Source organism: Clavibacter michiganensis (assembly GCF_002151125.1).
In the GTDB taxonomy this organism is placed as follows: Bacteria; Actinomycetota; Actinomycetes; order Actinomycetales; family Microbacteriaceae; genus Clavibacter; species Clavibacter michiganensis_C.
This window is the reverse complement of sequence record NZ_MDJZ01000011.1, coordinates 165043-210648: the sequence shown is the minus strand read 5'-3', so window position 1 is coordinate 210648 and position 45606 is coordinate 165043. Positions and strand designations below refer to the sequence as shown.

The following is a 45606-nucleotide window of genomic DNA, read 5'->3' as shown; positions in this document are numbered from 1 at the left end:
GACGGGGCGGCGGACGAGGAGGAGCCGGAGGTGGAGTCCTCGGCGGGGGTCGAGCAGGCCGCGAGGCCGACGACGAGGAAGCCCGCGGTGGCGAGGCCGAAGACGGACTTGGTGAGGTTGCGCATGGGATTTCCTTCGCTGTGTGGACTGGGGATCCGCCCGGTTCCCCGGGCGACACAGGGACTTCGGCGCGGTCGCGGAACGGGTTGGGGCCGGTTCTCCTTTCTCAGGGGAACGCCAGGTTCGCGAGCCGCTCCCCCGAGATCACGGGGATCGGCGTCCGGAGTGGACGCACCGACCATTGACTTCCGACAGTCGCCGATATATCGTCGCTACATCGCGACAGCACGCCGCGATCCCCGACATCACCCGACCGGAAGGAGCGCCCATGCGCACCCACGACCACGACGACCACCTGCCGTCCCCCTCCACCGGCGGCGTCCCCGCCGACCACCACGAGCCCCGCATGCAGCACCACCGCGGCGGGCGCCCGCGCATCATGCCGGGCCACCCCCTCGCCCGGGGCTTCCGCCCCGGCGACGGCCCCGGCTTCCCCGGGTTCCCGGGCTTCCCCGGCATGGGCGGCTTCGGCGGCCCCGGCTTCGGCCCGGGTCGCGGACGCGGCGGACGGGGTCGCGCCCGCCGCGGCGACGTCCGCCTCGCGATCCTCTCCCTGCTCGCCGACGCGCCCTCGAACGGCTACGGCCTCATCACCGGCATCGCCGCGAAGACCGAGGGCGCCTGGCGGCCGAGCCCCGGATCCGTCTACCCGACGCTCCAGCAGCTCGTCGACGAGGACCTGATCGTCGCCGACGAGACCGGCGCCAAGAGCGTCTACTCGCTCACCGACCAGGGCCGCGCCCACGTCGAGGAGCACAAGGCGGAGATCGACGCCGCCTGGGCCGCGACGACCGACAAGTCCGAGGGCGAGGACGCGTTCCAGACGAGCCTCATGAAGCTCGCCGGCGTGATCAAGCCCCTCATGCACGACGCGACCGACGCCCAGCGCCAGGCCGCGGCGGCGAAGCTCGACGAGACGCGGCGCGCGCTCTACGCGATCCTCGCCGACTGATCCGCGCCTACCTCCCGGCCCACGCACGACGACGGCCCCCGCATCAGCGGGGGCCGTCGTCGTGCCTGCGGCGGATCAGCGGGTGGCCGCTCCGGTGTCGAGGTCGTCGCCGGCCTCGAGGTCGGGGCCGTCGGACTGGGTGATGTCGATGCCGAGGCCGCCGTCCGCGTCGTCGTCGACCTGGTCGTCGTCGAGCGGGACGACGCGCTCGGCGTCGACGGCCTCCGCCGCGTCGCGGCCGTCGGCCCCGACGAGCTCCTCCTCGTCGACGCCGGTGTCGTCGAGGTCGCGGTCGGCGGGATCGCGGGGGTTCTCGATGTCGCTCACGGTGCTCTCCTTCGCTGGTCGGTGCGGCGCGTACGCGCCGTGCCTCGACGGTACGCGCCCCGGCTCCGCGCGTGCTGGCCCGCCGGATCCCGGGCGCGGGAGGCCCGCGTCGATCAGGAGACGCCGACGGTGATCCGGTGCCAGCCCGTCGCGCCGTCGGGCGCGGGCGGCGCCTCGTCGGCGGTCTGCGTGACGCCGGTCGTGTCGGTGGCGCGCACCTCGACGCTGTGGGATCCGCTCGTCGCGTCCCACGCGTACGACCACTGCCGCCAGGTGTCCGCGCCCACGCCGTCGCCCAGCGTCGCCTCGACCCAGTCACCCTCGTCGACGCGCACCTCCACCTTCTCGATGCCGGTGTGCTGCGCCCAGGCCATGCCGGCGATCGCGGTGCGGCCCGCGTCCACGCGCGCGCCGGACCGCGGGGTGTCGATGCGGGAACCCGTCTTGATGGGGCCGCGTTCGGTCCAACCGCGGGTCGACCAGTACGCGACGTCCTCGGCGAAGGTGGTGACCTTGAGCTCGGTGACCCACTTGGTCGCCGAGACGTAGCCGTAGAGGCCGGGCACGACCATCCGCACGGGGAAGCCGTGCTGCTGCGGCAGGGGCTCGCCGTTCATGCCGACCGCGAGGATCGACGCGCGGTCGGGATCCGTCAGCGCCTCCAGCGGCGTGCTCGCGGTCCAGCCGTCCTGGCTCGTGGAGAGCACCATGTCGGCTCCCGCGGTCGGCCGCGCGCGCTCGAGCAGCAGGCGGATCGGGTAGCCGAGCCAGAGCGCGTTGCCGACGAGGTCGCCGCCGACCTCGTTGGAGACGCAGGTGAGGGTGGTCACGTGCTCCTCGAGCGGCAGGGCGAGGAGCTCGGCGAACGTGATCTCGATCTCCTCCTCGACCATGCCGGTGATCCGCAGCGTCCAGGAGGACGCGTCGACCGACGGCACCTGCAGCGCGGTGTCGATCCGGTAGAAGGCGTCCGCGGGCGTGAGGAAGGGCGCGAGCCCGGGGACGCCGAGCTCGGCGGAGGCGGGGATCGCGGCGGCGGGCGTCGCGGCGCGCGGCAGGACGAGCGTGCGGCGGAAGTCGTCGACGCGGGCGGCGGCGGCGTTGACGCCGCGGGCCACGGATCCGGCGACGACCGACGCGGCGCCGGCCACCACCGTCATGAGGAGGAAGGTGCGGCGCTCGACGCGGGAGCCTGCGCCCGGGGTGAGCGGGGCGCGCGCGGCCGGGCGGGCGATGCCGCGCACCGGCTCGGCGACCGCGGCGGACGCGGATGCCGACCGGTCGGCGGCGTCGCGCCAGTCGCGGAGGCGGTCCGCCCCGCGGTGGAGGATGAAGACCCCGGCGATCATGCCGACGATGGTGGGGATCGCCGCGGCGCCCGTGGCCCCGGCGCGCGTGGTCGCCGCGAGCACGGCGATCCCGGCGAAGAGGGCGAGCACGACGACGCCGAACGGCGGCCGACGCACCTGCAGGATCCCGGCGAGCGCGGCCGCGGCGAGCACCACCACGCCGAGCACGACGATCAGCGCGACCTTGTCGCCCGTGCCGAACAGGGCGATCACGGTGTCCTTGACGCCCGCGGGCACGAGGTCGATGACGAGCGCGCCGACCGCGAGCACGGGGCTCGCCGCCGGGGCGACGAAGGCCGCGGCGATCTCGGCCACGGCCAGCACGGCGAGCGCCGCGACCACCCCGAGGAACGCCGACCACGCGCGGAGGACCGCACGGGTCACGGGGCGACCGGCTTGCTGTAGGGGAGGATCACGTCGAAGCGGCAGCCGCCCTCGACGTTCTGGACGGTGACGTCGCCGTCGTGCGCGCGCACGATGCCGCGGACGATCGCGAGGCCGAGGCCCGCGCCGCCGCCGCCCGACGCGTACCCGCCGTCGTGCGTGCCCTCGGCCTGCACCTGGGGATCCGGCGGCGTCGCCTCGGCGGGCGCGACCGGGAAGTCGGGGCCGAGCGCGGCCTTCTCCGTGGCGCTCTTCCCGTAGGCGCGCGGGGTGCGGGATCCGGTCGACCGCCAGCCGGCGTCGAACACGCGGGGCAGGTCGCCCTCGGGGATGCCGCCCGCGGTGTCCTCGACGGAGAGGACCGCGAGGTTGCCCGAGTCGCGGTGGGCGGAGATCACGATGCGGCCGCCGGGCAGCGACTGCTGGATGGCGTTCATGACGAGGTTGCCGACGACGCGGGAGAGCTCCCGCGGATCGCCCTGCACGACGAGGTCGTCGTGCGCGGTCTCGCCGCGGAGGTCGACCTGGCGGGCCTGGGCGACGGGACCGAGCTCGGCGACGGTGTCGCTCACGACGTCGTAGAGCGAGACGCGCTCGACGGCGAGCTCGAGGCTGCCGGAGTTGATGCGGGACAGCTCGAACAGGTCGTCGACCATGCCGTTGAGGCGGTTCGCCTGCACCCTGATCTGGCGGAAGTAGCGGTGCTCGTCGTCGACCATGCCGTCCTCGAGCGACTCCGCCATGGCGCGGATCCCGGCGAGCGGCGTGCGGAGGTCGTGCGACATCCAGGCGATGAGCTCGCGGCGGCTGCGCTCCTGCGCCTCCATCCTGTCGCGCGCGTCGGCGAGGCGGCGGTTGGCGGCGCTGAGCTCGCGGGCGACCTGCGCGAACTCGGTGCTGGTGGGGCGGCCCGGCTCGACCGCGGCCTCCTCGCCCATGGACGCGGCGTAGCGGCCGAGCTCGCGGCTGCCGCGCACGAGGGTCATGCCGAGCATCGCCGCCATCACGAGGGAGACGAGCGCGGAGACGGCGGCGACGGAGAGGAACGCGGTGAGGCCGGCGTCGTCGACGAGCATGCCGGCGGTGACGGCGACCATGCCGCCCACGACCGAGAGCACGGCGGCGAGCGCGACCACGCAGATCTGCAGCACGAGCGAGCGGCGGCGGAGCAGGCGCAGCAGCACGCTGGCGCCGAGGCCGACGATGGCGGCGCAGACGAGCGCCGTCAGCACGACGATGAGGAAGGAGTCGGCGGTCACGCGTCGCCCCCGGCGGGCGGGGCGGCGGCCGGCGACTCGGGATCCGCGTCGGCCGCGGGAGGCTCGGCCGCGGGAGCCGCCGGCGCCACGCGCGCCGCGGCGTCCGGGTCGAAGCGGTAGCCCACGCCCCAGACGGTGCCGAGGAGCACGGGATGCGCGGGATCCGCCTCGATCTTCTCCCGGAGGCGCCGCACGTGCACCGTGACGGTGGAGAGGTCGCCGATCTCCCAGCCCCACACGGAGCGGAGCAGGTCGTCGCGGCCGAAGACGCGGCGCGGGTTGCGGAGCAGGAAGGCGAGCAGGTCGAACTCGCGGGAGGTGAGCGAGAGCATGACGCCCGCCTGGTGGATCTCGCGCGCGCCGAGGTCGAGCACGAACGGGCCCGCGACGAAGGCCGGCTCGGGAGCGGCCTCGGGCACCGTGCGGCGGAGGACGGCGCGGACGCGGAGCACGAGCTCCCGCGGCGAGAACGGCTTGGCGAGGTAGTCGTCGGCGCCGGCGTCGAGGCCGTTGACGCGGTCCTCGCCCTGGCCGAGTGCCGTGAGCATGACGACGGGGACGGGCGACTCGGGGTGGTGGGCGCGGATCCGGCGGCACACCTCGAGCCCGTCGAGGCCGGGGAGCATGCGGTCGAGCACGACGAGGTCGGGCATGCGCTCGGTGGCGACGCGCACCGCCTCGAGCCCGTCGGCGACCGTCTCCACCTGGAAGCCCGAGGCCTTGAGGTAGCGGCAGACGACCTCGTTCACGGTGGGGTCGTCCTCGACCACGAGGATGCGCCGGCCGCGCAGGGGATCCGGTCGCGACGGGTCGGGGCGCGCGGCATCGGGGCGCCCGGCGGCGGCGCGCGCGGGATCGTAGGTGGGGCTCACCCGGTCAGACTATGCGCGGTCCCTGGCGGGGAGCCGCGGGGTGTCCGGCTTGCGAGCGAGCCGTCACCCCTCGGGACGCCGCGCCGCGGGCGGCGGATGCGTGCAGGCGCCGACTCCTAGGCTCGCACCATGACGCAAGCTCTCGTGGACGTGGTCCTCCCCTGCCTCGACGAGGAGGAGGCCCTGCCCTGGGTGCTCTCGCGCCTGCCCGAGGGGTACCGCGCGATCGTCGTCGACAACGGATCCACCGACCGCTCCGCCGAGGTGGCGCGCGCGCACGGAGCCCTCGTGGTGGCGGAGTCGCGCCGCGGGTTCGGGGCGGCGGCGCACGCGGGGCTCGAGGCGGCGACGGCGCCGCTCGTCGCGTTCTGCGACGCCGACGCGTCCATGGATCCCGCGCTCCTCCCCCGCGTGGTCGACCCCGTCCGCGACGGCGAGCGCGACCTCGTGCTCGGCCGGCGCGTCCCGTCGGCCCGGGGCGCGTGGCCGCTGCACGCGCGCATCGCGAACCTCGAGCTGGCCCGGCGGCTGCGGCGGATCACGGGCGTCCCGCTGCACGACCTCGGCCCGATGCGGTGCGGGCGGCGCACCGAGCTGCTGGCCCTGGGGATCCTCGACCGGCGCAGCGGCTATCCGCTGGAGATGCTGCTGCGGGCATCGGCGGCGAAGTGGCGCATCCTGGAGGTGGAGATGCCGTACGCGCCGCGCGTGGGGCGGTCCAAGGTGACCGGCACCGTGCGCGGGACCGTCACGGCCGTGCGCGACATGTCGCGCGTGCTGGCCGAGGCGCGTGCCGCGGCAGCCGGCGCCGACCGCACCCCGGGAGGATCCGCGTGACCGCCGTCGTCGTCATCGCCAAGGAGTGCATCCCGGGCCGCGTGAAGACGCGCCTGCACCCGCCGTTCACGCTCGAGGAGGCGGCCCGGCTGGCGTCCGCCGCCCTCGCCGACACGCTCGCCGCCGTCGACGCCGCCCGGCCGGCTCGCCGGGTCCTCCTCTTCGACGGCACGACCCCGCCCGCGGAGGCCTCCGGCTACGACGTGATCCCGCAGGTCGCAGGCGACCTCGACGAGCGGCTCGCGGCGATGTTCGACGCGCTCGACGGCCCCGTGCTCCTCGTCGGGATGGACACGCCCCAGCTCACCGCCGACCTCCTCCAGCCCGTGCTCGACTCGTGGGCCGAGGATGTGGGCGGGCCCGACGCCTGGTTCGGCCCCGCGAACGACGGCGGCTTCTGGGCGCTCGGCCTCCGGGATCCGGACGGCGCGCTCGTGCGCGGCGTGCCCATGTCGCGCGACGACACGGGCGCCGTGCAGCTGTCCCGGCTGATCGACGCGGGGCTCGACGTCGCCATGCTGCCCGAGCTCACCGACGTGGACACCGTCGACGACGCCCGGGAGGCGGCCGAGGCCGCGCCCTCCCATCGCTTCGCCGCGGCGCTCCGAACCCTGGAGAACGGCGCGGGCACCCGCGCCGCCGCCACCGCACCCGCATCACCGCAGGGGGACCCCGCATGAGCCTGGCCGTCGACCGCCCCGAGGACCGCGCATCCGCGCGCGTCCGCACCTTCGGATCCGGTGGCGGCGAGCCGTACGCGCGGGCCCTCCGCGACTCCGGCGAGGTCCTCTTCCTGTCGCTCGCCTCCGACGACGGCAGCGCCGAGGTCATGGACCTCAGCCGCTGGAGCGCGGACGCCGACGCCGTGGACGCGAGCCTCCTCGCCGACGCCGCCGGCCCGGTCCTCGACATCGGCTGCGGCCCGGGCCGCATGGTCCGCGCCGCCATGGACGTCGGCCTCGGCGCGCTCGGCATCGACGTCTCCCCCACCGTGGTCGAGATGGCCGCGGGCCAGGGCCTCCCCGTGCTGCACCGCTCCATCTTCGAGCGCCTGCCGCGCGAGGGCGGCTGGGGCACGCTCCTCCTCCTCGACGGCAACATCGGCATCGGCGGCGACGCGGCCGCGCTTCTCGCGCGTTGCGGCGAGCTGCTGGACGACGAGGGCGCGCTCATCGTGGAGACCCACCCGGATCCCGACCGCGACCGCACCTTCGAGTGCACGGTCGACGACGGCCAGGGCCACGCGAGCGACCCGTTCCCGTGGGCGCAGGTCGGCCGCGACGCCGTCGCGCGCATGGCCGACGACGCCGGGCTCGACCTCGTTCAGTGCTGGGAGGCCGAGGGCCGGTCCTTCTGCCGCCTCGTCCGCGCGTAGACCGCCGCGATCACGGCCGTCGCCACCGCGGTGGCGACCCACATCATCGCGAGGCGCGGCGCGTAGTCCGCGATGAGGATCGTCGGGTTGTCGTTGCCGATGGCCCGCGCGCGGATCTCGGGGACGACCACCAGCGTCATCACCGCCATCACGACCACGCCGGCCTGCACGATCACGAGCGCGCCGGCCGGGAGCCGCCGGCCGGCCTTCCGGATCAGCAGGCCCGCGACGAAGACCACGGGCGACAGGATCGCGTCGTGCACCAGGATCGCGAGGAGCAGGAACACGGCGACGCCGACGACCTGGTCCGTGCGCTGGGTCTCCAGCAGCGTCCGCACGCCGAGCGCGAGGACGACCACGCCCACCGCGATGAGCGCGATCCGGGCCGCGAGGACGCCGCGGGCGCCGCGGGCGCCGCGCACGGCGGGATCGGATCGCGTGCCGGTCATCACATCGCCTCCAGGGTCGAGAGCCACTTGGTCTGCAGCACGCCGGGACGGCCGGGCGCGATCATCCGGGCCGGGTAGCCGTGCTGGATGTCGAGGGGCGCGCCGTCGAGCTCGAGCGCCACGAGCGTCAGCGGGTCGCGCACGTACTCCGGCCCCATCTCGGTGCGCCGGAACCCGCCGCTCTGCTCGAGGCTCGTGATGCGCAGCCGCGCGCCGGGGTCGGTGCCGACCTGGTCCATGAGGTCCATGAGGCGGACGCCGCGCCAGGTGGCCGACTGGCTCCACCCCTCGACGCAGGCGATCGGCAGCGTCGCGGTCACGAGCTCCATGCCGCGGAGGTCCTGCATCGTGAAGGCGCGCGACGCGGATCCGTTCGAGACGGTGAGCGTCCACGCGGGGTCCATCGCGGTCTCGGTCACGCCCGCGGCCTCGGCCGTGCGGTTGACGGGCAGCGCCTGCGGGCCGGTGCCCATGACGCGCGGGCCGAACGCGTTGAACGGCGCGAGGAGCCGGAACGACTGGCCCGCGGTGAGGCCGACCACCGCCGCGACGGACGCGCCGACCGCGACCAGGAAGCCGCGCCGGGCGACCGGGGCGGGCGTGACGGGGGTGTCGTCGATCCAGGCGAGCACGCGACCGGTGACGCCGCGGGGCGCGCGGGTCGGAGCGCCGTCGGCGGGTGCGTCGTCCGCCTCGACGATGGGCGACTCGTCCGCCTGCCCGCGCCGCCAGTGCCCGGCGATGGCGGGCAGCTTCACGCCGATGTGGATCGCGAGCGAGCCGACCACCACGATCCCCAGCGCGAAGTGCGTCTGCCGGAAGTAGAACGGGAACGGCACCCACTGGAACGTGTTGAGGAGCCCCGTCGCCACCTCGAGCAGCGACGCCCCGACGAACACGGCGATGGACGCGCGCTCGAGGAACGAGACGACCCCGGTGACCGGCGGGTACGTGAGCAGCTCGGGGAAGACGATCCAGAGCTTGGCGAGCAGCAGCGGGACGCACGCGATGCCGGCGGTGATGTGGATCCCCTGCGTCACCCGGTAGAGCGACACGGGCGCGGTCGGGAAGCGCATCCACGGGAGCGGGTCCTGGAGGAAGTGGCTGTAGAGGCCGGTCGCGAAGCAGACCAGGAAGGCGAGGCCGAGCAGCCGGCCGACGACCACCGCCAGCCGGGTGGTGCGGGCGGGCGACGCGAGCCGACGCCTCGCCTCGTGCATCAGTGTCCGCATGGGGTCGCTCCAGCGTCTCGGGGGCGGGTGGTCCGGGTCGGTCGGCGGCCGTCGAGGCGGACGACGACACAATGGGGTGTGCGCACCGCCCTCACCGTCCTCGTCCTGGTCGTCATGGCCGCGCTCACCGGGTGGTCGGTGGTCGCGTTCGATCTCTTCGGAGCGGCCGACGACGAGGCCTTCTTCCGCCGCGAGGGTGCCGCGCCGCTGTTCTGGATCGTGGTCGTGCTCTGGGTGCTCTTCGGAGCCGCGGTGCTCCTGGTGCGGAAGGTCAGGAGAGAGGACGCCACGGTGGTCGTGGTGGCCGGCTCCCTCATCCTCGCGCTGGCGGCCATGGCCGGACCGCCGAACACGAGCACCGACTCCGCACGCTACGCCTGGGACGGCATCGTCCAGGTGCACGGCACGTCCCCGTACCTTCACACCCCCGCGGATCCGGACCTCCGCGACATCCGACCCGCGTGGTTGTACCCCGCCCCGGTGTTCCTCGACGACGGCACCTGGAGCTGCGAGGGCCGGCGCCTGCTGGGCCTCTACGAGAACGGCGGCGGGCCGCCCATGTGCACGGCGCTCAACCGCCCGCAGGTGCCGACCATCTACCCGCCGGCCGCCGAGATGTTCTTCGCGGGCGTCCGCGCCGTCGTGCCGGACGACGTGGGCTACATCGCCTTCCAGGTCGCGGGCGTGCTCATCCAGACGGCCGTGACCCTGCTGCTCGTGCGCGCGCTGCGGCGCCGCGGCAAGCCGATCTGGTGGGCGGCCCTGTGGGGCTGGTGCCCGCTGGTGGCGAGCGAGGTGGTCACGAACTCGCACGTGGACGCGCTGGGGGCTCTCCTCGCGCTGGCCGCCACGATCCTCGTCGCCGGGGGCAGGCGCTGGCGCGGCGGGATCGCGCTGGGCGCGGCCATCGCGACCAAGCTCATCCCGGTGATCGCGGCGCCCGCGCTGCTGCGCCGCCAGCCGTGGAAGGTCATCGTCGCGGCCGTCGTCACGTTCGCGCTGCTGTACGTGCCGTACGTGATCACCACGGGGATCGCCGTGCTCGGCTACCTGCCCGGCTACCTGCAGGAGGAGGGCTACGAGTCCGGCGGCACCTTCCCGCTGGTCGAGCTGCTCGTGCCCGACGGGTTCGGGCTGCCGGTGGTCGCGCTCCTGCTCGCCGTGACGGCGGGCCTCGTCTGGTGGCGGACCGATCCCGCGGATCCGTGGCGCGGCCAGCTCGTGATGATCGGCGTGACGCTGCTCGCGGTGAGCCCGCGCTACTCCTGGTACGCGCTGCTGCTCATCCCGTTCATCGCGATGACCGGCCGCGGCGAGTGGTTCGCGGTCGTGGGCGCGCTCGCGCTGCGGCTGTTCGCGCCGGATCTGTGGGCCTGGCAGATCGCGCTCGTCACCGCGCTCGTGGTCGTCGTGGTCGCGTCGCTCGTGCGCCTGGGGCCGGACGGGCGGCGACGGCTCGTGCCGGCGCCGGTGCGGCGGCGGCTGGGCGGTCGCGGACGCGATCGTGAGCGGGAGCGCGTGCCCGCGGACGGGCCCGGGGTCGGCTGATCAGTCCCGGCGCGGGATCCGCACGGTCAGGCGCTCCCCCGGGACCGGTCGGAGCGCGGCGAAGGACGCGGCGTCGAGCTCGGCGGTGACGTCGCCCGCGAGGGCCGACGCCCCGCTGGACACGAGGCGGAGCGTGACGCGGACCCGGCCGACGGCGCCCTCGATCCGGCGGACCTCGCCGGTGGCGACGTGGTCGGCGTCGCCGGCGGCGGCGGCGGCCGTGTGGTCCGCGTGGTCGGGAGCGGCCCCGGTGTCGCCGCCCGCGCCGCGGGTGAGCTGCACGTCGGCGGGCGCGGCGAGGATCACGACGGTCCGGCCGTCGGCGTCCCGCCCTTCCAGCCGGTCCATGCCCACGAGCCGCGCGACGTAGGCGGTCGCGGGACGGGCGGCGACCTCGGCGGGGGCGCCCTGCTGCACGACCCGTCCGTCCTCGAGCACGTGGATCCGGTCGGCCAGCGCGAGCGCGTCCACGGGATCGTGCGTCACCAGCACGGCCGCGCCGCCGAAGCGCCGCAGCTCGTCGGCGAGGAGGTCGCGCACGTCGAGCCGCGTGCCTGCGTCGAGCGCCGCCATCGGCTCGTCGAGGAGGAGCAGCGGCGGCTCGAGCACGAGGGCGCGGGCGAGGGCCACCCGCTGCGACTGCCCGCCGGACAGGCGCGCGGGACGGCGGTCGGCGAGGTGCGCGATCCCGAGCCGGTCGAGGAGCGCGCGCGCCCTGTCCTCGGCGTCGGCGCGCGCGACGCCGTGCGCCCGCAGCCCGAACGCGACGTTCGCGAGGGCGGAGAGGTGCGGGAAGAGGAGGTGGTCCTGGAACACGACGCCGATGCCGCGGCGCTCGGCGGGGATCCGCACGACCGCGTCCTGCAGGCCCGCCGGCACTCCGCCTGCCGCCCCGCCCGCGCGCTCCAGCTCGCGCCCCTCGAGGGCCACGCGCCCCGCGGTGAGCGGCACGAGCCCGGCGAACGCCCGGAGCAGCGTGGACTTCCCGGCGCCGTTCGGCCCGACGACGGCGGCCGTGGATCCGGCCGGGACGCGCAGCGCCACGTCGAGCCGGAACCCGGCGCGCTCCACGACCACGCGCGCATCGAGGCCGTCGACCGCCTGGCCGCGGGCGGCGTCCGCGCTCACGCGTGCACCCCCGACGCCCACCGGTCGCGCAGGCTCACCAGCACGACGACCGACACCGCGAGCAGCACGAGGCTCAGCACGACGGCGGCGTCCGGATCCGTCTGCAGCGCCAGGTAGGCGGAGAGCGGCACGGTCTGCGTCACGCCCGGGAAGCTGCCGGCGAAGGTGAGCGTCGCGCCGAACTCGCCGAGGGCGCGGGCGAAGCAGAGCACCGCGCCCGCGCCGATGCCGGGCGCGACGAGCGGGAGGGTCACGCGGCGGAGCACCGTCCAGCGGTCCGCGCCGAGCGTGGCGGCGGCGTCCTCGAAGCGGCGGTCGGCGCCGCGCAGCGCCCCCTCCACCGCGAGCACGAGGAACGGCATGGCGACGAAGGTCTCGGCGATCACCACGGCGGGCGTCGTGAAGGGGATGGTGATCCCGGTGAGCGCCTCGAGCGGTCCGCCGATCAGCCCGCGGCGCCCGAGCAGGAGCAGCAGTGCCACGCCGCCGATCACGGGCGGCAGCACGAGCGGCACGGTCACGAGCGCGCGGAGGATCCGCTGCACCACGGGCGGCCTGCCCGCCGAGCGCGACAGCACGAACGCGAGCGGCACCCCGAGCACGAGGCTCAGCACGGTCGCGGCGAGCGCGCTGCCGAGCGAGAGGCCGAGGGCGCGCGCGATGCCGGGATCCGCGAGCCGCTCCCCCAGCGTCGCCCACGGCGCGCGCGCCACGAGCGCCGCGAGCGGCAGCACGAGGAACGCGAGGGCGGCGGCGGCGGGGATCCAGAGGAGAGCCGGGACGCGGTCGGCCCGCTCGCCCGCGGGGCCGCGCGCGCGGCTGCGGAGACGGCTGCGGACGCGGTCGGCCCGCCGCTCAGGGCGCACGGAACCCCGCGGCCTCGAACACGGCCCGGGCGTCGTCGCCCACCACGTAGTCGGCGAACGCGGCGGCGCCCTCGGGAGATGCGGATCCGGCGAGCGGCGCCACGACGCAGTCGGTCGTCACGGCCGCGTCGTCCGGCAGCGGCACGCCCTCGACCCGGTCGCCCGCGGCGCGCACGTCCGTCTCGTAGACGACGGCCGCGTCCACCTCGCCGAGCTCGACGCGGGTGAGGGCGGCGCGCACGTCCTGCTCGAGCGAGTCCGGCCGCGGGGTGACGCCCGCCGCCTGGAAGGCGCTCGCGGCCGCCGCGCCGCACGGCACCTCGGGAGAGCAGAGGGCGAGGGTGCGGGCGGGGTCGGCGAAGTCGGCGAGGCTCGTGATCCGGCCGGGGTTGCCGGGCGGCACCGCGATCTCCAGGGCGTTGCGGGCGAAGACGCGCGGGTCCGCGGCCGTCTCCCCCGCGTCGACGACGGTCTCCATGGTCGCGTCGGAGGCGGACGCGAAGACGTCGGCAGGTGCGCCCTGCACGATCTGCTGCGCGAGCGTGGAGCTGCCGCCGTACGACACCGTGACGGTCACGCCCGGGTGGGCCCGCTCGAAGCCGCGCGCGACCTCGTCCATGCTGCCGGTGAGCGACGCGGCGGCCTGCACGACGAGGGTTCCGGCGAGGTCGTCGGGGGCGGGATCCGGGGTGCCGGCGGGCGCGGATCCGCCCGCGGAGCACCCGGCCAGGAGCCCGGCGGCGAGCACGCCGAGGACGGCGGCGCGCGCTCCGCTCATCACGACCGCCCGCCCGTCAGCGTCTCCGGCGCGAGCAGCTCGACGCCCACGTTCGTCGCCTTCACGGTCGCGGCGGCGGGCGCGCCCACCTCGAGCCCGAGCTCGTCGGCGGCCTCGCGGCTGATGAGCGACACCATCCGGAACGGGCCCGCCTGGATCTCCACCTGCGCCATGACCCCGTCGCGCACGACCCGCGTGACGATGCCGGGCATCCGGTTCCGGGCGGATGCGGCCGGGCGCCGGGCCCCTCCGCTCGCGGCGAGCGTCCCGTCCGCCGCGAGCTCGGTCGCGAGGTGCGCGAGCTGCACGCCGTCGACCTGGATCAGCCGGCCCTCGCCGCGCACGAGGTCGAGCCGGCCGGCGTCGGCCCAGCGGCGGAGGGTGTCGTCGCTCACGCCGATGAGCGCGGCAGCCTCGCTCACGCGGTAGCGGAAGGGCCCGGAGGCGGGCGCGCCCTCCGCGGGCGGGGCGGCATCCGCGGCGCGCGCGGGCGTGCGGTCCCTGTTCTGCGTCATGCAGCGATCCTAGGGACCGCAGGCGCGGCGCGCGGCAGCTCGTCGGATCCGGGCGGCGTCGGCCCCGCTCCGACGCGCGCGTAGCCTGGACGCATGAGCACCTCGCTGGGGATGCCGGCCATGCCGCGTCCCGCCGCCGCGCCGGGTCCCGCCCGGCCCGACGACCCGGCGCTCCTCGACCCCTTCGGCCGCCGCGCCACCGATCTCCGCATCTCCCTCACCGACCGCTGCAACCTGCGCTGCACCTACTGCATGCCGGCCGAGGGCCTCCCCTTCACGCCCGACCGGCAGGCGCTGCAGCTCGCCGAGATCGAGCGGCTGGTGCGCATCGGCACGCGCGACCTCGGCGTCCGCCAGGTGCGGTTCACGGGCGGCGAGCCGCTGCTGCGGCGCGACCTCATCGAGATCATCGCCGCGTGCGCGGCCATCCCCGACCGGCCGGAGATCTCGCTCACCACCAACGCCATCGGCCTCTCCTCCCGCGCGCAGGCGCTGAAGGACGCGGGGCTCGACCGGATCAACGTCTCGCTCGACTCCGTGCACGCCGAGACGTTCCGCCTCATCACGCGCCGCCCGTTCCTCGACCGCGTGCTCGACGGCATCGACGCCGCGGCGGCCGCGGGGCTCGCGCCCATCAAGATCAACGCGGTGCTGGTGCGCGGCGTCAACGACGACCAGGCGGCCGATCTCCTCGAGTGGGCGGTCGCCGGCGGCCACCAGCTGCGCTTCATCGAGCAGATGCCGCTCGACGCCGACCACGCGTGGGACCGCGACGAGATGATCACGGCGGCCGAGATCCGCGCGCGCCTGTCGGAGCGCTTCACGCTGGTGCCCGACGAGGAGCCGCGCGACGGATCCCCCGCCGAGCTCTGGCGCGTGCACTCGCGCGAGGGCGGCGCGGGCACCGCGATGCTCGGCCGCGTGGGCGTCATCGCGAGCGTCACCGAGCCGTTCTGCGCCGACTGCCGCCGCACGCGCCTCACCGCGACGGGCGGCGTCCGCAGCTGCCTCTTCTCGCACACCGAGACCGACCTGCTCGCGCCGATGCGCTCCGGGGCCTCCGACGCCGAGATCGCCGACCTCTGGCGCCAGGCCATGTGGGCGAAGCCGAAGGGACACGGCATGGACGACGCCGACTTCATCCAGCCCGCCCGCTCCATGAGCGCGATCGGGGGCTGACGTGATCGTCCCCGTGGAGCTCTTCGCCGCCGCGTCCGCCGCGCTCGGCCGCACGACCGACGAGCTGGACCTGCCGTCCGCCGCCGTCCTCGGCGACCTCATGGACGCGCTCGGCGCCCGGGCCGCCGCGACGGAGGATCCCGCGAACGCCGCCGCCGTCCTCGCGCGCTGCACCTACCTCGTCGAGGGCGTCGCGACCACCGACCGCGACGCGCCCCTCACCGCGGGCAGCGCGGTGGACGTGCTGCCGCCGTTCTCGGGCGGGTGAATCCCGGCCGCTCGCACCCGTAGGCAGGAACGCGCTGCAGCGGGAGGGTGGGGCATGCCCGCCGAACCCGATACCACCCGCGTCCGCGACCAGCCCGTGATCCGCGACGGGCGGCGCCGCGCGTGGCTCGTGCCCGCGGGGCTGCTCGCCGGGATCACGATCGCCCTGCTCGTCGCGGGGCTGGGGCTCGACGCGGGGATCGCCGCGACCGGGATCGTCGCGACCGCCGTGCTCTACGCCGCGATGCTCGTGGTGGCCGTCGCGGGGCGCCCGGTACGCGCGCGGAACGTCGCGCTCGCGTGGCTCATGATCCTCATCGCCGTCGTCGCGCTCGGCTCGCTGCTCCTGCTTCTCGGCGCCGCCCGCGCGGGCGCCTGACCGCGGCGCGGACGCGGTCGCGACGCCCCGCTGCCTGCCTCGCCCTCGCGGCGGGCTCCGGCGCGCCCTAGCGTGGGCACATGGAGGACCGCGGGGTGCGGCCCTCCGGCGCCCGGCGTCGGAGGCGGGGGTTCGGACTGCGCCGCGGCGCGGCCGGCCCCGCTGCGGCGCGCGTGGTCGCCGAGTCGCCCATCCGCGCGGGCGTCGAGCGCGGGATGGTGCGCACGCTCACCGTCGTCGGCCCCCTGCTGGCCCTGCTGTCGCTCCCCGCGCTCGTGGACGAGGACGCGGACGGCGCGATCGCCCCGTCCGCCACCACCCTCGCGCTCGGCCTCGCCGCCCTCATGATCGCGGCGGTGCCGGCGTCCCTCGTGCCGCGCGGACGGCCCGCGTACGGGAGCCTGCGGCTCGCGGCCGTCCTCTACGCCGCGCTCATCGCGCTCGAGCCGCTGCGGATAGCGGACGCGACGCTGCCGAACGCGTCCCCGTGGCTCGTCGCCCTGTCCTGCATCGGCTTCAGCTGCATCGCGCTCGGGTGGCGGGATCCGCTGCGCGCCGGCGCCGCGTGCGCGGCGTGCGTCGCCCTCGTCACCGCGATCTACGCCGGCCGCCTGCCGACGACGGAGCTCGTCGCGCACGCCGTCGCCCTCGCGGCGTTGGCGGCGGCCCTGGTCCTCGGCGTCCACGCCCTGCGCGTGCGGGCGAGCCGCGCCGATGCGGCGGAGCGCCGGGCGCGGGAGCTGTTCGAGAGCTCGCGCCGCCGGGCCGCCCTCGCCGCCGAGCGCCTGCGCACGGACGCGCTCCTGCACGACACCGTGCTCGCCGCACTCCTGTCCGCCGCCGGCCGGGACGCGCCCGACCAGGTCGCGCGCATGGCCAGGTCGGCGCTCGACATCCTCATCAGCTCGACAGGAGGCCCCGACCCCCGGTCGCGCACCGTGCGCTTCGGCGATGCCGTCGCCGCGGCCGACCGCGAGATCGCCCCGCTGGAGGGGCTCGCGCGGCTCGATCTGGCCCGGGCGGCCCCCGTGGAGCTGCCGTCCGCCGTGGCCGACGCCCTCGTCGCCGCGATGGTCCAGGCCCTCAGCAACAGCGTCACGCACGCGGGGCCCACGACCGTGCGGACCGCGACGGCCGCACCGTCGACGGGCGGCGGGGTGCGGATCCGCGTGCAGGACGACGGCTCGGGCTTCGACCCCGCCCGCGTCGAGCCGGACCAGCTCGGGGTGCGCGTCTCGATCCTCGAGCGCATGCGGCAGGTCGGCGGCTACGCCGAGGTCCGCTCGGTGCCGGGCCGCGGGACCACCGTGGTGCTCCGCTGGGAGCCGGTCGGCGACACCGCCCCGGACGATCCCGGGAGCGCGAGCGGGAGCCGCGCGGGCCTGGTCCCGCGCCGGGCGCTGTACGCGACGATGACGGCCCTGATCATGGGCGCGATCGTCCTGGCGACCATCCAGGCGGCGCTCGTCTTCCAGGCGCTGGGCCCCGTGATCGCCGCCGCTCTCGGCCTCTCCGCGCTGCCGGTCCTGGTCCGCGGGGCGCGCTCCGGGCGGATGCGCAGGGCCACGGCCTGGATCCTGGCGTCCGTGGGCGGCGTGATCTGCGCCACCGCCACGGTCGGGCTCTCCGCCGACGAGGTCGACTCCGTCACGATCTCCTGGCTCACCTGCGGCCTCCTCGCCGCCTGCGTCATGGTGTGGATGGCCGGCCACCGCCTGCCCCCGATCGTGGTGACCGGCCTCCTCGTGACGGCGATCGCGGTGTGGGGCGGCCCGGAGGACGTGGTGCGACTGGGCCTCGCCGCGGAGATCGTGCTGGTCGCCGCCGGCCTGATGATGCACCGGGCGCTCCGCCGCGTCGACGCCGCGACCCGACGGGCCGCCGCGGACGCCCGGGAGACGCTGCTGTGGCAGGCCGACCTCGACGCCTACCAGCTCGAGCGGCAGGACCGCCTGCGCATCGCGGCAGACGAGGCCGCGCCCGTGCTCCGCCGCGTCGTCGCCTGCGACGGCGCGCTGGACGACGCGTCGCGGGCGGAGTGCAGCGTGCTCGAGCAGACTCTGCGGGACGAGATCCGCGGCCGGCGCCTGCTGAACGGCCGCCTGCGACAGGTGATCCGCGCCCACCGCCGACGGGGCGCGCTCGTCCAGGTCCTCGACGACGGCGGTCTGGACGACCTCCCGCCCGGTGCGCTCGACGCCCTCCTCGACGAGGTCGCGGAGCTGGTCCGCCCGCTGCGGTCGAGCCGCATCGTCATCCGCACGAGCGATCCGCAGTCCGGCGGGGCGGTCACGATCGTCGCGTCGTCGCCGGACGAGCTCGCCGCCGCGCTGGGTCTGGACGCCGACGAGGAGGTCGAGCTGTGGGCGTCGATCGCCCGGCCGGGCGCGTAGCGCGAGCCGTGCCCGCCTCGTGGTCCGGGATCCGCGGCCCGGTCGTCGGTCAGCGCCCGTCGTACGCGGCCTGCAGGTCGGCCACGACGAGCCGCCCCATGCCCATCATCGCGGCCATCGCGCGCGCGGCGCCCTCAGGGTCGGGCCCGCCGATCGTGGACGCCATCGCCTCCGGGACGACCTGCCACCAGAAGCCCCAGCGGTCGCGCACCCAGCCGCACCGGCCCTCGGTCCCGCCGTCGGCGAACGCGTCCCAGTAGCGGTCGAGCTCCTCCTGGCCGCCGACCGTGATCGACAGCGACACCGCCTCTGTCGCCTGCATGCCGGGGCCGCCGTTGAGCAGGCGGTGCGGCTGGCCGTCGAGCTCCAGGTCGATCACGAGGGCCGCGCCGCGGAGGGCGGGATCCGGGAAGTCGTCCGGGTAGCGCGACGTGTCGAGGATCCGCGAGCCGGGGAACAGGTCGACGTAGAACCGGGCCGCCTCCTCGATCTCCTCGCCGAACCAGAGGGTGGGGGTGATGCGCGGCATGGCGGCTCCTCGTCTCCGACGGCGGCCTCGTCGCGCGCCGTCGGGGCCACGCTAGCCGCGGCGGGCGCTCCCGGACAGGCCGCGGATCACGCCGACTCGCGCACCACCAGCTGGTGCCGCACCGTGCGGACCACCTCGGGGCCGGAGCGCGGCAGCTCGCCCGCGATCATCGCGACGGCGAGGTCGAGCGCGTGGCGTGCCAGCTCGTCGAGGTCCACCGCGAGGGTCGTGAGGGTGGGCGCGAGCAGGCGGCCGAGGGACAGGCCGTCGATGCCGACCACGCGCACGTCGCCCGGCACGTCGACGCCCGCGCGGCGGCAGGCGGAGAGCACGCCGAGGGCGCACACGTCGTTGAACGCGACGATCGCGTCGGCCGTGCGCGGGCGGGCGACGACGCGCTCGGTCGCGGCGGCGGCGGCCTCCGCGGTGGGGGCGGACGCGCGGACGACGGACACCTCCATCGAGCGGGCCTCGAAGGCCCGCACGAGGAGCGCGGCGCGGGCGCTCGGGCCCGCGGCGACGGCGGCGTCGAGCACCACCGGGTGCCGCACCCCGACCGCCTCGAGGTGGTCGGCGAGGGCGTCGACGGCCTCCGACGGATCCAGCTGCACGGCGGCGCGCAGGGGGTCGCCGTGCGGATCCAGCTCGACGACGGGCACCGAGCCGAGCCGCGCGATCCACTCGGCGGCGCGCGACCCGAGGGTCCCGATCACGGCGTCGGTCTGCGCGCCGAGTGCCTCGACCATGCGGTCGGAGTCGGCGGCGAGGCCCACGTCGGCGAGCGACACGTTCCAGCCGCGGGCCGCCGCGATGCGCACGACCGCGGCCGCGAGCTCGGGCGACCAGGGGTTCCTGAGGTCGTCCACGACGAGGCCGAGCTGGTGGTCGCCGCCCGTCACGAGCCCGCGCCCGAAGCGCGACGGCCGGTACGCGAGCTGATCCGCGGCGTCGAGCACGCGCCGCTTCGTCTCCTCGCTGATGCCCGGCATGCCGTTCATCGCGCGGGTCACCGTCTGGCGGGAGACCCCGGCGGCGGAGGCGACGTCGTGGATCGTGGCGCGGCCGGCCGGCTCCCTCCCGGGCTCCCGGCCGGCCGCGCCCGCGCCACTCAGCCGCGCAGGTCCAGCCACGCCACCTGCTCCGGGGTGAGCTCGATCGACAGGCCGCGCATCGAGGAGCGGACCTCCGTGATGGTGCGCGGTCCGAACAGCGGGAAGGTCGGGAACGGCTGCGCGAGCACGTACGCCAGCGCGATCGCCGTGGCCTGCACGCCGTGCTCGGCCGCGAGCTCCTCGGCACGGCGGAGGCGCTCGAAGTTGTCGTCGCCGTAGTAGCAGCGCACGAGCTCCGGGTCGCTCAGGTCGTCGGGGCGGGCGCGGCCCGTGAAGAAGCCGCGCGCCTGCGACGACCACGGGAGCAGCGGGATCTGCCGCTCCTCGAGCCACGCCTTGGAGGCCGGATCCGTGACGTGCACGCATCCCGCCCACGGCACGTCGTACGCCTCGGCCAGGCCGAAGTGGTCGCTCAGCGCCTGGAAGCCCGCGCGGCCGTTCGCCTTCGCGTACGCCTGCGCCTCGTCGAAGCGCTCGGGCGTCCAGTTCGAGACGCCGTAGGAGCGGATCCGCCCGGCGCGCTGGTGCTCGTCCATCACGTCGACGAACTCTCCCACGGGCACCTCGAGGTTGTCGCGGTGCATGAGGTAGATGTCGGCGTAGTCGGTGCCCTGGCGCTCGAGGCTCTCCAGCAGCTGGCTGGTGAGCGACTCGGGGTCGCAGTGCGGGGTGTGGGCGCCCTTGGTGATGACGACCACGTCCTCGCGGATGCCGCGGTTCCGGATCCACTTCCCGAGGCGCCCCTCGAGCACGCCGCCGCCGTAGATGTAGCCGGTGTCGAACGCGTTGCCGCCCTGCTCGACGAAGTGGTCGAAGATCGCGGACGCGTGCGCGAGGTCGGGCTGGTTGTCGACGCCCATGACGAGGCGCGACATGCGCTTGCCGACGCCGGGGATCTCGCCGTAGAGCATCGGGCTGTCGTCGCGGACGCGCAGCGGCCGGCCGGAGACCGTGGGGATGTCCGCGTCCTCGGCCTCGAACGGGAAGCGGAGGTCGAGCGCGGCGCGCCAGCGGTCGAGGGTGCGGGCGGTGGCGAGGGTCTCGTCGAGCGTCATCTGCGCGGCCTCGCCCCGGCCGGCCGCGAGCGCGTCGGTCGTGGCGTCGGCCTCGATCGCGTACGGCTTCGCGTCGGGGAAGGTCAGCGTGCGCGGCTCCTCGCCGACGACGGAGACCACGATCGCGGGCTCCCCGCCGAGGGTCCACGGGTCGGCGAGGTGGATGCGGCCCTTCGAGCCGAGGATCGTGAGCGCCTGCGGCTCGTCGAGGGCGACTCCGGCGCGCAGGGTCGCGGTGATCCCGCCGCGGTAGGTCGCCCGCGCGACGGACCACTCGTCGACGCCGGTCGGGCCGACGGTGCCGTCGACCTCGAGCGTGAGCGGCTCGGCGACGGCGACCCCGGTGGCGGCCTGCACGACGGCGGCCGCCGCCGTGACCGTGTAGCCGCCGACGTCGAGGATCCCGCCGCCCGCGGTCGCGGTGTCGTAGAGGCGGCCCGTGCGGGATCCGGTGCGGAAGGAGAAGGACGCGTCGATGTGGGCGACGTCGCCGATCACGCCGTCGCGCAGCAGCTCGAGGAGCGCCGCGGTCTGCGCGTGGAAGCGGTACATGTACGCCTCGACGAGCGGGAGGCCGGCCGCGCGGGCCGCGTCGACGAGCGCCATCGCGGTGCCGTGGTTGACGGCGAGCGGCTTCTCGCAGAGGACGGCCTTGCCGGCGTCGAGCGCGCGGACCACGAGGTCGGCGTGGCCGGTGTGCACGGTCGAGATGTAGACGGCGTCGACGTCGGGGTCGGCGAGCGCGATGTCGTAGTCCGCGCCCGTGACGTCGGCGTAGCCGTGCTCGGCGGCCTCGGTGGCGAAGGCCTCGGCGCGCGCGGCGCTCGAGCTGCCGGCGGCGACGAGCCGGGCGTCGCGCTCGCTCGCGGGGAGCTGGGAGAGGAAGCGGCGGGCGATGCTGCCCGGGCCGAGGACCGCCCAGCCGGGTGCGGTCGAGGTGGTCGGGGTGGGGTCGGTCATGGTGGGGCCCTTCGCGGCGTCGTCGGCGTGAACGTTCACGCCGACGCTACGGGGCGGGCGACGGGGCCGTCAAGGGATCTGGCGGGGACGGCGCGTGAACGTTCACGCGCAGACCTCGACACGCGGGTCACCCCTCGGCCGCGGCGCCCGGATCCAGCTCCTGCAGGAAGGCGAAGTGCGCGGCCAGCCGACGGCGGCCGTCCTTCGTGAGCGCGACCCACGTGCGGGCCTGGCCGCGCGGCTGCTGAACGCGCCGGGACTCGACGACCGCCGACTCGGACAGGGTCTTGAGGTGCTTGCTGAGGGTGGCGTCGGACACGGCGAGCGCATCCCGGAGCGTGCCGAACTCCGTCTCCCCCGCCCGGGCGAGCAGCGCGCAGATCTGCAGCCGCTGCGGGGCGTGGATGACCGCGTCGAACTCCGGCGCGGGCGCGGCCACTACGCGATCCCGCGGCCGAGGCGCTGCCGCGCGGCCCGGTCGGCGAGGGGCCCGAGCAGAGCGACGACGACGGCAGCCGCGGCCGCGATGCCGGCGACCTCGAGGATCCCGAGCTGTCGGACGAAGAGCGCGACGACGATGCCGGCCGTGGTGACCGCCAGGGAGACGACCGACCACGGTGCGCCATCGCGCACGAAGCGCCAGCGGTCGGGGTGGGCGCTGGAGAAGCCGACCGCGGACATGCGGAGACGGGGCAGCAGGACGAGGCCGACGAGGCCGATCGCGAGCACCGCGAGCGCCCAGTCGGCGCGGGGCGCGATGCCGAAGACGAGGGCGCCGACGCTGAGCCCGCGGAGCGCGTGGAACCACCACGGCGAGCGGAGGCGGCCGGTGAGCCGGTCGGCGGCGGCGCGCATGGCGTCGGCGTCGAACGCGGCGTCGGGACGGTCGGACGAGGAGTCGTGAGCACGTGTTTCCATGTCGGCAAAACTAAGTGTTTCCAACATGGAAAGCAAGGGTCGGGGAGCCGGCATCACGGCGCCGTGGGGCTCGGCGGATCGGCCGGTCGACCGCCGCCCTCCGCCTCGATCTCCGCCACGAGCCGCCTGAGCAGCCGGGTCAGCTCGGCGCGCTCCCGCGGCGACCACTCCCCCACGAGCTCGCCGAGGAGCGCGCGGGCGGTCGCGGAGTTGCGATCGAGCACCCGCTCGGCGTCGGGCGTCGCGCGCACGAGGACCGCGCGCCGGTCGGCGGGGTCGGGCTCGCGGATCACGAGACCCCGGGCCTCGAGTCGCTGCACGTGCGCGGTCATCGTCGACTTGTCGACGCCCTGCCAGTCGGCGAGGACGCGCATCCGGGTCGCGCCGCACTCGGCGAGGTGGCCGAGGAGCCAGGTGTCGGTCGACGAGAACGCCTCGCCCTCGTCGGCGAGCATGCGCCGGCGCACGTCCGGCCGGGACGCCCAGCGGGTGATCGCGAGGACCGCCCGCTCCATCGCCGCGCCGACCGCTGCGCCGTCCTTCCCTGGGAGCTCGCTCACCGTTCGATCCCCGCCTTCTCCGTACTCGCCGAACGTTGGTATCCTCAAACCATACCGTCCGACCGGACGCAGATGCACGACCCGCACGACCCGAGAGGAAGCACCCCATGTCCACCCCGAGCACCGACCCCCGCGCGCACGCCGTCCCGGCCACGCCCCGCGAGGTGATCGCGAGCTACACCGAGTACGCCGACGCGCAGGCCGCGGTCGACACCCTGTCGGACCGCGAGTTCCCCGTCGCGTCGACGCAGATCGTGGGCCACGACGTCCGCACCGTCGAGACCGTCACGGGCCGGGTCACCAACGGCAGCGCCGCGGTGCGCGGGGCCGCGGGCGGCGCGTGGTTCGGTCTCATGCTGGGCCTGCTGTTCGGGATCTTCACCCCCGGCGTCGCGTGGCTCGGCGTGCTCCTCGTCGCGGTCGGCATCGGCGCGCTCTGGGGCGCGCTGTTCGGCTTCGTCGGCCACTGGGCGACCCGCGGCAAGCGCGACTTCGCCTCCGTCCAGACGCTGGCCGCCGGCCGGTACGACGTGCTCGTCGACGCCGCGCGCGCCGCCGAGGCCTCGCGCATCCTGTTCGACACGACGGGCGCGCCGCGCGCCTGACCCGTCCCTCCATCGCATCCGGGAGCGCGCGGGCACGAGGTGCCCGCGCGCTCCCGTCTGTCCGCGGCCTCACGCCGGGAAGCGCACCCCCGTCAGCTCCTCCGAGACCGCCCAGATGCGGCGCGCGGCGTCCGGGTCAGCGACCCGCGAGAACGGCGCCGTCTGCGCGGGCGCGCCACCGAGGTGGCCGGGCCCGCTCGGGCCGAACATGCGGCCGCCGTCGCCGTCCGTCGTGGCCGCGAGGAGCGCGGGGAGGGCGGCGGTCTCGGGGGTGCCCACGAGGATCCCGCGGCGGGACAGCAGCCGGATCACGCGCACGTCGAGCCCGTCGCGCGTGCGGCCGGTCGCCGTGCGCGCGGCGAGGAGGCTCGTGGGCGCGACGCCCGGGTGCGCGAGGTCGCTCGTGATCCCCCAGCCGCCCGCCGCGCTCCGCCGCTGGAGCTCCAGGCCGACGAGCCCGAGCGCGATCTTCGACGAGCTGTACGCACGCATCGCGTGGTACCGGCGCTCCCACTGCAGGTCGTCCCAGCGCACGGCGTTCTGGGCCGCGGCGATGCTCACCTGCGACACGACGCGCGCACCGCCGGCCCGCAGCAGAGGCAGCACCCGGCCCACGAGCGCGAAGTGCCCGAGGTGGTTCGTGCCGAGCTGCAGCTCGAAGCCGTCGGCGGTGGTGCGGCGCTCGGGCGGCGTCATCAGGCCGGCGTTCGCGACGAGCAGGTGCAGGGGCGCGCCCTCCTCCGCGAGCCGGGCGGCGAGCGCCGCCACGGAGTCCAGCGACGCGAGGTCGAGGTCGTGCAGGGCGATCCGCGCGGCGGGGTGCCTTCCGCGGATGCGCGCCACGGCGGCCTCGCCCTTCCGCCGGTCGCGCACCGGCAGGAGGACCTCGGCGCCCGCGCCGGCGAGCCGGGTGGCGAGCGCGAGGCCGATGCCGTCGCTGCCTCCCGTGACGAGGGCGCGGCGGCCCGTGAGGTCGGGGACGGGGATGTCGATCGGGCGACGGGGCATGGCGGATCCTCCTGCGGACGGCGACGCGGCGGTCCGCATCGGCTGCCCCGAGCCTGGGCGCGCGCCGCGACCGGATCCAGTGCGCGCCGAGACGTGGATCGGCGGGCCCTGGCTGCGCCCGCCCCCGCCCGGGAGGATGGTCGCGACACAGGAGGACGCATGCGCCAGATGGATCACGCGGGGCTCGCCGAGTTCCTCCGCCGCCGCCGGGAGGCGCTGCAGCCCGAGGACGTCGGGCTCCCCCGCACCCCCCGGCGCCGCACCAGCGGTCTCCGACGCGAGGAGGTCGCGGCCCTGTCGAGCATGTCGTCCGACTACTACGCGCGCATCGAGCGGGGCAGCAGCCCGCAGCCGTCGGAGCAGATGCTGGCCGCGATCGCGCACGGCCTGCACCTCACGGTCGACGAGCGCGACCACCTCTTCCGGCTCGCGGGGCACCAGCCGCCGGCGCGCGGGGGATCCGGCGATCACGTCGGACCGGGCCTGCAGCGGATCCTCGACCGGCTCCTGGACACGCCCGCCGAGGTCGTGAGCGAGCTCGGCGAGACCCTGATGCAGACGCCGCTGGGCGTCGCGCTGACGGGTGACACCGCGCACCTCGCCGGCCCGGAGCGGAGCATCGGGTACCGGTGGTTCGCGGATCCGGCGAGCCGCCGCCTCTACGCCGAGGAGGACCACGATGCCCTCGGGCGCCTCTGGGTGTCGGGGCTGCGGGAGGTCGCGACCCGGCGCGGGCCGGGATCCCGGGCCGCGCGCTACGTCGAGCTGCTGCTGCCGCGGAGCGCCGAGTTCCGCGAGCTGTGGGCGCGGCACGAGGTCGGCCTCCGGCCCGGGGCCGTGAAGCGCTTCGAGCACCCGGAGCTCGGCCGCCTGGAGCTCGCCTGCCAGACGCTCACGGACCCGGAGCAGGCCCACCACCTGCTCGTCTACACGGCCGAGCCCGGCTCGGAGAGCCACGAGAAGCTGCGGCTGCTCGGGGTGATCGGGGCGCAGTCGCTGGGGTGAGGTGCCCCGATCGGGGGCGACACGGGCGAGACGTGCGGTGGGAGGCTCAGGCCGTACCCGACCGGGCCTGGCGGCCCACCCGAAGGAGCCCCCGTGGATGACGACGTCCAGCTGATCAGCGACGGTGACGGCCTCGCCGTCATCGGCGAGCCGAGCGCGGTGGAGCGATTCCTCGCGACGAACGAGCTGCCGAAGGGGCGGGACCTGGGGCTCGAGCGGCTGAAGCCCGTCGCCACTGCGGCTGCAGCGGCGATGCAGGCCGGATCCGACATCGCGGCGAACCACGGACGGTGGGTCAAGCTGTCCGAGAAGTCGACGGAGCTGCTCAAGACGCACGCCGCCATGAAGGGCTCCCTGCCCACCCTCGAGCGCGGCGTGATCATGGACGGCAACAAGATCAAGGGGATCGTCGAGTTCGCGAAGGGACCTGGCACGTACCTCACGAATCCCGCGGTCCTGTCGGGAGCCGCCGGGATCATGGCCCAGTACGCCATGCAGCAGGCCATGGACGAGATCAGCGACTACCTCGCCGTCATCGACGCGAAGGTCGATGAGATCCTCCGCGGCCAGAAGGACTCCGTGCTCGCCGACATGATCGGCGTGGAGATGGTGATCGACGAGGCGATGATGATCCGCGACCAGGTCGGCCGCGTCTCGGAGACCACCTGGTCGAAGGTCCACGGCACCGCGATGACGCTCGGCCGCACGCAGGGCTACGCGCTCCGACAGCTCGACGCCCTCGCAGAGAAGATGGAGAGGACGACCAAGGTCGACGACCTCGTGCGGGTGACGAAGGACGCGGAGTCGACCGTGCGCGAGTGGCTCGCCGTGCTCGCCCGGTGCTTCCAGCTCCAGGACGCCGTCGGCGTGCTGGAGCTCGACCGCGTGCTCGACGCCTCCCCGGAGGAGCTGGATCAGCACCGGCTCGCGCTCCGCACCGTGCGGCAGAACCGGCTCGCGGTCATCGGCCGCACCACCGACCGCCTGCTCGAGCGCATGGATGCCGCGGCCGGCACCGCGAACGCGAAGGTGCTGCTCAACCCGTTCGACTCGCGCGCCGTCGTGGGATCCAGCAACCGCGTCGCCACGGGGGTCGTGCAGTTCAACGGCCTGCTCGGCGTCGCCGGCGAGCGCGAGTCTCTCGAGGCGCGCCGCTGGCTGGTCGCGGTCGGCGACACATGGGACTCGGCGCGTGACCAGGGCGCCGAGGGCGTGGATGCGGCCCGTCGGATCGGGCCGCCGCGTTCGGCCGGGGTCGCGCGGCGGCCGACGGCCTGCAGCTGAAGCTCGCGGAGGGCGCCCTGCGACGGCGACGCGGCACGGGCGACGCGGCGGGCGAGCTCGAGGCGGCGGACGACCCGCAGCCCTGATCCGCGGATCAGCCGCCGACCGGGATCCCCTCCCGCCGCACCGCCCCGACGAGCAGGGCCTCGACCGCATCCACCGCACGGAGCAGCTCGCCGGGCTCCGTGCCCACGCGCCCGACGAGCTGGTCGACCCCGCGGAGGCCCGCGCGCGTCAGCAGCAGCTTCTCGTTCGTGATCCACTCGCCGCGGTGGGCGAGGATCGCGTGCGCCGCCTGGCACGCCGCCTCGGAGAGGAGCCCGGCGGACTGCGCGGCCCGGCCGTGGCGGGCATGGCCCTCGCGCGCGTAGTGCAGCGTCAGCTCGGCGCGCTGCCACCAGACGCCGGGCGCGGATGCGCGCAGCGCCCCCGGGTACGCGAACGCCGGCACCTCGCCGCGGAGGGCGCGGTTCACGCCGACCTCGGCCAGCAGGATCGTGCTCGGCAGCCCCGCCTGGTGGAAGAGCAGCGTCTCGAGGTCGAAACGGCCGGCGAGCGCCTCCGCGTGCACGGCCTCGATCGCGTCGAGGTCGCGGTAGTGCACGTCGACCGCGCGGCCGTCGACGTGGAGCGCGCCGCCGCCGTCGAAGATCCGGCCCCACCCGCCGCGCGGGCTGAGCTGCCCCGGCCAGCCGAGGGCGCGCAGCGCGTCGGGGTCGAACGATCCGCGGTAGTAGACGGCCACGTCCCAGTCGCTGTCGGGCCGGTTCGCGCCCTGCGCGCGGGATCCGCCGAGCGCCACGCCCCGCACGCCCGGCACGGACGCCAGCGCGTCGGCGATGTGCTCCAGGAACGCGTCGTCGTCGAGCCCGAGGACGGGGCCGCCGTCTGCCGCCGTGCTCACGCCCGCCCTGCCACGCTCCGCCACGACGCGATGCCGCCCCGCAGGCTCACCGCATCCCGCCCCGCCTCCCGCAGCGCCGCCGCGGCCGCCCGCGAGCGCACGCCCGAGGCGCAGTAGACGACGACCCGGTCGGTGATCTCGCCGGGCACCGCCCCCGGATCCACCGTGACGATGCGCACCGGCACCGCGACGTGCCCGGGGATCGAGTCGACGAGGCGCTCGTCGGGCTCGCGCACGTCGAGGAGCACGACCTGCTCGTCGGAGGCGAGGATCCGCTCGACCTCCTCCGCGTCGAGCTCGGTGCCGTCGGTCGCCGCGCCCACGCCGCAGAACAGGTCGTAGTCGGCGAGCGCCGTGACCCGCTGGCGGCCCTTCGCGCGCTTCACGCCGATGGTGCGGCTGGTGCCGGCGAGCGCGTCGAGCACCACGACCCGGCCGAGCAGCGGCGTCCCCGCGCCCGTGACGAGCTTGATGACCTCGGTGGCCATGAGGGATCCGACCGTGCCGCACACCGCGCCGAACACGCCCGCCTCCTCGCAGGAGAGCACGGCGCCGTCGGCGGGCGGCTCGGGGAACACGTCGCGGTAGTCGATGCCGCGGCCGTCGGGCGCCGCGTCCCAGAAGACGGTGACCTGCGCGTCGAACCGGTACACGGATCCCCACACGCACGGCACGCCCACGAGGGCCGCCGCGTCGCTGATGAGGTACCGGGTGGCGAAGTTGTCGGTGGCGTCGACGACCACGTCGTAGCCGCTGAGGATCCGGATGGCGTTGTCGTTCGTCAGCCGCTCGGCGTGCTCGACGACCTCGATCCCGGGGTCGGTGCGGTGCACGGAATCCGCCGCTGACGAGGTCTTCGGCCGGCCGACGTCGGGCGTGCCGTGGATGGTCTGGCGCTGGAGGTTGGAGAGGTCCACAGCATCGTCGTCTACGATTCCGAGGGTCCCGATCCCCGCTGCGGCCAGGTACTGCAGCACGGGGGAACCGAGGCCGCCCGCGCCGATCACGAGCACGCGCGCCTGGTCGATGCGGGACTGACCCCCCATCCCGATGCCGGGAAGGGCGAGGTGACGGGAGTGGCGTTCGCGCCGTTCGTGCGCATCCCGCCCGGAGCCCAGACCACCCAGGCCCCGCCCCCCGGGGTCGGTGCCCTCCCGATCGACGAGCGGCAGAGACGACCCCATGACAGACCTCCGTACGGACGGCGGACGCGGACCCGCGTCGACCGGACCCAGCGTACGACGGCCCGCCGACGGTCCCCGCGGCAGGCGTCCCTCCGGCCCCCTCGGCCGCTTCCACCACCGCCGCTGGAGCGACGCCTGGCTCATCGGCCTCCTCGGCTTCCTGCTCGCGCTCCCCCTCGCCGGCAGCCCGTCCGTCTGGTACGACGAGGCCGCCACGGTGATCTCGGCCACGCGCGGATGGGACGACCTCCTCCGCGAGCTGGGCACGGTCGACGCCGTCCACGGCCTCTACTACGCCGGCATGAAGGTGTGGTTCGGGCTGGTCGGCTACTCGCCCACGTCGCTGCGCTTCCCGAGCGCCGTGTTCATCGGCCTCACCGCGGCGGGCGTGGTGCTGCTCACCCGCACGGTGTCCACGCGCGCCACCGGCGTCGTCGCCGGGCTCGTCTTCGTCGTGATCCCCCGCTCGGCCTGGATGGGCACGGAGGGCCGCTCGTTCGCGCTCGGAACGCTCGTGGCGGTCGCGCTCACCATCACGCTCGTGCTCGCCGCCCGGCGCGCGGGCGCCCGCTGGCAGGTGCAGGCCAGGTGGTGGGCGCTGTACGGGCTGCTCGCGTGGCTCGGCGCGTCGACCTTCGTGTACCTGGCGCTGCTCGTGGGCGCGCACGGCGTCGTGATCCTCTGGGCCATCGCCTCCGCGCGCGTCGGCCGCCGCAGCCGCCGCCCGATGGTCGTGTCGCTGCTCGGCTGGGCCCTCGCGTCCATCACCGCCGGCCTCCTGTCGCTGCCGCTCGTGCGCGTGGTGACGGACCAGTCGGGCCAGGTCGGGTGGATCAAGCCCATCGGCCCGAACACCGTCATGCAGGTGCTCTCGACCCAGCTCTTCTACGAGAACGACGTCTTCGCGGTCATCGCCTGGGTCCTCGCGCTCATCGGCCTGGCGCTGCTCGTGCGACGCGGGATCCGCATGGTGCGCGCACGCCGCGCCTCGCGCCTCGAGCCGGAGGGCGCCCTCGCCGAGTACGAGTCGGCGTACCTGCACGCCGGGTGGTCGCCGACGATCCTGCAGCTCGCGGTCGTCTGGTTCGCCGTGCCCACGCTGCTGCTCATCGGCGCGTCCACCCTCATGTCCCCGCTGTACTCGCCGCGCTACATGGCGTACACGGCGCCCGCGTTCGCGATGCTCATGGCGGTGGGGATCCTCGCGCTCCGCTGGAGGCCGCTCGTCGCCGCGGTCACGGCTGCCCTGGTGGCGCTGTCGCTCATGCAGCTCGTGCACGACCGCACGACCACCGTGAAGGCCGACTCCGACTGGGCCGCGATCGCCCGCATCGTGTCCGAGGAGCGCGCCCAGGAGGCGCCCGGCACCGAGGAGGCCGTGATCTTCGGGCCGGTCCGCCGCCACCCCAAGGCCACCTCGCGCATCGTCGCGTACTCCTACCCGGACGCGTTCCGCGGCATGGACGACATCCTGCTGCGCACCCCGCCCGGCGACACCGACGGCCTCTGGGAGGAGACCTACCCGCTGGCCGACCGCATCGACGAGGTCGACGGCGCGGACGTCGTGTGGCTCGTCACGAGCGACCGGCAGGACATCCGCCCCGAGGTCGCCGAGGCGCTCACCCCGCGCGGCTTCGCCAAGACCGACGACTGGCACGTGATGAACGCGAACGTCGAACGCTACGAGCGGGTCGCGGCGGGCTGACGGGAATCCCGCGTCGCCCGCGGCTTCAGCTCGCTGACGAGCGTCCCCGCCACGATGAGCGCCGCGCCGAGGATCGCCAGGGCGGGCAGGCGCTCGCCGGCGACGCGTCCGACGACGCCCGCCCACACCGGCTCGCCCGCGTAGATGATGGTCGCGCGCGTCGGCGACACGGAGCGCTGCGCCCAGTTCATCGTGAGCTGGATGAGGCAGCTGCTCGCCCCCAGCGCGAGCGCCGCGACGAGCCACACCCACGAGAACGCGGGGATCGCCTCGCCCGCCAGGGGCATGCACGCGAGCGAGAGCGCGCCGGCGACGAGGAGCTGCACCACGGTCACCCGGCCGACGTCGACGCGGCCCGCGAAGAGCCCGATGAGGATGATCTCGGCGGCGATCGGCAGCGTGCTGATCAGCGTCGCCAGCTCCCCCGCCCCCAGCGCCACGCCGCCCTGCGGCCCGGCCACCAGCAGCAGCCCGACGAACGCGAGCGCCACCCCCACCAGGGCGAGAGCGCTCGGCCGCCTGCGGAACACGGCCCACTGGAGCAGCGGCACGAGCGGCACGTACAGGGCGGTGATGAAGGCGGAGGTGCTGCTCGGGATCGTCTGCAGCCCGTAGGTCTGGAGCCCGTAGCCGAGGAAGATCATGACGCCGATCGCCGCCCCCGCCGCGAGGTCGATCCGACGCATCCTGCGGAGGGCACGGCGGAACAGGACCGCGCTGATCAGCCCCGCGGCGAGGAACCGGAGCCCCACGAAGAAGAGCGGCCCGCTGTGCTCCATCGCCACGTGCACCGCGAGGAACGTGCCGCCCCAGATCGCCGTGATGCCGATGAGGGCCCACTCGGGCCGCGACGGACGGACGGCGCGGGGCAGCATCGTGCGCATGGGGTGGAGCGCGCCGGATCAGCCGGTGATGATGCGGGCGCCGTGCACGGGCCCGGTGGCCCGGATGACGGTGAGGCGGGCGGCGCTCAGCGCGATCTGCAGCTCGAGCGCGCTGTCGAGGTCCGCCGCGAGGAACGCGACCGTGGGGCCGGATCCGGAGACGATGCCGGCGAGCGCGCCGTTCTCCTCACCGAGCTGCAGCACCTCGCCTAGGCCGGGCGCGAGGTGGAGCGCCGGCGCCTGGAGGTCGTTGTGGAGGACCTCGGCGAGCATGTGCGGATCCCCCGCCCGCAGCGCCTGCAGCACGCCCGAGTCGACCTGCGGGATCTGCTGGGCCGGGAAGATGTCCTGTGCGTGACGCTCGCGGTGCTTGTCGAGCTCGCCGTACACGTCGGGCGTGGAGACGCCGAACTCGGCGATGGCGAGCACCCACTGGAAGGTGCCCTTGGCGAGCGCGGGGCTGAGGCGGTCGCCGCGGCCCGTGCCGATGGCGGTGCCGCCGGCGAGCGCGAACGGCACGTCGGCGCCGAGCTCCGCGCCGAGGGCGAGCAGCTGGTCGCGCGTCTGCTCGGTGCCCCAGAGGGTGTCGCAGGCGAGGAGGGTGGCGGCGGCGTCCGCGGATCCGCCGCCCATGCCGCCCGCGATGGGGACGTTCTTCTCGATGCGCAGGTGCACGCCGCCACGGTGGCCGGTGCTGCGGGCGAGGAGGCGGGCGGCGCGGATGGCGAGGTTGTCGGGGCCGACCGTGAGGTGCGACGTGTCGATGGATCCGCCGAACTCGACCGAGAAGTCGTCGGCCCGGGTGGCGTACACGTCCTCGTAGAGGCTCACGGCCTGGTAGGCGGTGGCGACGTCGTGGTAGCCGTCCTCCTGGAGGGCGCCCACCGTGAGGGAGACGTTGATCTTCCCCGGGGCCCGCGCGTGCACCACGTCGGAGCTGGTGGCCGCGGAGGTCATGTGCTCCAACCTAGCGGAGGCCGGGAGGCCCGCCGTCACCCTCTCGATCCGCCCAGGCACGGGCCACGCGGAGGTAGTCGTGGACCGTCAGCTGCTCGCCCCGCGAAGTGGGGGCGACCCCTCCGGCCTCGAGGAGCGCGGACGCGGCCTCGCTGCCGCCGAGCAGCTCGGCGAGGGCCTGGCGGAGCATCTTGCGGCGCTGCTGGAAGGCCGCGTCGACGATCTTGAAGGTGCGCTTGCGCAGCTCCTCGGAGGCGAAGGGCTCCGTGTGCCGCTCGAAGGCGACGAGCACGGAGTCGACGTTCGGGACCGGCCAGAACACCTGGCGGCTGACCTGGCCGGCCGTGCGCCACGCCCCGTACCAGGCGGCCTTGACGCTCGGGGATCCGTAGACCTTGGATCCCGGCGCCGCGGCGATGCGGTGCCCGACCTCGGCCTGCACCATGACGACGCCCGTGCGGATCGCCGGGAAGTGCTCGAGCAGGTGCAGCAGCACGGGCACGGAGACGTTGTACGGCAGGTTCGCGACGAGGGCGGTGGGATCCCCGGGCAGCTCGGCGACGCGGAGCGCGTCCTCGTGCACAACGGTGAGCGCGGCCTCCGGCTGGTACAGCCGCACGGTGATCGGCAGCTGCTCGGCGAGGCGGCCGTCGATCTCCACCGCGACGACGCTCGCGCCCGTCTCCAGGAGGCCGAGGGTGAGGGATCCGAGGCCGGGCCCGACCTCGACCACGTGCGTGCCGGCCTCGACGCGCGCGACCCGGACGATGCGGCGCACCGTGTTGGCGTCGATGACGAAGTTCTGCCCCAGCTTCTTGGTGGGCGCGACGCCGAGCAGCTCGGCGAGGTCGCGGATCTCGGCGGGGCCGAGGAGCGTCGGGGCCGCGGCGGCAGCGGGCGCGGCGGCGGGTGCCGTCTCGTCGCTCACGCGCGGCCCGCCGGGTCGAGCTCGGCGGGGTCCTTCGACGGCGACGTGACGGGCTCGTCGTCCCAGCGCCCGTAGACCAGCTCGGTGTTGGAGGAGATCTGCGCGGCCAGCATCGACACGTCGGTGCCGAGGTGCGCGGCCATCGCGCGGAGCGTGTGCGGGATCAGGTACGGCGCGTTCGGCCGGCCGCGGAACGGCACGGGCGTGAGGAACGGCGCGTCCGTCTCCACGAGCAGCAGCGAGCGCGGCGCGAAGGCGAGCGCCTCCCGGAGGTCGTGCGCGTTCTTGAAGGTGACCGTGCCGGAGAACGACATGTACCAGCCGTTCTCGGCGCAGATCCGGGCGAGGTCCTCATCTCCCGAGAAGCAGTGGAACACCGTGCGCTCGGGGGCGCCGACGCGCAGGAGCGTCTCGACGACCTCGTCGTGCGCGTCGCGGTCGTGGATCTGGAGGGCGATCCCGCGCTCCTTGGCGATGCGGATGTGCTCCTCGAACGAGCGCTGCTGGGCGGCGCGGCCGTCCTCGCCCGTGCGGAAGAAGTCGAGGCCGGTCTCGCCGACGGCGCGCACGCGAGGGCGGCCGGCCAGCTCGTGGATCTCGGCCAGCGCGTCGTCGAGCGTGCCCGCCTGCTCGTACGCCGGGGCCTCGTTCGGGTGGATCGCGACGGCCGCGAGCATGCGCGGCTCGTGCGCCGCGGTCTCCGCCGACCAGCGTGAGGTCTCGAGGTCGCCGCCGACCTGGATCACGCCGCGGACGCCCACCGAGCTCGCGCGGTCGAGGTGCTCGGTGAAGTCGATGGGCGACTCGCCGTCCGCGATCTCGAGGTGCGTGTGGTTGTCGTAGACGGGCACCGTGAGGGCCTCGGGCAGCGGCGGGTACGTGAGGTCGCGCGTCTGGCCGTGGGCCGCGGAGGTGTCGCGCTGGCGCACGTAGTTGGAGTCGGGCATCGCGCTCACTCTACCGACGGGCGGGTGCCGCGCCCGGCGGGGCGCGGCACCCGGATTCCGGGCGGCGGGATCAGGCGGCGGGTGTCGCCGGCTCCTGCTCGATGCGCGGGAACAGCGGCGCCTCGAGCGGGGTGACGACGCCGGATCCGGTCCACTCGTCGGCGAGGTCGATGCGCTGCTGTCCGACCGTGCCGGTGCCGCCGAGCGCGGTCCAGAGCTTCGCGGTGGCGCCGGGCAGCACGGGCGCGAGCAGCACGGCGAGCGTGCCGAGGCCGCGGACCGCGGTGTGCAGCACGGTCTCGAGGCGCGCGCGGTCCTCGTCCTTCTTCGCGAGGGCCCAGGGCTCCTGGCTCGTGATGTAGCCGTTGAGCTCGTCGACCAGGGTCCACACGGCGGCGAGCGCCTCGTGGATGGCGAGGCGCTCGATGGCGTCGTCCGCGGTCGAGGCGGCGGCGCGTGCGACGCTCTGCACGCGGAGATCCGCCTCGGTGAGCTCGTGCGCCTCGGGGATCCGACCGTCGAAGTAGCGGCCGACCATGGCGATCACGCGGGAGGAGAGGTTGCCGAAGCCGTTGGCGAGCTCGGCCTGGTAGCGGGCGCTGAGGTCCTCCCAGCTGAACGAGCCGTCCTGCCCGAAGGCGAAGGCGCGCATGAAGTAGTAGCGGAACGCGTCGATGCCGAAGGTGTCGGTGATGGTCTGCGGCACGATGCCGGTGAGCTTCGACTTCGACATCTTCTCGCCGCCGACGAGCAGCCAGCCGTGGCCGAAGACGCGGCGGGGCGGCTCCTCGCCGAGCGCCATGAGCATGGCGGGCCAGATGACCGCGTGGAACCGGAGGATGTCCTTGCCCACGAGATGCGTGGCGGGCCAGCGACGGCGGAACTGCTCGTCGTCCACGCCGTAGCCGATGGCCGTGACGTAGTTCATCAGCGCCTCGAACCACACGTAGACGACGTGGCTCTCGTCCCACGGGATGGGGATCCCCCAGTCGAAGCTGGAGCGCGAGATGGAGAGGTCCTCGAGGCCCCGGCGGACGAACGACAGGATCTCGTTGCGGGCGCTCTCGGGCTGGATGAAGTCGGGACGCTCCTCGTAGAACGCGAGGAGCCGCTCGCCGAAGTCGCTCATGCGGAAGAAGTAGTTCTTCTCCTCCAGCAGCTCGACCGGCTTGGAGTGGATGGCGCAGACGAGCTGGCCCTCGAACGGACCCGTGCCCTCGAGGAGGTCGGAGGGCTGCTTGTACTCCTCGCAGCCGACGCAGTAGTAGCCCTTGTACTCGCCCGTGTAGATGAACCCGGCGTCGTGGAGGCGCTGCAGGAAGATCTTGACGCTCTCCTCGTGGCGGGCGTCGGTGGTGCGGATGAAGTCGTCGTTGGAGATGTCGACGGCCTCGAGCAGCGGCTGCCAGCTCTCGGTGACGAGGCGGTCGGCCCAGGCCTGCGGGGTGGTCTCGTGCGCGGTGGCGGTGCGGAGGATCTTCTGCCCGTGCTCGTCGGTGCCCGTGAGGAACCAGGTGTCGTCGCCGCGCTGGCGGTGCCAGCGGGCGAGGACGTCGGCGGCGACCTCGGTGTACGCGTGCCCGATGTGCGGGACGTCGTTCACGTAGAAGATCGGCGTGGTGATGTAGAAGGGCTCGCCGCGGGACATGGGCTCCATCCTAACGATCGGCGGGAGCGCTCTCGGCCGTGTGACCGGGGCCCGTGGGGCGGCTCCGGCGGTGGTCAGGACAGGTGGCGCTCGGCGGGTCCGTCGTACTCGGAGAGCGGCCGGATCAGCGAGTTCGCCGCCCGCTGCTCGACGATGTGCGCGGTCCAGCCGACGACGCGCGCGGCGACGAACAGCGGCGTGAAGGCGCGCGTCTCGAAGCCGAGGAGCGCGTAGGCGGGGCCGGACGGGTAGTCGAGGTTCGGCAGGATCCCGGTGCGCTCGGCCATGCCGCGCTCGAGCGCGTCGTAGAGGTCCATGGTGCGCGTCGCCGACTCCCCCGCCTCGCCGCCCGCCTCGACCCGCACGGCGACGAGCTCGTCGAGCGCGGCCTTCATGGTGGGCACGCGCGAGTCGCCCGCGCGGTAGACGCGGTGCCCGAATCCCATGACCTTGCGCTTGGCGGCGAGCGCCTCGTCGAGCCACGCCTCCACGCGCGACGCGTCGCCGATCTCGTCGAGCGTCTCGAGCACGGCCTCGTTGGCGCCGCCGTGCAGCGGGCCCTTGAGCGCGCCGGTCGCGCCCGTGACCGCGGAGTGCAGGTCGGCGAGGGTGGAGGTGATGACGCGGGCCGTGAAGGTGGAGGCGTTGAAGGAGTGCTCGGCGTAGAGGATCAGCGAGACCTCCATGGCCTTCGCGTCGGCCTCCGTGGGGCGCTCGCCGTGCACCATGAGCAGCAGGTTCTCGGCGAGGCCGAGGTCGTCGCGCGGCTCGACGGGATCCAGCCCCCGGCGGCGGCGCTGGTCGTAGGCGATGAGCACGGGGATCTGCGCGAGCAGCCGCACGGACCGCTCCAGGTCGGCGTCGGCCGAGTGGTCGTCGGGCGCGGGATCCGCGGCGCCGATCGCGCTCACGGCGGTACGGAGGACGTCCATCGGGTGCGCGTCGACGGGCAGCGCGTCGACGATCCGCAGCACCGCATCCGCCGGCTGCCGCTCCGCGCGCTCCTGGTGCTCGAAGTGCGCGAGCTCCTCGTCGGTGGGCAGTTCGCCGTGCCAGAGGAGGTACGCGACCTGCTCGAACGAGCACTCGGCCGCGAGCTCCTGCACGGGGTACCCGCGGTAGAGGAGGGAGTTGGTGGCCGGCTCGACCTTGCTGATCGCGGTCGTGTCGACGACGACCCCGGCGAGGCCCTTGCGGATGTCGGTCATGGTGCTCCTTCGCGTCATGCCGCACCCGCGTGGTCGGGCGGATCGGGTCGCCTCCGGGTGCGTTCGTCACTGTATCGGGGCGGGTGCCGCGGGGGCGAGGGTCGCCGCGGCCGAGGCGGTGGGCGCGCGACGGCGGGCTGGGGAGGAGGCGTCGGGTGTCGGCTGCGCGTCACGCCCGACGTGACGGGCGGCTCCGCACCCGGGTCGCGGCGGCATCCGCTCGGTAGCCTCACCAGCAGGGCGCTCCCGAGGCGCCGACCGCACCGCCGCGCCGACCCGGAGGACGCCATGCCCGAGAGCCACGACCACGCCGAGCCCACCGCCGAGGCGACGACCGACGCGCAGCCCGACGCCGCGACCGAGCCCGACCGCTACGACGTCGCCGTCATCGGCGCCGGACCCGCGGGCACCGCCGCCGCCCTGCGCGCCGCCGAGCTGGGCGCGTCCGTGGTGGTGCTCGAGGCCGGCCGCGTCGGCGGCACGTGCGTCAACACCGGCTGCGTGCCCACGCGCGTCCTCGCGAAGACCGCCCGGCTCGTGCGCGAGGTGCGCTCCGCGGGCGAGAACGGGATCGGGGTGGGCGAGCCGACCCCGCACTGGCCGTCGATCGTGGCGCGCGTGCACGAGCAGGTCGACCGGGTGCGCTCGCTCAAGGACGAGGCCGCCCGGTTCGAGGCGGCGGGCGTCACGCTCGTCCACGAGGGCCGCGCGCGCTTCGTCGACGACCGGACGCTCGTGCTCGACAGCGGCCGGCGGATCACCGCGGGGTCGATCATCGTGTGCGTCGGCGGCCACTCGAAGCGCCTGCCCGTGCCCGGCGCCGACCTCGCGACCGTGCCCGAGGACGTGCTCGCGCTGCCGGAGATCCCCCGCCGCCTGGCGGTCATCGGCGCGGGCAACACGGGCGCGCAGCTCGTGACGGTGTTCCGCTCGTTCGGATCCGAGGTCACGCTGCTCGACGTCGCGCCGCGCGTGCTCACCGCGTCGGACGAGGCGATCTCGGCGGCCGTCTCCGACGCGTTCACCGCGCAGGGCGTGCGCGTGCGCACCGGCATCGACACCGTGACGGGCCTCACGAAGACGGGCGACGGATCCATCACCCTGCTCTGGCGCTCCGGCGACCGCCCGCAGTCCTCCAGCTTCGACGCCGTGATCATGGCCACCGGCTGGCCGGCCGACGTCGAGGACCTCGGGCTCGAGCACGCCGGCGTCGAGGTCGAGCGGTCGGCGATCCCGGTCGACCGCTACCTCCGCACGCGCGTGCCGCACATCCTCGCGGTGGGAGATGCCAACGGGAAGGACATGCTCGTGCAGGCCGCGCAGTCCGAGGGCGAGGCCGCGGCCGAGAACGCGGTGCTGGGCGTCAACCGCCGGATCCCGCTGCAGCTCCTCCCGGCCGGCGGCTTCACCGACCCCGACTACGCGGGCGTCGGCCTCACCCAGGCGGAGGCGCGCGAGCGCGACAGCGGGTGCGTGATCGCGCGCGTGCCGTTCGCCGAGGTCGACCGCGCCGTGATCGACGACCGCGAGGCCGGCTTCCTCCTCCTCATCGCCGACCGCCGCCGCGAGCTCATCCTCGGCGCGCACGCCGTGGGCGAGAACGCGGTCGAGGTGATCCAGTCGGTCACCACCGCGATGGCCGCGGGCGTCGACGTCGCCACCCTCGCGCACGTGCGGTTCGCGTACCCGACCTACAGCGCGGTCATCGGGATCGCGGCGCGGCGCCTCCTGCAGGACGAGGCGCTGGCGGGCGAGCTGGACTGACGCGGCGTCGCCGAGCTTCGTGTCATGAGCGATCACCCCGACCTGACGGCCGCCGCGCATCCGGACGTCACCATCCGCGCCGCCCGAGCCGAGGACATGCGACGCGTCGCGGAGCTGCGCTGGCGATGGACGGTCGAGGAGTCCGGGACGGCGCCCGCGACCGATCAGGCCGGCTACGTCGCGGCGACGGCCGCCTTCGCCGCGGCGCACCCCGACACGCACCGGTGCGTCGTCGCGGAGGCGGACGGCGAGGTGGTCGGCATGGCGTGGCTGGCCCTCACGCACCGCCCGCCGACGCCGGACGACCTGAGCCGGGTGTCCGGCGACGTCCAGTCCGTCTACGTCCTGCCGGCGCTCCGCGGGTCGGGGACGGGCGCGCGCCTCGTGGCGGCGCTGCTGGACGACGCCCGGGCGCGCGGCTGCCGGTACGTCCGCGTGCACTCCAGCGCACGTGCACTGCCGCTCTACGCGCGCGCGGGGTTCGCGGTCGACGAGACGTACCGCGTCGTCCGCCTCTGAGACGCGGACGACGGATCACGCCGAGGCGCGTGCCGTCCGCCGCCGCTCGACCGCCGTCATCACGAGGAAGAGCGTCGACCAGAGCACGACGCCCGCGGCGAGGAAGATCCCGACGACCGCGAGCACGCCGCCCGCGGTGTCCACCGGGAACCAGCCGCTCATCAGGAGCGCCGGGAGGACGGTCACGAGCATGAGCGCGAAGTGCGTGACCGACTGCCGCGTGAGGCTCCAGCCGCCCACCTGGTAGAGGAGCGAGCCGGAGGCGGTCGCCGCGACGATGACGCCGACCGCGAGGGTCGAACGACCGTCGGCGGCCTGGCCGTCTGCCAGGAGGTACGTGCCGATCGCCGTCATGACGACCAGCGGGATCCCGGCGAGGAGCGCGGCGCGGAGGAGCAGGCGCGGACGGGGCGCGGCGGCGGCCTCGCCGGAGTCGCCGGAGTCGCGGGTCATCCGGCAGCCGGCTCCCGCGGTGGCCCGGCGAGCCACGCGTACTCCGTGCTGCAGGCGTCCGGGATCCCCTCCTGGCCGGAGAGGTCGTACGGTGACGTCGGCTCGGAGGACGCGCCGCCGCCCAGGCTGACCTCGTCGCCGACCCGGTGGGACTCGTCGCCGAGGGTCAGGGTCGTCCCGTCCCAGCGGGTCGTCCGCTCGGGGAGGATCGGCAGCCAGTAGGCGGAGCCGCCGTCGGGTGCGTAGCCCGGCGTCTCGAGGTAGAGGCAGCCGTCGCGCTCGACGAGCGTGCCGGTCAGGAGCGCCTCCATGGCGCCGCCGTCGTCGAGGTAGGTGGCGATCTCGGCTGAGCCGGGTGGGGCATCGGCGTCGGCGCGCACGGGGTCCGCCGCGGGGCCGGTGGAGCAGCCCGCGAGGCTGACGCCGAGGACGGCCACCGCCGCGAGCGCGCCCGCGACGGTCCGCGCACGTGCTGATGCTGGTGCTGGCGCTCGTCGCATGGGTCCCCGTCGTCGCGACCAGTCGACCACGCCCGCCCAGGGCGACGGAACCCCCGATCCGGGTGGCGCGCGTGTGCACGCTCCGGCCTGCCGCGGCCGGCCCGCGGCTAGCCTCGCCGGATGCCTGCCGCCCCCGCCGCCCGATCCGGCGGGGTGCGCGCGGTCAGCCGCGCGGCGGACGTCCTCGCATCGGTCGGCATGGGGATGCTGCTGGCCGTGCTCGCCCTCGGCCTCGCGCTCGACGGGTCCCTCCACGGACTCGACGAGCGCGACCAGGCATCACGCCCCGCCGCGGTTCCCCTCCAGCGTGAACGTGAACACGTCCTCGTCGAACGCGCTGTAGCCCGCGTAGTCGAGCAGCTCGTAGAGGCGCGCGCGGGTCTGCATCTCCGGCACCTTCGAGGCCAGCGTGCCCTCCTCGAGGATCGCGTCCAGGCCGCGCTCGGCGGCGCCCATCGCGAGGCGCAGGAGCGAGACCGGGTAGATGACGATGTCGACGCCCACGTCGGCGAGCTGCTGCGTCGTGAACAGCTCGCTCTTCCCGAACTCGGTCATGTTGGCGAGGATCGGCACGTCCACCGCGGCGCGCATCGCCTCGAACTCGGCGAGGTCCGCCATCGCCTCGGGGAAGATCGCGTCGGCGCCGGCATCCACGAGAGCCTTCGCCCGGTCGACGGCCGCCGCCATCCCGTCGACACCGCGCACGTCGGTGCGGGCCATGACCAGCAGGTCCGGGTCGCGGCGGGCGTCGACGGCCGCGCGGATCCGCTTCAGCGCGGTCGACTCGTCGACCACCTGCTTGCCGTCGAGGTGCCCGCAGCGCTTGGGGTTCACCTGGTCCTCGATGTGGAGGCCCGCGACGCCGGCGTCCTCGAGCATCTGCACCGTGCGGGCGACGTTCATCGGCTCGCCGAAGCCCGTGTCCGCGTCCACGAGGCACGGCAGGTCGGTGACGCGCGCGATCTGCTGCGAGCGCCCGGCCACCTCGGTGAGCGTGGTGAGGCCGATGTCCGGCAGGCCGAGATCCGCCGAGAGCACGGCGCCGGAGATGTAGACGCCGTCCATGCCCTTGTCCTGGATGAGGCGGGCCGACAGCGGGTTGAACGCGCCGGGCATCCGGAGCAGCTCGCCGGACGCGAGGCGCTCGCGGAACGCGCGGCGCTTGGCGGCGGAGGTGAGGGTGGAGTGCAGCACTAGAGGAGTCCCTTCGGGGAGCCGGCGCCGTCGAGGAGGCCGGGTCGTGCGGTGACGGTGAGGCCGGCGAGCTCGTCGGCGGTGAGCTCGGGCAGGCGCTCGACGAGCGCGAGGAAGCGGTCGACCTCGGCATCCTCGAGCACGCCGTCTGCCAGCGTGCGGAGCTTGGCCACGTAGTCGGCGCGCGCGAACGGCCGGGCGCCGAGCGGGTGCGCGTCGGCGACGGCGATCTCGTCGACGATGGTCGAGCCGTCGGTCAGCCGGATCTCCACCCGGCCGCCGAACGCCTTCTCGGCCGGATCCATGGAGTGGTACCTGCGGGTCCACTCCGGGTCCTCGGTCGTGGTGACGCGGCGCCAGAGGTCCACCGTGTCGGGGCGGCCGGCGCGCTCGGGCGCGTACGAGTCGACGTGGTGCCAGGCGCCGTCCTGCAGCGCGACGGTGAAGATGTACGGGATCGAGTGGTCGAGCGTCTCGCGGCTGGCGCGCGGGTCGTACTTCTGCGGGTCGTTCGCGCCGGATCCGATGACGACGTGCGTGTGGTGCGACGAGTGGATGACGACGCGGTCGATCGCGTCCGCGTCCGCGAGCACGGGGTGCGCGTGGTGCAGGCGGCGCGCGAGGTCGATCCACGCCTGCGCCTGGTACTCGGCCGAGTGCTCCTTCGTGTACGTGTCGAGGATCGCCCGCTTGGCCTCGCCGGGCGCCGGCAGCGGGACGTCGTAGCCGGCGTCGGGGCCGTCGAGCAGCCAGGCGATCACGCCGTCCTCGCCCTCGTAGATGGGGGTGGGGCTCGTCTGGCCGCGCATCGCCCGGTCGATCGCCTCGACGGCCATCTTCCCGGCGAACGCGGGCGCGTGCGCCTTCCACGTGCTGATGGCGCCCTTGCGCGACTGGCGCGTGGCGGTCGTGGTGTGGAGGGCCTGGCCGATCGCCTGGAAGACCGTCTCCTGATCCAGCCCGAGGAGCGTGCCGATGCCCGCGGCGGCCGACGGGCCGAGGTGCGCGACGTGGTCGATCTTGTGCGCGTGCAGGCTAATCGCTTTCACGAGGTCGACCTGGATCTCGTAGCCGGTCGCGATGCCGCGGACCACGTCGGCGCCCGTGAGCGCGCGGCCGTCGGGGCGTCCCGCCGCGGCGGCGTGCTGGGCGGCGGCGAGGATCGGCGGGATGTTGTCGCCCGGGTGCGAGTACTCCGCGGCGAGGAAGGTGTCGTGGTAGTCGAGCTCGCGCACGGCCACGCCGTTCGCCCAGGCGGCCCACTCGGCGCTCACGCGGGTGGCGGGATCCGCGCCCACGACGGTCGCACCCGCGCCGCCGGTGGACGGCCCGTGCGCGAGGGCCTGCGCGCGCGCCGCGACGACGGGCGCGCGGGTGAGCGATGCGGTCGCGACGGCGGCGTTGTCGATGATGCGGTTGACGATCATCTCGGTGACGTCGGCGTCGACCTCCACGGGGTCGGCGGCGACGGCGGCGATGCGCCCCGCCAGCTGCTCCCCGGGAGGCAGGGCCTCGTCGCTGCGGTGGACGCGGACGCGGTGGATCTGCATGCTCTTCCTCACGGTCGGGCGCCTGTCGCGGAGGGCTCCTGGCCCCGTCCGCGCGGCACCGGTCCAGCGTATCCACCGCCGGCCCCGTCCTCCGTCGGTGCGCTCTCGCCATCCCCCGGAGCGACGCCCTGCCCCGCGAGGCCGAGCCTCAGACGGTGGCGATGAGGCCGGCGAGGGAATCGAGCGCGCCCGGGACGAGCCGGTAGTAGGCCCACGTGCCGCGCTTGTCGCGGGTCAGGATGCCGGCGTCGACGAGGACCTTGAGGTGGTGCGACACGGTCGACTGGCCGAGCCCGAGGGGCTCGGTGAGGTCGCAGACGCACGCCTCCTGGCCGTCGTGCGCGGCGACCATCGAGATGAGCCGGAGCCGGGCCGGATCCGCGATCGCGCGCAGCGACCGGGCGAGCTTCTCGGCGTTCTCGGCGCCCATCGCCTCCCGGGTGAGGGGCGCGCAGCACGCCGCCACGTCGGTGATGGGGAGCATGTCGAGGACGGCCATGCGGTCGATCCTCCCACACATCGACACGCGTCGATGCGATGGCTATGCTCGCATCATCGACGCACGTCGATGCCTCCCGCCGACCGGAAGACGCGACACCCCTCGATGCCCTCCCCTGCTCCCGCCCCCGCCCGCCTCGGCACCACCGACCGGCTGCTGCCGGTGTGGATCCTCGCCGCGATGGGCGCCGGCCTCCTGCTCGCCGTCTTCGCGCCGGCGGTCGGCGAGGCGCTCCACGCGTTCAGCGTCGGATCCATCAGCGTGCCGATCGCGGTCGGCCTGCTGGTGATGATGTACCCGGTGCTCGCGAAGGTCCGCTACTCCGACGCCCGCCAGGTCGCCGGCGACCGGCGGCTGCTGATCTCCTCGCTCGCCATGAACTGGATCGTCGGCCCCGCCCTGATGTTCGCCCTCGCGTGGCTGCTGCTCCCGGACCTGCCGGAGTACCGGACGGGCCTGATCGTCGTCGGCCTCGCGCGCTGCATCGCGATGGTGCTGATCTGGAACGACCTCGCCTGCGGCGACCGGGAGGCGGCCGCGTTCCTCGTCGCGGTCAACAGCGTCTTCCAGGTCCTCGCGTTCGGCGCGCTGGGCTGGTTCTACCTCCAGCTCCTGCCGTCCTGGCTGGGACTCGCGACCACGAGCGCGGAGTTCTCGTTCTGGGCGATCACCGCATCCGTGCTGGTGTTCCTCGGGATCCCGCTGCTCGCCGGCTACCTGTCCCGCCGCGTCGGCGAGCGCGCGAAGGGCCGCGCCTGGTACGAGGACCGGTTCCTGCCCAAGGTCGGGCCGTTCGCGCTCTACGGGCTGCTGTTCACGATCGTCATGCTGTTCGCCCTGCAGGGGCAGCAGGTCATCGACCGGCCACTCGACGTCGTCCGCATCGCGATCCCGCTGGTGATCTACTTCGCGGTCACGTTCCTCGTCGGGTTCCTGCTCGGCAAGGCCGTGGGCCTCGGCTACGAGCGCACCACGACCCTCGCCTTCACCGCCGCGGGCAACAACTTCGAGCTCGCCATCGCGGTCGCCATCGGGACCTTCGGCGCGACCTCCGGGCAGGCGCTCGCGGGGATCGTCGGCCCGCTGATCGAGGTGCCGGCGCTGCTCGCCCTCGTCTACGCGGCCCTGTGGCTGCGTCCGCGCCTGTTCCCCGCCCGCACGCCCGACGCGGCCGATGCCGCCCCCGCGCTCGACCCGGTCGCCGACCGGGCCTGACCCCGCACCGCACACGTCAAGGAGCTCCCGATGACCGACACCACCACCACCGCTGCCCCGACCGTCCTGTTCGTCTGCATCCACAACGCCGGCCGCTCGCAGATGGCCGCCGGGTACATGCGCGAGCTCTCCGGCGGCGCCGTGCAGGTCCGCTCCGGCGGATCCGAGCCCGGCGACCAGATCAACCCGGTCGCGATCCAGGCCATGGCCGAGGAGGGCATCGACATCTCCCGGGCCGTCCCGCAGCTGATGACCACCGAGCAGGTGAGGGACTCCGACGTCGTCATCACGATGGGCTGCGG

General features: G+C 74.9%; 47 protein-coding genes (1 of these 47 only partly in view). 17 read left to right on the top strand and 30 right to left on the bottom strand.

Annotated elements, in window-relative coordinates; all coding sequences use genetic code 11:
* The first annotated feature begins 388 nt into the window (after positions 1-388).
* Positions 389-1072: a PadR family transcriptional regulator gene (locus BFL37_RS06815; protein WP_086514381.1), complete on the top strand. Its 684-nt coding sequence runs from the start codon at positions 389-391 to the stop codon at positions 1070-1072.
* Positions 1073-1147: 75 nt separating this feature from the next.
* On the opposite strand, the gene BFL37_RS06810 is transcribed toward BFL37_RS06815, so the two are convergent.
* The 4 genes from BFL37_RS06810 to BFL37_RS06795 all read right to left on the bottom strand — a co-directional run bounded on the left by BFL37_RS06810 (position 1148) and on the right by BFL37_RS06795 (position 5263).
* Positions 1148-1399 (bottom strand): hypothetical protein, encoded by a 252-nt coding sequence (locus BFL37_RS06810; RefSeq protein WP_086514380.1) that lies wholly within the window; start codon positions 1397-1399, stop codon positions 1148-1150.
* A 113-nt stretch (positions 1400-1512) separates the two neighbouring features.
* Positions 1513-3132 (bottom strand): molybdopterin-dependent oxidoreductase, encoded by a 1620-nt coding sequence (locus BFL37_RS06805; protein WP_086514379.1) that lies wholly within the window; start codon positions 3130-3132, stop codon positions 1513-1515.
* The gene (locus BFL37_RS06800; protein WP_086514378.1) at positions 3129-4391 is read right to left on the bottom strand and encodes a sensor histidine kinase; all 1263 of its coding nucleotides are present in this window, start codon (positions 4389-4391) and stop codon (positions 3129-3131) included. The genes BFL37_RS06805 and BFL37_RS06800 overlap by 4 nt, the downstream gene beginning before the upstream one ends.
* Entirely contained in the window at positions 4388-5263 is an 876-nt protein-coding gene (locus BFL37_RS06795) for a response regulator transcription factor (protein ID WP_086514377.1), read from the bottom strand. The genes BFL37_RS06800 and BFL37_RS06795 overlap by 4 nt, the downstream gene beginning before the upstream one ends.
* Positions 5264-5392: 129 nt before the next feature.
* Between BFL37_RS06795 and BFL37_RS06790 the strand changes: the two genes are divergently transcribed.
* The 3 genes from BFL37_RS06790 to BFL37_RS06780 are packed head-to-tail and all read left to right on the top strand — an operon-like array spanning position 5393 to position 7475.
* Entirely contained in the window at positions 5393-6100 is a 708-nt protein-coding gene (locus tag BFL37_RS06790; RefSeq protein WP_086514376.1) for a glycosyltransferase family 2 protein, read from the top strand.
* Complete coding sequence (locus BFL37_RS06785) at positions 6097-6780, top strand: TIGR04282 family arsenosugar biosynthesis glycosyltransferase (RefSeq protein WP_086514375.1); 684 nt, start codon at positions 6097-6099, stop codon at positions 6778-6780. The genes BFL37_RS06790 and BFL37_RS06785 overlap by 4 nt, the downstream gene beginning before the upstream one ends.
* The gene (locus tag BFL37_RS06780; protein ID WP_086514374.1) at positions 6777-7475 is read left to right on the top strand and encodes a class I SAM-dependent methyltransferase; all 699 of its coding nucleotides are present in this window, start codon (positions 6777-6779) and stop codon (positions 7473-7475) included. Before BFL37_RS06785 ends, BFL37_RS06780 begins: the two co-directional genes overlap by 4 nt.
* On the opposite strand, the gene BFL37_RS06775 is transcribed toward BFL37_RS06780, so the two are convergent.
* The gene (locus BFL37_RS06775; RefSeq protein WP_086514373.1) at positions 7424-7924 is read right to left on the bottom strand and encodes a hypothetical protein; all 501 of its coding nucleotides are present in this window, start codon (positions 7922-7924) and stop codon (positions 7424-7426) included. The two genes, BFL37_RS06780 and BFL37_RS06775, sit on opposite strands and share 52 nt — an antisense overlap.
* Complete coding sequence (locus BFL37_RS06770; protein WP_086514372.1) at positions 7924-9156, bottom strand: molybdopterin-dependent oxidoreductase; 1233 nt, start codon at positions 9154-9156, stop codon at positions 7924-7926. The genes BFL37_RS06775 and BFL37_RS06770 overlap by 1 nt, the downstream gene beginning before the upstream one ends.
* Before the next feature lie 78 nt (positions 9157-9234).
* On the opposite strand from BFL37_RS06770, the gene BFL37_RS06765 reads away from it, so the two are divergent.
* Positions 9235-10704: a glycosyltransferase 87 family protein gene (locus BFL37_RS06765; RefSeq protein ID WP_086514371.1), complete on the top strand. Its 1470-nt coding sequence runs from the start codon at positions 9235-9237 to the stop codon at positions 10702-10704.
* Here the strand turns inward: BFL37_RS06765 and BFL37_RS06760 are convergent, their stop codons facing one another.
* The 4 genes from BFL37_RS06760 to BFL37_RS06745 are packed head-to-tail and all read right to left on the bottom strand — an operon-like array spanning position 10705 to position 13991.
* A complete protein-coding gene (locus tag BFL37_RS06760) occupies positions 10705-11832 on the bottom strand; it encodes an ABC transporter ATP-binding protein (protein WP_086514393.1) in 1128 nt (375 codons plus the stop codon).
* Positions 11829-12698: an ABC transporter permease gene (locus tag BFL37_RS06755; protein WP_086514370.1), complete on the bottom strand. Its 870-nt coding sequence runs from the start codon at positions 12696-12698 to the stop codon at positions 11829-11831. Before BFL37_RS06755 ends, BFL37_RS06760 begins: the two co-directional genes overlap by 4 nt.
* The gene (gene modA, locus BFL37_RS06750) at positions 12688-13476 is read right to left on the bottom strand and encodes a molybdate ABC transporter substrate-binding protein (RefSeq protein ID WP_086514369.1); all 789 of its coding nucleotides are present in this window, start codon (positions 13474-13476) and stop codon (positions 12688-12690) included. The genes BFL37_RS06755 and modA overlap by 11 nt, the downstream gene beginning before the upstream one ends.
* Entirely contained in the window at positions 13476-13991 is a 516-nt protein-coding gene (locus tag BFL37_RS06745; protein ID WP_086514368.1) for a TOBE domain-containing protein, read from the bottom strand. The genes modA and BFL37_RS06745 overlap by 1 nt, the downstream gene beginning before the upstream one ends.
* Before the next feature lie 93 nt (positions 13992-14084).
* On the opposite strand from BFL37_RS06745, the gene moaA reads away from it, so the two are divergent.
* The 4 genes from moaA (at position 14085) to BFL37_RS06725 (ending at position 18209) form a co-directional block, all read left to right on the top strand.
* Positions 14085-15170 (top strand): GTP 3',8-cyclase MoaA, encoded by a 1086-nt coding sequence (gene moaA, locus BFL37_RS06740; RefSeq protein WP_431305856.1) that lies wholly within the window; start codon positions 14085-14087, stop codon positions 15168-15170.
* Position 15171: 1 nt separating this feature from the next.
* Positions 15172-15438: a MoaD/ThiS family protein gene (locus BFL37_RS06735; protein WP_086514367.1), complete on the top strand. Its 267-nt coding sequence runs from the start codon at positions 15172-15174 to the stop codon at positions 15436-15438.
* A gap of 54 nt (positions 15439-15492) precedes the next feature.
* Positions 15493-15816 carry a hypothetical protein gene (locus tag BFL37_RS06730; RefSeq protein ID WP_086514366.1) on the top strand — a complete coding sequence of 108 codons (324 nt, stop codon included), beginning with the start codon at positions 15493-15495 and terminating at the stop codon, positions 15814-15816.
* A gap of 80 nt (positions 15817-15896) precedes the next feature.
* Positions 15897-18209 carry an ATP-binding protein gene (locus tag BFL37_RS06725; protein ID WP_143331596.1) on the top strand — a complete coding sequence of 771 codons (2313 nt, stop codon included), beginning with the start codon at positions 15897-15899 and terminating at the stop codon, positions 18207-18209.
* A 49-nt stretch (positions 18210-18258) separates the two neighbouring features.
* On the opposite strand, the gene BFL37_RS06720 is transcribed toward BFL37_RS06725, so the two are convergent.
* The 6 genes from BFL37_RS06720 to BFL37_RS06695 form a co-directional block, all read right to left on the bottom strand.
* On the bottom strand, positions 18259-18738 hold the full coding sequence (locus BFL37_RS06720; protein WP_086514364.1) for a VOC family protein: 480 nt from the start codon (positions 18736-18738) through the stop codon (positions 18259-18261).
* 86 nt (positions 18739-18824) lie between these two features.
* Positions 18825-19868: a LacI family DNA-binding transcriptional regulator gene (locus tag BFL37_RS06715; RefSeq protein WP_086514363.1), complete on the bottom strand. Its 1044-nt coding sequence runs from the start codon at positions 19866-19868 to the stop codon at positions 18825-18827.
* On the bottom strand, positions 19847-21865 hold the full coding sequence (locus BFL37_RS06710; protein WP_086514391.1) for an aldo/keto reductase: 2019 nt from the start codon (positions 21863-21865) through the stop codon (positions 19847-19849). Before BFL37_RS06710 ends, BFL37_RS06715 begins: the two co-directional genes overlap by 22 nt.
* A 127-nt stretch (positions 21866-21992) precedes the next feature.
* Positions 21993-22304, bottom strand: coding sequence for a transcriptional regulator (locus BFL37_RS06705; protein WP_086514362.1), 312 nt, complete (start codon positions 22302-22304; stop codon positions 21993-21995).
* Entirely contained in the window at positions 22304-22783 is a 480-nt protein-coding gene (locus BFL37_RS06700; RefSeq protein WP_086514361.1) for a hypothetical protein, read from the bottom strand. The genes BFL37_RS06705 and BFL37_RS06700 overlap by 1 nt, the downstream gene beginning before the upstream one ends.
* Positions 22784-22836: 53 nt before the next feature.
* On the bottom strand, positions 22837-23343 hold the full coding sequence (locus BFL37_RS06695; RefSeq protein WP_086514360.1) for a MarR family winged helix-turn-helix transcriptional regulator: 507 nt from the start codon (positions 23341-23343) through the stop codon (positions 22837-22839).
* 107 nt (positions 23344-23450) lie between these two features.
* On the opposite strand from BFL37_RS06695, the gene BFL37_RS06690 reads away from it, so the two are divergent.
* Positions 23451-23948, top strand: coding sequence for a general stress protein (locus BFL37_RS06690; protein WP_086514359.1), 498 nt, complete (start codon positions 23451-23453; stop codon positions 23946-23948).
* A gap of 69 nt (positions 23949-24017) precedes the next feature.
* Here the strand turns inward: BFL37_RS06690 and BFL37_RS06685 are convergent, their stop codons facing one another.
* The gene (locus BFL37_RS06685) at positions 24018-24956 is read right to left on the bottom strand and encodes an SDR family oxidoreductase (RefSeq protein ID WP_086514358.1); all 939 of its coding nucleotides are present in this window, start codon (positions 24954-24956) and stop codon (positions 24018-24020) included.
* 159 nt (positions 24957-25115) lie between these two features.
* On the opposite strand from BFL37_RS06685, the gene BFL37_RS06680 reads away from it, so the two are divergent.
* Together BFL37_RS06680 and BFL37_RS06675 are read left to right on the top strand one after the other, a co-directional pair.
* A complete protein-coding gene (locus tag BFL37_RS06680; protein ID WP_086514357.1) occupies positions 25116-25961 on the top strand; it encodes a helix-turn-helix transcriptional regulator in 846 nt (281 codons plus the stop codon).
* Between the two features lie 93 nt (positions 25962-26054).
* Positions 26055-27245 (top strand): hypothetical protein, encoded by a 1191-nt coding sequence (locus BFL37_RS06675; RefSeq protein WP_241533895.1) that lies wholly within the window; start codon positions 26055-26057, stop codon positions 27243-27245.
* Between the two features lie 94 nt (positions 27246-27339).
* Here the strand turns inward: BFL37_RS06675 and BFL37_RS06670 are convergent, their stop codons facing one another.
* Positions 27340-28149, bottom strand: a complete 810-nt coding sequence (locus BFL37_RS06670; RefSeq protein WP_086514390.1) for a nucleotidyltransferase domain-containing protein — start codon at positions 28147-28149, stop codon at positions 27340-27342.
* Positions 28146-29333, bottom strand: coding sequence for a ThiF family adenylyltransferase (locus tag BFL37_RS06665; RefSeq protein ID WP_086514356.1), 1188 nt, complete (start codon positions 29331-29333; stop codon positions 28146-28148). The genes BFL37_RS06670 and BFL37_RS06665 overlap by 4 nt, the downstream gene beginning before the upstream one ends.
* Here BFL37_RS06665 and BFL37_RS06660 point away from each other — a divergent pair.
* Complete coding sequence (locus BFL37_RS06660; protein ID WP_086514355.1) at positions 29332-31038, top strand: glycosyltransferase family 39 protein; 1707 nt, start codon at positions 29332-29334, stop codon at positions 31036-31038. The two genes, BFL37_RS06665 and BFL37_RS06660, sit on opposite strands and share 2 nt — an antisense overlap.
* Here BFL37_RS06660 and BFL37_RS06655 read toward each other — a convergent pair.
* From BFL37_RS06655 to BFL37_RS06630, 6 genes are all read right to left on the bottom strand, one after another.
* Positions 31014-31913: a DMT family transporter gene (locus BFL37_RS06655; RefSeq protein ID WP_241533893.1), complete on the bottom strand. Its 900-nt coding sequence runs from the start codon at positions 31911-31913 to the stop codon at positions 31014-31016. The genes BFL37_RS06660 and BFL37_RS06655 overlap by 25 nt on opposite strands.
* Before the next feature lie 27 nt (positions 31914-31940).
* Positions 31941-32879, bottom strand: coding sequence for a 4-(cytidine 5'-diphospho)-2-C-methyl-D-erythritol kinase (locus BFL37_RS06650; protein ID WP_086514353.1), 939 nt, complete (start codon positions 32877-32879; stop codon positions 31941-31943).
* A gap of 10 nt (positions 32880-32889) precedes the next feature.
* Entirely contained in the window at positions 32890-33807 is a 918-nt protein-coding gene (gene rsmA / locus BFL37_RS06645) for a 16S rRNA (adenine(1518)-N(6)/adenine(1519)-N(6))-dimethyltransferase RsmA (RefSeq protein ID WP_086514352.1), read from the bottom strand.
* Positions 33804-34754: a TatD family hydrolase gene (locus BFL37_RS06640; RefSeq protein WP_086514351.1), complete on the bottom strand. Its 951-nt coding sequence runs from the start codon at positions 34752-34754 to the stop codon at positions 33804-33806. The genes rsmA and BFL37_RS06640 overlap by 4 nt, the downstream gene beginning before the upstream one ends.
* Before the next feature lie 70 nt (positions 34755-34824).
* Positions 34825-36402, bottom strand: coding sequence for a methionine--tRNA ligase (metG, locus tag BFL37_RS06635; protein ID WP_086514350.1), 1578 nt, complete (start codon positions 36400-36402; stop codon positions 34825-34827).
* Between the two features lie 74 nt (positions 36403-36476).
* Positions 36477-37610 carry a bifunctional 2-methylcitrate synthase/citrate synthase gene (locus tag BFL37_RS06630; RefSeq protein ID WP_431305855.1) on the bottom strand — a complete coding sequence of 378 codons (1134 nt, stop codon included), beginning with the start codon at positions 37608-37610 and terminating at the stop codon, positions 36477-36479.
* Positions 37611-37898: 288 nt separating this feature from the next.
* On the opposite strand from BFL37_RS06630, the gene BFL37_RS06625 reads away from it, so the two are divergent.
* On the top strand, positions 37899-39374 hold the full coding sequence (locus BFL37_RS06625; RefSeq protein WP_086514348.1) for a dihydrolipoyl dehydrogenase family protein: 1476 nt from the start codon (positions 37899-37901) through the stop codon (positions 39372-39374).
* A 24-nt stretch (positions 39375-39398) separates the two neighbouring features.
* Positions 39399-39893: a GNAT family N-acetyltransferase gene (locus tag BFL37_RS06620; RefSeq protein WP_086514347.1), complete on the top strand. Its 495-nt coding sequence runs from the start codon at positions 39399-39401 to the stop codon at positions 39891-39893.
* A gap of 15 nt (positions 39894-39908) precedes the next feature.
* Here the strand turns inward: BFL37_RS06620 and BFL37_RS06615 are convergent, their stop codons facing one another.
* From BFL37_RS06615 to BFL37_RS06595, 5 genes are all read right to left on the bottom strand, one after another.
* Positions 39909-40346 (bottom strand): DUF3021 domain-containing protein, encoded by a 438-nt coding sequence (locus tag BFL37_RS06615; protein WP_086514346.1) that lies wholly within the window; start codon positions 40344-40346, stop codon positions 39909-39911.
* Positions 40343-40783 carry a hypothetical protein gene (locus tag BFL37_RS06610; protein ID WP_086514345.1) on the bottom strand — a complete coding sequence of 147 codons (441 nt, stop codon included), beginning with the start codon at positions 40781-40783 and terminating at the stop codon, positions 40343-40345. The genes BFL37_RS06615 and BFL37_RS06610 overlap by 4 nt, the downstream gene beginning before the upstream one ends.
* 342 nt (positions 40784-41125) lie before the next feature.
* A complete protein-coding gene (gene prpB / locus BFL37_RS06605; RefSeq protein ID WP_086514344.1) occupies positions 41126-42040 on the bottom strand; it encodes a methylisocitrate lyase in 915 nt (304 codons plus the stop codon).
* Positions 42040-43590 carry an MmgE/PrpD family protein gene (locus BFL37_RS06600; protein WP_086514343.1) on the bottom strand — a complete coding sequence of 517 codons (1551 nt, stop codon included), beginning with the start codon at positions 43588-43590 and terminating at the stop codon, positions 42040-42042. The genes prpB and BFL37_RS06600 overlap by 1 nt, the downstream gene beginning before the upstream one ends.
* Before the next feature lie 148 nt (positions 43591-43738).
* Positions 43739-44089: an ArsR/SmtB family transcription factor gene (locus BFL37_RS06595; RefSeq protein WP_086514342.1), complete on the bottom strand. Its 351-nt coding sequence runs from the start codon at positions 44087-44089 to the stop codon at positions 43739-43741.
* A gap of 105 nt (positions 44090-44194) precedes the next feature.
* Here BFL37_RS06595 and arsB point away from each other — a divergent pair, with 105 nt between their 5' ends.
* Together arsB and BFL37_RS06585 are read left to right on the top strand one after the other, a co-directional pair.
* Entirely contained in the window at positions 44195-45304 is a 1110-nt protein-coding gene (arsB, locus tag BFL37_RS06590; protein ID WP_172403756.1) for an ACR3 family arsenite efflux transporter, read from the top strand.
* A gap of 30 nt (positions 45305-45334) precedes the next feature.
* Positions 45335-45606, top strand: the 5' portion of a protein-coding gene (locus BFL37_RS06585; RefSeq protein WP_086514340.1) for an arsenate reductase ArsC. Its footprint extends 154 nt past the window's final position; 272 of the gene's 426 nt are visible here — the first part of the coding sequence; it begins with the start codon at positions 45335-45337; its stop codon lies beyond the right edge, outside the window.

Bases quoted from the DNA above. Each gene is read 5' to 3' on its own strand.
- moaA (WP_431305856.1), top strand. From the start codon at position 14,085: ATGAGCACCTCGCTGGGGATGCCGGCCATGCCGCGTCCCGCCGCCGCG.
- BFL37_RS06655 (WP_241533893.1), bottom strand. From the start codon at position 31,913: ATGCTGCCCCGCGCCGTCCGTCCGTCGCGGCCCGAGTGGGCCCTCATC.
- BFL37_RS06650 (WP_086514353.1), bottom strand. From the start codon at position 32,879: ATGACCTCCGCGGCCACCAGCTCCGACGTGGTGCACGCGCGGGCCCCG.
- BFL37_RS06630 (WP_431305855.1), bottom strand. From the start codon at position 37,610: ATGACCGACATCCGCAAGGGCCTCGCCGGGGTCGTCGTCGACACGACC.
- BFL37_RS06595 (WP_086514342.1), bottom strand. From the start codon at position 44,089: ATGGCCGTCCTCGACATGCTCCCCATCACCGACGTGGCGGCGTGCTGC.
- BFL37_RS06615 (WP_086514346.1), bottom strand. From the start codon at position 40,346: ATGACCCGCGACTCCGGCGACTCCGGCGAGGCCGCCGCCGCGCCCCGT.
- BFL37_RS06710 (WP_086514391.1), bottom strand. From the start codon at position 21,865: ATGACCGACCCCACCCCGACCACCTCGACCGCACCCGGCTGGGCGGTC.
- arsB (WP_172403756.1), top strand. From the start codon at position 44,195: ATGCCCTCCCCTGCTCCCGCCCCCGCCCGCCTCGGCACCACCGACCGG.
- BFL37_RS06640 (WP_086514351.1), bottom strand. From the start codon at position 34,754: ATGCCCGACTCCAACTACGTGCGCCAGCGCGACACCTCCGCGGCCCAC.
- BFL37_RS06625 (WP_086514348.1), top strand. From the start codon at position 37,899: ATGCCCGAGAGCCACGACCACGCCGAGCCCACCGCCGAGGCGACGACC.
- BFL37_RS06730 (WP_086514366.1), top strand. From the start codon at position 15,493: ATGCCCGCCGAACCCGATACCACCCGCGTCCGCGACCAGCCCGTGATC.
- BFL37_RS06600 (WP_086514343.1), bottom strand. From the start codon at position 43,590: ATGCAGATCCACCGCGTCCGCGTCCACCGCAGCGACGAGGCCCTGCCT.
- BFL37_RS06665 (WP_086514356.1), bottom strand. From the start codon at position 29,333: ATGGGGTCGTCTCTGCCGCTCGTCGATCGGGAGGGCACCGACCCCGGG.
- BFL37_RS06680 (WP_086514357.1), top strand. From the start codon at position 25,116: ATGCGCCAGATGGATCACGCGGGGCTCGCCGAGTTCCTCCGCCGCCGC.
- BFL37_RS06720 (WP_086514364.1), bottom strand. From the start codon at position 18,738: ATGCCGCGCATCACCCCCACCCTCTGGTTCGGCGAGGAGATCGAGGAG.
- BFL37_RS06620 (WP_086514347.1), top strand. From the start codon at position 39,399: ATGAGCGATCACCCCGACCTGACGGCCGCCGCGCATCCGGACGTCACC.
- BFL37_RS06775 (WP_086514373.1), bottom strand. From the start codon at position 7,924: ATGACCGGCACGCGATCCGATCCCGCCGTGCGCGGCGCCCGCGGCGCC.
- BFL37_RS06690 (WP_086514359.1), top strand. From the start codon at position 23,451: ATGTCCACCCCGAGCACCGACCCCCGCGCGCACGCCGTCCCGGCCACG.
- BFL37_RS06700 (WP_086514361.1), bottom strand. From the start codon at position 22,783: ATGGAAACACGTGCTCACGACTCCTCGTCCGACCGTCCCGACGCCGCG.
- BFL37_RS06685 (WP_086514358.1), bottom strand. From the start codon at position 24,956: ATGCCCCGTCGCCCGATCGACATCCCCGTCCCCGACCTCACGGGCCGC.
- BFL37_RS06790 (WP_086514376.1), top strand. From the start codon at position 5,393: ATGACGCAAGCTCTCGTGGACGTGGTCCTCCCCTGCCTCGACGAGGAG.
- BFL37_RS06660 (WP_086514355.1), top strand. From the start codon at position 29,332: ATGACAGACCTCCGTACGGACGGCGGACGCGGACCCGCGTCGACCGGA.
- BFL37_RS06725 (WP_143331596.1), top strand. From the start codon at position 15,897: ATGGAGGACCGCGGGGTGCGGCCCTCCGGCGCCCGGCGTCGGAGGCGG.
- metG (WP_086514350.1), bottom strand. From the start codon at position 36,402: ATGTCCCGCGGCGAGCCCTTCTACATCACCACGCCGATCTTCTACGTG.
- BFL37_RS06815 (WP_086514381.1), top strand. From the start codon at position 389: ATGCGCACCCACGACCACGACGACCACCTGCCGTCCCCCTCCACCGGC.
- BFL37_RS06770 (WP_086514372.1), bottom strand. From the start codon at position 9,156: ATGCGGACACTGATGCACGAGGCGAGGCGTCGGCTCGCGTCGCCCGCC.
- BFL37_RS06780 (WP_086514374.1), top strand. From the start codon at position 6,777: ATGAGCCTGGCCGTCGACCGCCCCGAGGACCGCGCATCCGCGCGCGTC.
- BFL37_RS06745 (WP_086514368.1), bottom strand. From the start codon at position 13,991: ATGACGCAGAACAGGGACCGCACGCCCGCGCGCGCCGCGGATGCCGCC.
- modA (WP_086514369.1), bottom strand. From the start codon at position 13,476: ATGAGCGGAGCGCGCGCCGCCGTCCTCGGCGTGCTCGCCGCCGGGCTC.